This is a genomic window from Pseudomonas sp. L13 (assembly GCF_009935965.1).
Lineage (GTDB): Bacteria > Pseudomonadota > Gammaproteobacteria > Pseudomonadales > Pseudomonadaceae > Aquipseudomonas > Aquipseudomonas lactis.
In genome coordinates, this window is record NZ_QODJ01000042.1 from 1 (window position 1) to 54938 (window position 54938).

49 protein-coding genes are annotated in these 54938 nt (G+C 59.8%); 27 read left to right on the forward strand and 22 right to left on the reverse strand.

Going from position 1 to position 54938, the window contains the following annotated elements; translation table 11 throughout:
* Positions 1-265: 265 nt before the first annotated feature.
* From DK871_RS19595 to gcl, 8 genes are all read right to left on the reverse strand, one after another.
* Positions 266-1267 (reverse strand): sulfate ABC transporter substrate-binding protein, encoded by a 1002-nt coding sequence (locus DK871_RS19595; RefSeq protein WP_161906345.1) that lies wholly within the window; start codon positions 1265-1267, stop codon positions 266-268.
* 94 nt (positions 1268-1361) lie between these two features.
* Positions 1362-2186, reverse strand: a complete 825-nt coding sequence (locus tag DK871_RS19600) for an ion transporter (RefSeq protein WP_014717713.1) — start codon at positions 2184-2186, stop codon at positions 1362-1364.
* A 31-nt stretch (positions 2187-2217) separates the two neighbouring features.
* Positions 2218-3093 (reverse strand): urea transporter, encoded by an 876-nt coding sequence (locus DK871_RS19605; protein ID WP_161906346.1) that lies wholly within the window; start codon positions 3091-3093, stop codon positions 2218-2220.
* A 105-nt stretch (positions 3094-3198) separates the two neighbouring features.
* Positions 3199-4614, reverse strand: coding sequence for a pyruvate kinase (gene pyk, locus DK871_RS19610; RefSeq protein WP_161906347.1), 1416 nt, complete (start codon positions 4612-4614; stop codon positions 3199-3201).
* The gene (locus DK871_RS19615) at positions 4604-5884 is read right to left on the reverse strand and encodes a glycerate kinase (RefSeq protein ID WP_161906348.1); all 1281 of its coding nucleotides are present in this window, start codon (positions 5882-5884) and stop codon (positions 4604-4606) included. Before DK871_RS19615 ends, pyk begins: the two co-directional genes overlap by 11 nt.
* A gap of 150 nt (positions 5885-6034) precedes the next feature.
* Positions 6035-6925 carry a 2-hydroxy-3-oxopropionate reductase gene (locus DK871_RS19620; RefSeq protein WP_161906349.1) on the reverse strand — a complete coding sequence of 297 codons (891 nt, stop codon included), beginning with the start codon at positions 6923-6925 and terminating at the stop codon, positions 6035-6037.
* Positions 6926-6994: 69 nt separating this feature from the next.
* Positions 6995-7777 carry a hydroxypyruvate isomerase gene (gene hyi / locus DK871_RS19625; RefSeq protein WP_003189985.1) on the reverse strand — a complete coding sequence of 261 codons (783 nt, stop codon included), beginning with the start codon at positions 7775-7777 and terminating at the stop codon, positions 6995-6997.
* Positions 7778-7787: 10 nt separating this feature from the next.
* The gene (gene gcl, locus DK871_RS19630; protein ID WP_003189987.1) at positions 7788-9563 is read right to left on the reverse strand and encodes a glyoxylate carboligase; all 1776 of its coding nucleotides are present in this window, start codon (positions 9561-9563) and stop codon (positions 7788-7790) included.
* A gap of 256 nt (positions 9564-9819) precedes the next feature.
* On the opposite strand from gcl, the gene DK871_RS19635 reads away from it, so the two are divergent.
* Positions 9820-10260: a heme-binding protein gene (locus DK871_RS19635; protein WP_020302584.1), complete on the forward strand. Its 441-nt coding sequence runs from the start codon at positions 9820-9822 to the stop codon at positions 10258-10260.
* Positions 10261-10371: 111 nt separating this feature from the next.
* Here the strand turns inward: DK871_RS19635 and DK871_RS19640 are convergent, their stop codons facing one another.
* Both DK871_RS19640 and DK871_RS19645 read right to left on the reverse strand, forming a co-directional pair.
* A complete protein-coding gene (locus tag DK871_RS19640) occupies positions 10372-10830 on the reverse strand; it encodes a transposase (protein WP_161906350.1) in 459 nt (152 codons plus the stop codon).
* Positions 10831-11042: 212 nt separating this feature from the next.
* Positions 11043-11648, reverse strand: coding sequence for a TetR/AcrR family transcriptional regulator (locus DK871_RS19645; RefSeq protein WP_003189991.1), 606 nt, complete (start codon positions 11646-11648; stop codon positions 11043-11045).
* A 134-nt stretch (positions 11649-11782) separates the two neighbouring features.
* Between DK871_RS19645 and DK871_RS19650 the strand changes: the two genes are divergently transcribed.
* The gene (locus tag DK871_RS19650; protein WP_161906351.1) at positions 11783-12697 is read left to right on the forward strand and encodes a DUF808 domain-containing protein; all 915 of its coding nucleotides are present in this window, start codon (positions 11783-11785) and stop codon (positions 12695-12697) included.
* Between the two features lie 133 nt (positions 12698-12830).
* The gene (locus tag DK871_RS19655) at positions 12831-13205 is read left to right on the forward strand and encodes a DUF805 domain-containing protein (protein WP_161906352.1); all 375 of its coding nucleotides are present in this window, start codon (positions 12831-12833) and stop codon (positions 13203-13205) included.
* Positions 13206-13269: 64 nt separating this feature from the next.
* Here the strand turns inward: DK871_RS19655 and DK871_RS19660 are convergent, their stop codons facing one another.
* Together DK871_RS19660 and DK871_RS19665 are read right to left on the reverse strand one after the other, a co-directional pair.
* Positions 13270-14058 (reverse strand): VacJ family lipoprotein, encoded by a 789-nt coding sequence (locus tag DK871_RS19660; RefSeq protein ID WP_003189993.1) that lies wholly within the window; start codon positions 14056-14058, stop codon positions 13270-13272.
* Complete coding sequence (locus DK871_RS19665) at positions 14051-15349, reverse strand: serine/threonine protein kinase (RefSeq protein WP_034135177.1); 1299 nt, start codon at positions 15347-15349, stop codon at positions 14051-14053. Before DK871_RS19665 ends, DK871_RS19660 begins: the two co-directional genes overlap by 8 nt.
* Positions 15350-15582: 233 nt before the next feature.
* On the opposite strand from DK871_RS19665, the gene DK871_RS19670 reads away from it, so the two are divergent.
* The gene (locus DK871_RS19670) at positions 15583-15951 is read left to right on the forward strand and encodes a hypothetical protein (RefSeq protein WP_161906353.1); all 369 of its coding nucleotides are present in this window, start codon (positions 15583-15585) and stop codon (positions 15949-15951) included.
* A gap of 106 nt (positions 15952-16057) precedes the next feature.
* Here DK871_RS19670 and DK871_RS19675 read toward each other — a convergent pair whose 3' ends face one another.
* Positions 16058-17611, reverse strand: a complete 1554-nt coding sequence (locus DK871_RS19675; RefSeq protein WP_161906354.1) for a glycosyl hydrolase family 17 protein — start codon at positions 17609-17611, stop codon at positions 16058-16060.
* 331 nt (positions 17612-17942) lie between these two features.
* Here DK871_RS19675 and DK871_RS19680 point away from each other — a divergent pair, with 331 nt between their 5' ends.
* The 3 genes from DK871_RS19680 (at position 17943) to DK871_RS19690 (ending at position 21052) form a co-directional block, all read left to right on the forward strand.
* On the forward strand, positions 17943-18794 hold the full coding sequence (locus DK871_RS19680; RefSeq protein WP_003233255.1) for a glycine betaine ABC transporter substrate-binding protein: 852 nt from the start codon (positions 17943-17945) through the stop codon (positions 18792-18794).
* A gap of 291 nt (positions 18795-19085) precedes the next feature.
* A complete protein-coding gene (locus DK871_RS19685) occupies positions 19086-19397 on the forward strand; it encodes a DUF485 domain-containing protein (protein WP_003190001.1) in 312 nt (103 codons plus the stop codon).
* Positions 19394-21052, forward strand: coding sequence for a cation acetate symporter (locus DK871_RS19690; protein ID WP_161906355.1), 1659 nt, complete (start codon positions 19394-19396; stop codon positions 21050-21052). Before DK871_RS19685 ends, DK871_RS19690 begins: the two co-directional genes overlap by 4 nt.
* Before the next feature lie 179 nt (positions 21053-21231).
* On the opposite strand, the gene gltA is transcribed toward DK871_RS19690, so the two are convergent.
* Positions 21232-22521 (reverse strand): citrate synthase, encoded by a 1290-nt coding sequence (gene gltA / locus DK871_RS19695; RefSeq protein WP_034137560.1) that lies wholly within the window; start codon positions 22519-22521, stop codon positions 21232-21234.
* 365 nt (positions 22522-22886) lie between these two features.
* Between gltA and sdhC the strand changes: the two genes are divergently transcribed.
* The 11 genes from sdhC to DK871_RS19750 all read left to right on the forward strand — a co-directional run bounded on the left by sdhC (position 22887) and on the right by DK871_RS19750 (position 36985).
* The gene (gene sdhC, locus DK871_RS19700; protein ID WP_003190005.1) at positions 22887-23261 is read left to right on the forward strand and encodes a succinate dehydrogenase, cytochrome b556 subunit; all 375 of its coding nucleotides are present in this window, start codon (positions 22887-22889) and stop codon (positions 23259-23261) included.
* Complete coding sequence (gene sdhD, locus DK871_RS19705; protein WP_003172805.1) at positions 23255-23623, forward strand: succinate dehydrogenase, hydrophobic membrane anchor protein; 369 nt, start codon at positions 23255-23257, stop codon at positions 23621-23623. Before sdhC ends, sdhD begins: the two co-directional genes overlap by 7 nt.
* A 3-nt stretch (positions 23624-23626) precedes the next feature.
* Complete coding sequence (sdhA, locus tag DK871_RS19710) at positions 23627-25399, forward strand: succinate dehydrogenase flavoprotein subunit (RefSeq protein WP_010211741.1); 1773 nt, start codon at positions 23627-23629, stop codon at positions 25397-25399.
* 11 nt (positions 25400-25410) lie between these two features.
* Positions 25411-26115 (forward strand): succinate dehydrogenase iron-sulfur subunit, encoded by a 705-nt coding sequence (locus DK871_RS19715; RefSeq protein WP_003172807.1) that lies wholly within the window; start codon positions 25411-25413, stop codon positions 26113-26115.
* Between the two features lie 262 nt (positions 26116-26377).
* Positions 26378-29209 carry a 2-oxoglutarate dehydrogenase E1 component gene (locus DK871_RS19720; RefSeq protein WP_047710424.1) on the forward strand — a complete coding sequence of 944 codons (2832 nt, stop codon included), beginning with the start codon at positions 26378-26380 and terminating at the stop codon, positions 29207-29209.
* Positions 29210-29253: 44 nt separating this feature from the next.
* On the forward strand, positions 29254-30474 hold the full coding sequence (odhB, locus tag DK871_RS19725; protein WP_161906356.1) for a 2-oxoglutarate dehydrogenase complex dihydrolipoyllysine-residue succinyltransferase: 1221 nt from the start codon (positions 29254-29256) through the stop codon (positions 30472-30474).
* Between the two features lie 99 nt (positions 30475-30573).
* Positions 30574-32010: a dihydrolipoyl dehydrogenase gene (gene lpdA / locus DK871_RS19730; protein ID WP_003190010.1), complete on the forward strand. Its 1437-nt coding sequence runs from the start codon at positions 30574-30576 to the stop codon at positions 32008-32010.
* A 204-nt stretch (positions 32011-32214) separates the two neighbouring features.
* Complete coding sequence (sucC, locus tag DK871_RS19735; protein ID WP_003190011.1) at positions 32215-33381, forward strand: ADP-forming succinate--CoA ligase subunit beta; 1167 nt, start codon at positions 32215-32217, stop codon at positions 33379-33381.
* Positions 33381-34262, forward strand: coding sequence for a succinate--CoA ligase subunit alpha (gene sucD / locus DK871_RS19740; protein WP_003172813.1), 882 nt, complete (start codon positions 33381-33383; stop codon positions 34260-34262). The genes sucC and sucD overlap by 1 nt, the downstream gene beginning before the upstream one ends.
* 411 nt (positions 34263-34673) lie before the next feature.
* On the forward strand, positions 34674-35987 hold the full coding sequence (brnQ, locus tag DK871_RS19745; protein ID WP_161906357.1) for a branched-chain amino acid transport system II carrier protein: 1314 nt from the start codon (positions 34674-34676) through the stop codon (positions 35985-35987).
* Positions 35988-36244: 257 nt separating this feature from the next.
* Positions 36245-36985 (forward strand): DUF599 domain-containing protein, encoded by a 741-nt coding sequence (locus tag DK871_RS19750; RefSeq protein WP_161906358.1) that lies wholly within the window; start codon positions 36245-36247, stop codon positions 36983-36985.
* A gap of 83 nt (positions 36986-37068) precedes the next feature.
* Here DK871_RS19750 and DK871_RS19755 read toward each other — a convergent pair whose 3' ends face one another.
* Complete coding sequence (locus tag DK871_RS19755) at positions 37069-37326, reverse strand: hypothetical protein (protein WP_003190018.1); 258 nt, start codon at positions 37324-37326, stop codon at positions 37069-37071.
* A gap of 157 nt (positions 37327-37483) precedes the next feature.
* Here DK871_RS19755 and DK871_RS19760 point away from each other — a divergent pair, with 157 nt between their 5' ends.
* From DK871_RS19760 to DK871_RS19775, 4 genes are all read left to right on the forward strand, one after another.
* Positions 37484-37960 (forward strand): PaaI family thioesterase, encoded by a 477-nt coding sequence (locus tag DK871_RS19760; protein WP_003190020.1) that lies wholly within the window; start codon positions 37484-37486, stop codon positions 37958-37960.
* Positions 37957-38409 carry a PaaI family thioesterase gene (locus tag DK871_RS19765; RefSeq protein ID WP_161906359.1) on the forward strand — a complete coding sequence of 151 codons (453 nt, stop codon included), beginning with the start codon at positions 37957-37959 and terminating at the stop codon, positions 38407-38409. Before DK871_RS19760 ends, DK871_RS19765 begins: the two co-directional genes overlap by 4 nt.
* An 89-nt stretch (positions 38410-38498) precedes the next feature.
* On the forward strand, positions 38499-40403 hold the full coding sequence (gene htpG / locus DK871_RS19770) for a molecular chaperone HtpG (protein ID WP_161906360.1): 1905 nt from the start codon (positions 38499-38501) through the stop codon (positions 40401-40403).
* Between the two features lie 182 nt (positions 40404-40585).
* Positions 40586-41314 (forward strand): dienelactone hydrolase family protein, encoded by a 729-nt coding sequence (locus tag DK871_RS19775; RefSeq protein WP_161906361.1) that lies wholly within the window; start codon positions 40586-40588, stop codon positions 41312-41314.
* Between the two features lie 99 nt (positions 41315-41413).
* Here DK871_RS19775 and DK871_RS19780 read toward each other — a convergent pair whose 3' ends face one another.
* Both DK871_RS19780 and DK871_RS19785 read right to left on the reverse strand, forming a co-directional pair.
* The gene (locus tag DK871_RS19780) at positions 41414-42280 is read right to left on the reverse strand and encodes a pirin family protein (RefSeq protein ID WP_161906362.1); all 867 of its coding nucleotides are present in this window, start codon (positions 42278-42280) and stop codon (positions 41414-41416) included.
* Between the two features lie 63 nt (positions 42281-42343).
* Complete coding sequence (locus tag DK871_RS19785; protein WP_003190027.1) at positions 42344-42760, reverse strand: OsmC family protein; 417 nt, start codon at positions 42758-42760, stop codon at positions 42344-42346.
* 139 nt (positions 42761-42899) lie between these two features.
* Between DK871_RS19785 and DK871_RS19790 the strand changes: the two genes are divergently transcribed.
* Positions 42900-43922, forward strand: coding sequence for an amidohydrolase family protein (locus DK871_RS19790; RefSeq protein ID WP_161906363.1), 1023 nt, complete (start codon positions 42900-42902; stop codon positions 43920-43922).
* Between the two features lie 96 nt (positions 43923-44018).
* Positions 44019-45644 (forward strand): methyl-accepting chemotaxis protein, encoded by a 1626-nt coding sequence (locus tag DK871_RS19795; protein WP_161906364.1) that lies wholly within the window; start codon positions 44019-44021, stop codon positions 45642-45644.
* A gap of 186 nt (positions 45645-45830) precedes the next feature.
* Here DK871_RS19795 and fabB read toward each other — a convergent pair whose 3' ends face one another.
* From fabB to DK871_RS19820, 5 genes are all read right to left on the reverse strand, one after another.
* Positions 45831-47051 (reverse strand): beta-ketoacyl-ACP synthase I, encoded by a 1221-nt coding sequence (gene fabB, locus DK871_RS19800; protein WP_112194333.1) that lies wholly within the window; start codon positions 47049-47051, stop codon positions 45831-45833.
* 11 nt (positions 47052-47062) lie between these two features.
* Positions 47063-47578 (reverse strand): 3-hydroxyacyl-[acyl-carrier-protein] dehydratase FabA, encoded by a 516-nt coding sequence (gene fabA, locus DK871_RS19805; RefSeq protein WP_003190035.1) that lies wholly within the window; start codon positions 47576-47578, stop codon positions 47063-47065.
* Positions 47579-47827: 249 nt separating this feature from the next.
* Entirely contained in the window at positions 47828-49729 is a 1902-nt protein-coding gene (locus tag DK871_RS19810; protein WP_161906365.1) for an ATP-binding protein, read from the reverse strand.
* Positions 49726-50655 carry an ABC transporter substrate-binding protein gene (locus DK871_RS19815; RefSeq protein WP_161906366.1) on the reverse strand — a complete coding sequence of 310 codons (930 nt, stop codon included), beginning with the start codon at positions 50653-50655 and terminating at the stop codon, positions 49726-49728. Before DK871_RS19815 ends, DK871_RS19810 begins: the two co-directional genes overlap by 4 nt.
* Position 50656: 1 nt before the next feature.
* On the reverse strand, positions 50657-52777 hold the full coding sequence (locus DK871_RS19820; protein ID WP_161906367.1) for a TonB-dependent receptor domain-containing protein: 2121 nt from the start codon (positions 52775-52777) through the stop codon (positions 50657-50659).
* Positions 52778-52972: 195 nt separating this feature from the next.
* Between DK871_RS19820 and DK871_RS19825 the strand changes: the two genes are divergently transcribed.
* From DK871_RS19825 to sixA, 3 genes are read left to right on the forward strand one after another with little or no spacing between them, the layout of a single operon-like run.
* On the forward strand, positions 52973-53998 hold the full coding sequence (locus DK871_RS19825; protein WP_003190045.1) for an NAD(P)H-dependent glycerol-3-phosphate dehydrogenase: 1026 nt from the start codon (positions 52973-52975) through the stop codon (positions 53996-53998).
* A 7-nt stretch (positions 53999-54005) separates the two neighbouring features.
* Positions 54006-54356: a DUF4389 domain-containing protein gene (locus tag DK871_RS19830; RefSeq protein ID WP_175570661.1), complete on the forward strand. Its 351-nt coding sequence runs from the start codon at positions 54006-54008 to the stop codon at positions 54354-54356.
* Entirely contained in the window at positions 54353-54802 is a 450-nt protein-coding gene (gene sixA / locus DK871_RS19835; protein WP_161906368.1) for a phosphohistidine phosphatase SixA, read from the forward strand. The genes DK871_RS19830 and sixA overlap by 4 nt, the downstream gene beginning before the upstream one ends.
* Positions 54803-54938 lie beyond the last annotated feature (136 nt).

The following is a 54938-nucleotide window of genomic DNA, read 5'->3' on the forward strand; positions in this document are numbered from 1 at the left end:
AAATCACTGGCGGATTACGGGCACACCGAGCCTAAGCGAGGTGCCGAGTGGTGGGGCAAGAGCGCTTTGCTTACTTTTGCCTGGGCCGGCATTCCGGCTTTTCGAAAGTGAGCCGCCGTCAGGGCGGAACCCTAAGTGGCCGTTACCGCAGGAATGGATATGTACACGGTCCAACTGTGTTGACTGTCAGGCCGTCTTCGCAGCGATGCGGCGACCCGACAAGCCAGCTCCCACAGGTTTGACTGAGTTGATTCAGTCAGATGGGTTATTGGCCAGAGTAGATCTGGTCAAACACGCCGCCATCATTGAAGTGGGTCTTTTGCACCGTGCGCCAGTCACCAAAGGTCTTCTCCACCGACAGGAAGTCCACCTTCGGGAACCGGTCGGTGTACTTGGCCAGTACCTTCGGGTCCCGTGGGCGCAGGTAGTTGTTGGCCGCAATTTCCTGGCCTTCGGGCGACCACAGGTACTTGAGGTAGTCCTCGGCCGCAGCACGGGTGCCTTTTTTCTCGACCACTTTATCCACCACCGACACCGGCGGTTCGGCTTCGGCGGAGACGCTTGGGTAGACCACCTCGAACTGATCACGGCCAAATTCACGGGCGATCATTTCTGCTTCGTTTTCAAAGGTCACCAGCACGTCGCCAATCTGGTTGGTCATGAAGGTGGTGGTGGCGGCGCGGCCGCCGGTGTCCAGTACGGGCGCTTGCTTGAACAACTTGCCAACGAAGGCCTTGGCCTTTTCTTCATCGCCGCCGTTCTTCAACACGTAGCCCCAGGCCGACAGGTAGGTGTAGCGGCCGTTACCGGAGGTTTTCGGGTTGGGGACGATTACCTGCACGCCGTCCTTGAGCAGGTCGGGCCAGTCTTTCAAGGCCTTGGGGTTGCCTTTGCGCACGATAAACACCGTGGCTGAGGTGAACGGCGCGCTGTTGTTCGGCAAGCGGGTTACCCAGTTGTCCGGCACCAGTTTGCCGTTGTCGACCAGGGCATTGATGTCGGTGGCCATGTTCATGGTGATCACGTCGGCGGGCAGGCCGTCGATCACCGAGCGCGCCTGTTTGCTGGAGCCGCCGAAGGACATCTGCAACGTCAGCTTGTCGTCCGGGTGCTCAGCTTCCCAGTGCTTCTGGAAGGCAGCGTTGTAGTCCTTGTAGAAATCGCGCATCACGTCGTAGGAGACGTTGAGCAGGGTGGTCGCGGCCTGGGCGGAGCCCGCCAAAGCCAGGCCGGCGGCCAATAGGGAGGCGCTGAGGATTTTTTTCACTGCTCATTCCTTGTTGTTCGAGAAGAGGGGAGGCAATTAGCCAGCGACTATAGCCGGGCCTGCATAGACCCTTAAAGATTAAAACGAACTTTGCTTATTCCAGTTTGCGAAACAGATTGCTGCCACAACGCGCGCAAAATGCGGCGTTGGGTTCATGGCTGTCCTTTTTGCACACTGGGCAGTCGGTATGCAGCTGTTCGCCGCGCATGGCACTGGCCAGCTCGGCAGTAAAAATACCCGTCGGCACGGCGATGATCGAGTAACCGGTGATCATCACCAGCGACGAAATCACCTGGCCCAGGGGCGTCTTGGGCACGATATCGCCGAAGCCCACGGTGGTCAGGGTGACGATGGCCCAGTAGATGCCCTTGGGAATACTGGTGAAGCCATGTTCCGGGCCTTCGATCACGTACATCAAGGTGCCGAACACTGTCACCAGGGTGCACACGCTGACCAGGAACACCACGATCTTCTGCTTGCTGCCGCGCAGCGCCGCCATTAGGTAGTTGGCCTGCTTGAGGTACGGGCTGAGCTTGAGCACGCGGAAGATGCGCAGCATCCGGATGATGCGGATGATCAGCAGATACTGGGCATCGCTGTAGTACAGCGCGAGGATGCCGGGGACGATGGCGAGCAGGTCCACCAAGCCATAAAAGCTGAAGGCATAGCGCAGCGGCTTGGGCGAGCAATACAGGCGCAGGCCGTACTCGATGGCGAAGATCAGCGTGAAGCCCCACTCGATATAGGCCAGCACGTCGGCGTAGTTCTGGTGAATTGTGTCGATGCTGTCGAGCATCACGATCACTAGGCTGGCGAGGATGATCAGCAGCAGGATGCCGTCAAAGCGCCGCCCGGCGACGGTATCGCTTTGGAACACCATGATGTAGAGACGCTGGCGCCAGTCGTTGTTGCTGTCCATAAACCCTGCCCGAAACGAATATCGAGCAAGCCTAGGGCGATTCGAACGGGCTGTCCATGTGAGGCTTGTGCAGCATTCGCTGGCCGGCGCGCACCAGCCAGCACGCGAGGATAAACGGCGCGGTCAGCGCGGGCAGGTGCAGGCCGGCAAAGCCCGGGGTGAGCAGGATGGCCAGGCCAATGCCCAGCAGCGGCAACCAGGGCTGGCGACGTGACGAGCACAGGGCCAGGGCTGCCAGTGCGGGGTTATAGCTGTGCAGGCCGAGCAGGGCGCCAGTGGGGTCGTTCAGCCACCAGCCGGCGAGCATGCCCAGAGCGGCGCCGCCCAAGGCCCACGCGGCGGAGCGCCGGTCGGCCAGCAGCAAGCCCAGGGCAATCAGTACACCCGCGAGCGGCTGGTCCAGCAGCATGATTTGCCCAAGGCCGGTGAAGGGCGCGGCCACTACAGCGACAGTGTCGGGCTCGATCAGTGCAAGGGTGTTTTCAGGACTCTGGCCGAGCAGCAACCAGCCCAGACCCACAAAGGGCGCGGTGTAGGCGGGCAAGTCCTTGGGCTGGGTCGCGTGCTTCAACCAGTGGCGGGTGAGGATGGCACTCAAGCCGCCGCACGCCAGGATCAGCGGCGGCACCAGTGCCGACCAGGCAAAGTGCTGGCTGATCAACAGGCCCAGCAATACGCCGTTGTAGCTATACAGCCCGGCCTGGCGTTCGGCTTTGGGATACCCCCGGCGCTGGGCCGTGAGCAGCCCCGCGACGCCACCCAGCAAGGCCCCGCCGAGCAAGGCCGGGGCGCCGATCAGGATGGCCAGCAGGCACAGCAGGCCGCACAGCGGATGGCGCTGCAGGAAGATTTGGCTGAAGCCGTTGAGCAGGGCTTCGGCCCAGTCGGGGCAGGTTGGGTTGTGCATGTCAGCTCCCTGTAGGAGCGAGCTTGCTCGCGAAAAACCTGAGGGCGCCGCGTGCATTCAGGATACCCGCGTCATCGTTGACGTTCTTCGCGAGCAAGCTCGCTCCTACAGTAGGGTTTCGATACGCAGCGAATTGGTAGACCCCGGCTGCCCGAACGGCACCCCCGCGGTAATCACCAAGGTATCGCCACGCTGCGCCATGCCCTGGGCCTGGGCAATTTCCAGCGCGGTGGAACACACCTCATCCACCTGGCGCAGCCGATCATTGACCACCGAGTGCACGCCCCACGCCACGCTCAGGCGTCGCGCCGTGGACAGGTTCGGCGTGAGGTTGAGGATCGGCGCCACCGGCCGTTCCCGCGCCGCGCGCAAGCTGGAACTGCCGGACTCGCTGTAGTTCACCAGCACCGCCACCGGCAGGATGCTGCTGATACGGCGGATCGCACAGCTGATGGCGTCCGACACCGTGGCATCTGCCTTGGGCCGGCTGACATCCAACTGGGCCTGGTAGTCCGGGCCGTTTTCCACTTGGCGGATGATCTTGCTCATCATCTGCACCGCTTCCAGCGGGTACTCGCCCGAGGCGGTTTCCGCCGACAGCATCACTGCGTCCGCACCTTCAGCCACCGCATTGGCGACATCGGTGACTTCAGCGCGGGTGGGTGCCGGGGAGAAGCGCATGGATTCGAGCATCTGCGTGGCCACCACCACCGGCTTACCCAGTTGACGGCAGGTGCTGATGATGTCTTTCTGGATCTGCGGCACGCTCTCGGCCGGCACTTCCACACCCAAATCCCCCCGGGCCACCATGATCGCGTCACTCAGTTCGGCGATTTCACGCAACCGTTGCACCGCCGAAGGCTTTTCGATCTTGGCCATCAAAAACGCCTTATCGCCAATCAGCTCGCGGGCTTCACGGATGTCTTCCGGGCGCTGCACAAACGACAGCGCCACCCAGTCCACACCCAACTCCAGGCCGAAGCTCAGGTCGCGACGGTCCTTGGCGGTGAGCGGGCTCAGTTCCAACAGCGCTTGTGGGACGTTCACACCTTTGCGATCAGACAGTTCGCCGCCGTTGAGTACGGTGGTGTCGATGGCATCGGCATGCTTGGTGATCACGCGCAGGCGCAGCTTGCCGTCGTCGAGCAGCAGGTCCATGCCCGGCTCCAGGGCCGCGATGATTTCCGGGTGGGGCAGGTTGACCCGGCGTTGGTCGCCCAGGGTTTCATCCAGGTCCAGGCGCAGGGCCTGGCCGCGTATGAGCTGCACTTTGCCCTCGGCAAAGCGTCCCACCCGCAGCTTCGGCCCTTGCAGGTCCATGAGGATGCCGAGCGGGTAGTTGAGCTGGCGCTCGACCTGGCGAATCCACTGGTAGCGCTGGGCATGGTCGGCGTGGTCGCCGTGGCTGAAGTTGAGGCGGAAGATATTTACCCCGGCCTCCACCAGCTCAAGGATGTCGTCGATACCATCGGTGGCCGGGCCCAGGGTGGCGAGGATTTTGACCTTCTTGTCAGGCGTCATGGTTGGCAGTCTCAAGGATCAGGATGGCGCGGAAGTCGTTGACGTTGGTGCGCGTCGGCTCGGTGACGATCAAGTCGCCCAGGGCGGCGAAATAGCCGTAGCCGTTGTTGTTGTCCAGCTCATCACTGGCCGACAGGCCCAGGGCTTCGGCCCGTCGGTAGCTGCAGGGGGTCATGAGCGCGCCGGCGTTGTCCTCCGAGCCGTCGATGCCATCGGTATCGCCGGCCAGGGCGTACACGCCGGGCAGGCCCTTGAGGCTGTCGGTGAGGCTCAAGAGGAATTCCGCATTGCGCCCGCCACGGCCGTCGCCGCGTACGGTGACGGTGGTTTCGCCCCCCGAAAGAATCACACACGGCGCCGCCAGTGGCTGGCCGTGCTGCACGATCTGCCGGGCGATGCCGGCGTGTACCTTGGCCACATCGCGGGCTTCGCCTTCCAGATCACCAAGGATCAGTGGGCTGAAACCGGCCTGGCGCACCTTTACTGCTACCGCTTCAAGCGATTGCTGCGGGCGGGCGATCAATTGGAAGTGGCTGCGGGCAAGCACCGGGTCGCCGGGCTTGACGGTTTCCGAGGCTGGGTTGTTAAGCCAACTGCGCACCGAAGCGGGGGCGTCGATGTGGTAGCGCTTGAGGATCGCCAGTGCCTGTTGCGAGGTGCTCGGGTCGCCGACCGTCGGGCCCGAGGCAATCACCGTGGCCTGGTCACCCGGCACGTCGGAGATCGCGTAGGTGTACACCGTGGCCGGCCACGCGGCCTTGGCCAAGCGCCCGCCCTTGATGGCCGAGAGGTGCTTGCGTACGCAATTCATCTCGCCAATGGTGGCGCCGGATTTGAGCAGGGCTTTGTTGATGGTTTGCTTGTCGGCCAGGGTGATGCCTTTGGCGGGCAGGGCGAGCAGTGCCGAGCCACCGCCGGAGAGCAGGAAGATCACGCGGTCGTTTTCGCCCAGATGGCTGATCAGTTCCAGCACGCGCTGGGCCACGGCAAGGCCGGCCGCATCGGGAACCGGGTGGGCGGCTTCGACCACTTCGATCTTTTTGCACGGCGCGCCGTGGCCGTAACGGGTAACTACCAGGCCCGAAACTTCGCCCTGCCAACAGTCTTCGACAACCAGCGCCATGGCGGCCGCGGCTTTGCCGGCGCCGATCACGATCACACGGCCACTGCGGTCGGCAGGCAGGTAGGGCTCGAGGACTTGCCGGGGGTGGGCGGCGTCGATGGCTGTGGCAAACAGCTCGCGAAGCAGGTGTTGCGGATCGACCGACATAAGCGGGCTCCCGGGGGATTCTTGTTATTTGTAGGAGCGAGCTTGCTCGCGAAAATCGTCAACGATAACGCGGGTAACCAGGGAGCCAGTGGTGCTCTCAGGTTTTTCGCGAGCAAGCTCGCTCCTACCGGGGGGTATTGCGTATTTTCGTTACTTCTCGCGAATCGAGAAGTTCGCCATATGCTCCAGGCCCTTGATCAGTGCCGAGTGGTCCCAGTTGCCGCCGCCAATTGCGGTGCAGGTGCTGAACACTTGCTGGGTGCCGGCGGTATTCGGCAGGTTGATCCCCAGTTCCTTGGCGCCGGCCAATGCCAGGTTCAGGTCCTTCTGGTGCAGGTTGATACGGAAACCCGGATCGAAAGTGCCCTTGATCATGCGCTCGCCGTGCACTTCCAGGATCTTGGACGATGCAAAGCCACCCATCAGCGCTTCACGCACCTTGGCTGGGTCGGCGCCGTTTTTGGCGGCGAACAGCAACGCTTCGGCCACCGCCTGGATGTTCAGCGCAACGATGATCTGGTTGGCCACCTTGGCGGTCTGGCCATCGCCATTGCCGCCCACCAGGGTGATGTTCTTGCCCATGCTCTGGAACAGCGGCAGTGCGCGTTCAAAAGTCTGCGGTTCGCCGCCGACCATGATGCTCAAGGTGCCGGCCTTGGCGCCGACTTCACCACCGGACACCGGGGCGTCCAGGTACTGCGCGCCGGCCTGGTTGACCTTGGCGGCGAATGCTTTAGTGGCGGTCGGGGAGATCGAGCTCATGTCGATTACCACCTTGTTCGGTGACAGGCCCGCAGCCACGCCGTCGGCGCGGAACAGCACGTCATCGACCTGTGGGGTGTCGGGCACCATGACGATGATGAACTCGGCTTCCTGGGCCACTTGTTGCGGGTTGGCCAGGGCCACGGCGCCGGCGCTGATCAGTTCAGCCGGCGCCTTGCCGTGATGTTCGGAGAGAAACAGTTGATGACCTGCTTTCTGCAGGTTGGCGGCCATGGGTTGGCCCATGATGCCGGTGCCGATAAATCCGATTTTAGCCATGATCAAAATCCTCTTTTAATGTGGGAGCTGGCTTGCCAGCTCCCACATTGTTTGGTGTCGTGTCTGTTGTCAGATGGCGTTATGGGTCTTGAGCCAACCCAAACCCGCCTCGGTAGTGGTCAACGGCTTGTACTCACAGCCGACCCAACCGGCGTAACCAATGCGGTCCAGATGCTCGAACAGGAAGCGGTAGTTGATCTCACCGGTACCTGGCTCGTTGCGCCCTGGGTTGTCCGCCAGCTGGATGTGGTTGATCTCGCCCAGGTGCGTCGCCATGGTCCGCGCCAGGTCGCCTTCCATGATTTGCATGTGGTAGATGTCGTATTGCAGGAACAGGTTGGCGCTGCCCACTTGCTCGCGAATCGACAGAGCCTGCGCCGTGTTGTTGAGGTAGAAGCCCGGAATGTCGCGGGTGTTGATCATCTCCATCACCAGCTTGATACCCGCTGCCTGCAGCTTCTCGGCGGCGTACTTGAGGTTGGCGACGAAGGTTTTTTCCACGGTCTCGTCATCGACGCCTTGCGGCCGGATACCCGCCAGGCAGTTGACCTGGGTGTTGCCCAATACCTGGGCATAGGCGATGGCCAGCTTGACCCCGGCACGGAACTCCTCGACCCGGTCCGGGTGGCAAGCCAGGCCGCGCTCGCCCTTGGCCCAGTCACCGGCTGGCAGGTTGAACAGCACCTGGGTCAGGCCGTTGGCGTCCAGCTGCGCCTTGATGTCGGCAGAGCTGAACTCATACGGGAACAGGTACTCCACGCCCTGGAAACCGGCATCGGCAGCCGCTTTGAAGCGGGCAAGGAAGTCCTGTTCGGTAAACAGCATGGACAGGTTGGCAGCAAAGCGTGGCATAGGGTTCTCCTTAATCGAGCAGGGAAATGGCAGTCGGCGCATCGTTGCCGACCAGGGCCAGGTCTTCGAATTCATTGACGGCGTTGATCTCGGTGCCCATGGAAATATTGGTCACCCGTTCCAGAATAATCTCAACGATCACTGGCACCTTGAATTCTTCGATCATCTCTTGGGCGCGGCGTAAGGCCGGTTGGATCTGGCCCGGCTCGAACACACGCAGGGCCTTGCAACCCAGGCCCTCGGCAACGGCCACATGGTCGACGCCGTAGCCGTTGAGTTCCGGGGCGTTGAGGTTGTCGAAGGACAGCTGCACGCAGTAGTCCATCTCGAACCCGCGCTGGGCCTGGCGGATCAGGCCCAGGTAAGAGTTGTTCACCACCACGTGGATGTAGGGCAGCTTGAACTGCGCGCCCACCGCCAGTTCTTCGATCATGAACTGGAAGTCATAGTCGCCCGACAAGGCCACCACTTTGCGGCTCGGATCGGCCTTGACCACGCCCAGCGCTGCCGGAATGGTCCAGCCCAATGGGCCGGCCTGGCCGCAGTTGATCCAGTGACGTGGCTTGTACACATGCAGAAATTGCGCGCCGGCAATCTGCGACAGGCCGATGGTGCTGACGTAGCAAGTGTCTTTGCCGAACACCTGGTTCATCTCTTCGTACACGCGCTGTGGCTTGACTGGCACGTTGTCGAAGTGGGTCTTGCGGTGCAGGGTGGCCTTGCGTTGTTGGCAGTCATGCAACCAGGCACTGCGGTCCTTGAGCTTGCCGGCGGCTTTCCACTCGCGGGCCACTTCAATGAACATTGTCAGCGCGGAGCCGGCGTCGGAAACGATGCCCAGGTCCGGCGTGAACACGCGGCCAATCTGGGTCGGCTCGATGTCGACGTGAATGAATTTACGGCCCTCGGTGTACACCTCTACCGAACCGGTGTGACGGTTGGCCCAGCGGTTACCGATGCCCAGCACCACGTCCGACTTGAGCATCGTCGCGTTGCCGTAGCGGTGCGAGGTTTGCAGGCCAACCATGCCCACCATCAGCGGGTGGTCGTCCGGGATTGTGCCCCAACCCATCAGGGTCGGGATCACCGGAATGCCGGTCAGCTCAGCGAACTCCACCAGCAGCTCGCTGGCATCGGCGTTGATCACGCCGCCACCGCTCACCAGCAGTGGGCGTTCGGCTGCATCGAGCAGGGCCAGGGCTTTTTCCACCTGCACACGGGTCGCCAGCGGCTTGGCCAGGGGCAGCGGCTGGTAGGCGTCGATGTCGAATTCGATTTCGGCCATCTGTACGTCGAACGGCAGGTCGATCAGCACCGGGCCAGGGCGGCCGGAGCGCATTTCATAGAAGGCTTTCTGGAACGCGTAAGGCACTTGGCCGGGTTCCAGCACCGTGGTTGCCCACTTGGTCACTGGCTTGACGATGCTGGTGATGTCCACGGCCTGGAAGTCTTCCTTGTGCATCCGGGCGCGAGGGGCTTGGCCGGTGATGCACAGGATCGGGATCGAGTCGGCCGAGGCGCTGTACAGGCCGGTGACCATGTCGGTACCTGCCGGGCCCGATGTGCCGATGCACACGCCGATATTGCCGGCCTTGGTGCGGGTGTAGCCCTCGGCCATGTGCGAGGCGCCTTCAACGTGGCGAGCAAGGACGTGATCGATGCCACCCACCTTCTGCAAGGCCGAATACAGCGGGTTGATCGCGGCGCCTGGGATACCGAAGGCGGTATCCACACCTTCACGGCGCATCACCAGGACGGCGGCTTCGATTGCTCTCATTTTGCTCATGGTATTGGTGCCTCTTGCGTTTTGTAATTGTATACAAGTGGTGTCTATCCAAAGTGTATTCACGCCGAGCTGCGTTGGTCAATGCCTTTCGTAAACTGACCTTTGCGTTCGTCGGAAGCGTTTTTTTCGACGTATGGAGCCTTTGTTGGAAAATATTGTATACAAAAACAAGTATCATTGTGTTCTATTTGTATGATCGAGCATCTGATCAAACAGACCTCACCGCTTTACCCATAACAAGATAAGGACGGCACCTATGAGCGCTTTAACCTTGAAACTCGCCACCCAACTGGCCACCCAGGCCCTCACCGCCGGCCGCACCATTTCGGCTGCGCCCCTGACCATCGCGGTGCTCGACAGCGGCGGCCACCTGGTCACCCTGCAACGCGAAGACGGCGCCAGCCTGCTACGCCCGCAAATCGCCATCGGCAAGGCCTGGGGGGCTATCGCCCTGGGCAAGGGTTCACGTTTGCTGGCACTGGACGCCCAACAGCGCCCGGCGTTTATCGCGGCGTTGAACAGCCTGGGGCAGGGCAGCGTCGTGCCGGCCCCGGGTGGGGTGTTGATTCGGGATCAGAGCGGCATGGTGCTGGGCGCGATCGGGATCAGCGGGGACACGTCCGATATTGACGAGCAGTGTGCGATCACGGCGATAGAGGGGGTGGGGTTGATGGCGGATGCGGGGGTGTCGGCTTGATTGGGGGCTGATGGATAGGGCCTCTTCGCGAGCAAGCCCGCTCCCACAGGGGAATGCATTTCCAAATGTGGGAGCGGGCTTGCTCGCGAAAGGGGCGCCTCGGTCTTGGCGCTATACCCAAACGGCATCCCACAGTGGATAGTCGCCAATACGCTTCACCAGCCCAGCTCTCAGCGGGTTAGCAATCACATACCTGGCCATTTTCACCAAGTCATCGTCCTTGCGCAGAGCCCGGTCATGAAAGCTGGTTTGCCATAGCCGCCCCTTGCGGCCAGTAGCGCCGTTTACGCTACGGGTACTTTTGGATTTCACCTGACACATTAGATCTCCCAGCGAGCCTTGTTGCAGTTCGATCAGCCAGTGGAAGTGGTCGGGCATCACCACCCAAGCCAGAGAGTGTGCCAACCTTTGGTATTGGGCGAGTCTGAATTGCCAGACGACCAAGCGACCCAGATGAAAGTCATTGAACATCGGCACACGTTCATGGGTGTTGGTGGTGATCAGATAGATGCGGTTGGACTCGCTGAATCTGCCGATACGCAGGCGGTGTGATGTAGCTCGATCAGGCATTCCTTGGCCTCTCTTCAGATGGGGTTCTGAGAGGCTAGATCTCGGTGGCTGAGGCTGATCTGTAGACTTTTGGCAGGATGTGTCTGGGCGGGCGCTTTCGCGAGCAAGCCCGCTCCCACAGGGGATTTGTGCGGTTTATACAATGTGTGTCTGACACTGCACCTACCTGTGGGAGCGGGCTTGCTCGCGAATGTTACAGGCGCCGCGGTCTATCAATCCGGCTCACACCCCTTGAGCACCAACCGAATGATCGTCTGCGCCGCTGCCTCATAATCGGCTTCATCCAGCTTGGCCTTGCCGGTCACTGCCGAGATCTGCCAGTCGAAATCGGCATAGGTCTGGGTGGCTGCCCAGATGCTGAACATCAGGTGGTTGGGGTCAATCGCTGCGATCAGGCCACGGTCAACCCAGCTCTGGATGCAGTCGATATTGTGCTTGGCCTGGGCATTGAGCTGCTCAACCTGGTCGGCGCTCAGGTGTGGGGCGCCGTGCATGATTTCGCTGGCGAACACCTTGGAGGCGAACGGCAGGTCGCGGGAGATGCGGATTTTGGAGCGGATGTAGTTGCTCAACACTTCTTTGGGCTCGCCGTCGGGGTTGAACGGCGTGGAGGCGGCCAGGATCGGCTCGATGATGCTTTCGAGCACCTCGCGGTAGAGGTTGTCCTTGGACTTGAAGTAGTAATAGACGTTGGGCTTGGGCAGCCCGGCCTTGGCGGCGATGTCGCTGGTTTTGGTCGCGGCGAAGCCCTTGTCGGCAAACTCCTCGCTCGCCGCCCGCAGGATTTTTTCTTTGTTGCGCTCGCGAATGCTGCTCATAAACCAGACGTTTCCTTGCCATGACAGGCGGTTGCGCATGGTAGCACCGGCCATCCGCAGGCCTCAACAATCTGCCCGCAAGGCCTTGCGCCGCGCTATGCTCGCGCCATCTCTCTATAACGGAAGTCCGGTTCATGGCAGGAAGCAGCTTATTGGTGTTGATCGACGATATCGCCGCGGTACTCGACGACGTTGCGCTGATGACAAAAATGGCCGCCAAGAAGACATCGGGCGTGCTCGGCGATGACCTTGCACTGAACGCCCAGCAGGTCTCCGGCGTGCGCGCCGAGCGGGAAATCCCCGTGGTGTGGGCGGTGGCCAAGGGTTCGTTTATCAACAAGCTGATCCTGGTGCCGACGGCCCTGTTGATCAGCGCCTTTACACCCTGGGCGGTGATACCGTTATTGATGCTCGGCGGCGCCTATTTGTGTTTCGAGGGCTTCGAAAAACTCGCTCACACGTTCCTGCACAGCAAGGCAGAAGACCAGGCCGAACACGCGCAGTTGGCTGAAGCGGTGGCCGACCCGGCAACCGATCTGGTGGCGTTCGAGAAAGCCAAGATCAAGGGCGCGATCCGTACCGACTTCATTCTCTCCGCCGAGATCATCGCCATCACCCTCGGCATCGTCGCCGACGCGCAGCTGACGCAGCAGGTGATCGTGCTGTCGGGTATCGCCATTGTCATGACCATCGGCGTATACGGATTGGTGGCCGGTATCGTCAAGCTCGACGACCTGGGGCTGTGGCTGACGCAGAAGCCGGGCCAGGTGGCGCGCAGTATTGGCGGCGCGATCCTGAGTGCGGCGCCCTACATGATGAAGAGCCTGTCAGTGATCGGCACGGCGGCGATGTTCATGGTCGGTGGTGGCATCCTTACTCATGGCGTGCCCGTGGTGCATCACTGGATCGAAACGGTAAGCCAAAGCATGGGGGCTCTGGCATGGTTGATGCCGACGGTGCTCAATGCGCTGGCGGGGATTGTTGCAGGGGCTTTGGTGCTGATCGTTGTCCAAGCAGTCGGCAAGGTATGGCGAATAGCTAGGCGGTGATGAGTTCGCATTGATTGCAGGTTGAAACACTGTTTAAGTTTAATCCTACAGCCCGATTTTCCATGCATTTATAGGATGCGTCGCGCTTCTTCATGTGAAGTGGCGCGAAAAATGGATCGATAAGGGGTTAAGGATGAACTGGTGTTTTCAAGCAATAAAAAACTATGCCAAGTTCAGTGGGCGAGCCTGCAGAAGGGAATATTGGGCGTTTGTAGTGATGGACATCATGCTGATTTGGGGCTCTATATTGATAGCGTACTTAGCGGAGGTTCTCTCGAGTCCGTGGTTTATCGTTCCATTTGGGTTTTACGTCTTGTTCATGATCCCCCCTGCGGTTTCAGTGACATTCCGCAGGCTTCATGATGTGAACATTACGGGGGCGTATGCACTTTGGTTTTTGATACCGGTCGTTGGTTTTATAATGGTGTCCGTCCGCCTATTCACCCAAGGCGATAAGGGGGAGAACGATTATGGCTTGCCTCCAATTACAGAGTTTCTATCTGAGTAAGTGAGCAAAATCAATGCAATAAAAAAGGCCATTCAATCGAATGGCCTTTTTTTATCGCTGCGGTTTACTCGGCGATCTGCAACTTGCGCGATTCGGTGTAGATATACCGCACCTTCTCATACTCGAACGGCGAGTTCATCTGGCCGTAGCGGAAGCTGGTCTGGTAGCGCTTGTCGACGGCGCGCAGGGCCCAGACTTCCGGATGGTTGGAGCTGACTTCGGACACGTTGAGGAAGTTGATCTGCGATTCGGCGCTGTAGTCCACCAGCAGGCCGCCGGTGTCACGCAGGTTCGACGGGCCGAAGATCGGCAGCATCAAGTAAGCACCCCCCGGTACACCGTAGAAGCCCAGGGTCTGGCCGAAGTCTTCGCTCTGGCGCGGCAGGCCCATGGCGGTGGCCGGGTCCCACAGGCCCGCGATGCCAATGGTGGTGTTGACCAGCAGGCGCCCGGTGGTTTCCAGGGAGCGGTGGCCCTTGAGTTGCAACAAGCTGTTCATCAGGTTAGGCACATCGCCCAGGTTGTTGAAGAAGTTGCTCACGCCGGTGCGCAGAAAGCTCGGCGTGACATAGCGGTAACCGTTTACTACCGGCAGGAACACCCACTGGTCGAAGCGATAGTTGAAGTGGTACACGCGGCGGTTCCACGACTCCAGTGGGTCGTAGACGTTGAGCGCGGTGAGCGTGGAGCGTTCGAACTCACGCTGGTCCAAGCCTGGGTTGAACTTGAGCTTGGTCAGCGGCTCCTTGAAGCCGTCGGCATCGACCTTGACGGGTTCTTGGGCCTTGCTGTTGTCGGCATTGGCCACGCCTGCGCACATCAGTGCGGCGAGCAGCAGAAGATATTTAGCCACGGAAGAACTCCAGCATGGCGTCGGCGTTGACGCGGTAATTGAGGTTGCCGCAGTGGCCGCCCAGCGGGTAGACGGTCAAGCGATCGCCGAAGGTTTTACGCAGGAAACCCAGGTCGCCAGGGCCGAGGATCACGTCGTCGGCGTTATGCATCACGGCGATTTTCGGGCTGTCGCGCAGGTAGTCCTTGAGGGCGTACAGGCTGACCTGGTCGATCAGTTGCAGCAGGCTGCCGCCATCGGAACGCGCGCGCCACATCGGGATCACTTGTTCGGTGAGGTAGCAGTCGAAGTCACACTGCAGGGCACGCTTGAGGAACGGCGTGAGGCTGGTGCCTTCGGTGATCGGGTACTTGGGCGGAATGATCAGGCCACGGCGGTTGATCAAGTCCGAAGTGAAGGCAATGTCGGCGGCCGAGAAGCGGAACGAGGTGCCGATCAGCATGGCCATCTGTTCGTTGGTCAGGTGCTGCTTGGACTGCTGGAAGTCATAGAGCAAGGCATCGTTGAGGTCGATGTAGCCTTTTTGCTGGAAGTAACGCGTCAGCTTGCTCAGCACCAACTCATAGAAGGTGGTGCTGTTGTTGATGCCCTTGACCTCGGTCTGTACCAGCTTGTCGAGGTTGGTGATTGAGGTGTAGAGGTTGACCGGCGGGTTGAGCAGCAGCACTTTCTTGAAGTTGAAGCTGCGGCGGGTCTCATCCAGCTTGCTGACAAACGCCGCATCCAGGGCACCCAGGCTGTAGCCGGTGAGGTAGAAATCGGTCACGGGCAACGAGGCGTTCTGCGCGCGTACGGCCTGCATCACGCGGTACATGTCTTCGGCGTCTTCCTGGGTGATACCCGGGGTGGCGAAGCGCGAAGCGGCGCTGATGAAGTCGAAGCTGGTCGGCGAGGACAACTGCACCACATGGTAGCCGGCCTGGTAATACAGCTTTTTCAGGTATTCGTTGATGCTGCTGTCAAAGCGTGCACCGGTGCCGGCGATGAGGAAGATCAAAGGCGCGGCGCGGTCTTGCTTGGCAATGCGGTAGGTGAGTTTCTTCACCGCCCAGAAGTTGTCCGGCAGGCTGAACTCGCGCTCGGGGCGCATCGTGAGGGTGTAGTCGGACTGGTTGATCTCGTCATCGGTCGGCAGGGTTGGCCGCAGATCCGGAGGTGTGGTGGCAATGGTCGCTTCGAACGGGTTGGTCAAAGGGTAGCCATAGCTGGCTTGGTCGATATCGACGGCCAGTGCTGACGCACTCAAAAATAGGCTGCCCAGCAAGGCAGCACAGCGCAAGGAACGGAGCATGACTTAATCCCTAAGAGGAACGGGCTGAATGAAGTTCGCAGGCTATGACCACCGCCTTGTCACCGAAGTGCCAGCACTCGGCACGAAAAGTCGGAAAAAACGTCGGAATCGGGGTAATAGTAGCGAGACGATACACTTTGCCATGCTTTGTTGAACAGATATCTGTGCGAACACCTTGCTAACGGCCGCCGTGGGATTAAGCTGGGCGCCGTTTTTGCCTATCGGAGTGCCCCATGTCCCGTCGTTTGCCGTTGATCCTGCTGCTTATTGCCCTGCCGTTATGGCTGGCCGCCAGTTATGCCGCACGCTATGGCTTCATGGAGGATGGGCAATGGGTTGGCATCTGCGCGGATGAGGCCAGCCGCTGGGAATGCCAGGTGCGTTCGAACCTGGGTTTGATGATTCATTTCAAGCTGCTGGGATGGGCGGCGTTGATCACCTCGGTGCTGGGCTTTTTTGTACCGGGGCGTGTGGGATGGGCGTTGGCAGTAGTGGGGTTGGTGCTCGGGTTGCCGGCGCTGGCGTTGTACAACACGACGTTTGCGGTGTTTGCGGTGGTGATTGCGGGGTTGCGGTTGGTCAGGAAGCCGCGCCGCGCCTGATGTGGCCTCATCGCAGGCAAGCCAGCTCCCACAGTTGATTGGGTTCACACATTTCTATCTGTGAGCACGGTCAAATGTGGGAGCTGGCTTGCCTGCGATAGCGGTGTCAAGCCTTGCGCACCCGCAAGCAACGCCACAAAGCGGCAACCATCAGCACGCTGACCACGGCCCAACCCCAGGCCTGCTGGTTCAACAGCCCTTCACGGTACAACTGCGGCGCAATGCCGGCGCCGATGATAAAGGCCAGCAAGGCAATCTCTCGGCGCGGCCCGGTCACCGGGCGCACCAGGTAGACCAGCGCCGGCAGCACCAACGCCGCGCTTGGGAAGCTGCGATAACGCGGGTCAAACACCAGCGCCAGCATCATCACCGCACCGGCAAACCCGGCGATTGCCACCAGCCAGCCGGCGCGTTGCTCCAGCCAATTGAATGCTCGCTCACGCCAGCCTTCCCGGGCGCTGAGGGCCAGGGCGGCATGGGCCAGCACCAGCAGGTTCAACGCCACCAGCAAGCCTGCCCATACCCATTCATCGCTGAAGCGCGCGGTAACGCGGGTCAGTTCGGCCCAACTGCCGATGGAGCACGCCGCCACGGCACCGAGCAACGGCAGTATTAACGCAGAGCGCGTGCTGCGAACGCGGCCGCCAAGCACCAGGGTGCCAAGCAGGATGAGCCCGCCGACGCCCAGCCACAGGGGCCAGTACGGCACATTGGTCACAGGGCCTGCGAGAACGCCTTTGTCCTGACGGTCTGCATCGAACAGCCCCCAGTAACCGCCCACAGCCCCTTCACTGGCGCGCTTCCATGGCTGGTCAAAAGCTTCGATCAGGTTGTAGCGCCAGCCGTTGGCCTCGGCCATGGCCACGAAACCGCGCATAAACCTGGCTTCATTGACCCGGCTGGGCACGGCGGTTTCGCGCTGGCGACCCTCGCTGGGCCAGCCGGTTTCGCCGATCACGATGTCCTTGGGTGCGAATTTATGGCCGAAAGTCTGGCGCACATCGCCCACGTGCTTGAGCGCCTGGTCGATGTCGGACGGTTCATCTTCCCAATACGGAAGCAGGTGAATGGTCAGGAAGTCCACCGCCGGCTCGATTTCCGGGTGTTGCAGCCAGAACTCCCAGACATCGGCATAGGTGACGGGCTGCTTGATCTGGCTTTTAACCTGATGGATCAGCGCCACCAGTTGCTTGGCAGTGACTTCCTTGCGCAGCAGGGCTTCGTTGCCGACGATCACCGAGGTCACCACGTCCGGGCTGGCGTTGGCCGCCGCGATCAACTCGTTGATCTCTTTTTGAGTCGCCACGGGGTCACTGCTGACCCAGGCCCCGGCCATCACCTTCAACCCATGCTTGCGCGCCATGTCCGGCAGGGCCTCCAGGCCAGTCATGGAGTAGGTGCGAATGCATTCAAAACGCGTGGCGAGCAGCGCCAGGTCGGCGTCCATGCGCTCGGGGCGTAACCTGAACGGCTGATCGAATGGGGATTGGTCTTTGTCGAACGGCGTGTAGGACGCGCATTGCAACTTATGGCTCGCGCTGGCGACGTCCGGCAACACCACGGGCCGGCCGAGGCCGTACCAGTAGCCGACAAGGGCAAGCACGCCGAGGATCAAGGCGAAGAAATAGGGCAGGGCAGGGAAGCGGGCAGTCGCGGGCATGGTCGGCTTATCTGGGGGAGCAAAGGCGCGCATCTTACCCGGATTTGCCGCAGCCCAGTGCGGCTGCATAATTTTGACATGCAAACTTCGGGCGGGATTCTGGCGATACGCCTACAAAGCGTCCTACTGGCGATGTGATGTCGTTTCTTGCTCAACCAAGGTCGCTGACAGAGCAGGGCAAATGCCTACGCAGGTTGAAGATAAAACTGTCAGTACTCCACTGATGCCTCAGCAACCGGATCGATGCGCGTGAAGGGGGCGCGGTGCACCCTATAACAACAGTTTGACGTCGCTCGGCATCCGCCGGGTGCAGCACTTTCGGGGAAGAACTATGAAGATGCGACGACTCTTGGGCGCAGCTGCCACTCTGGTAGTTGCGATGGGCTCCACACTGGCCAGTGCCGACAGCAAGACCCTGAGCATCGGCTACGTGGACGGCTGGTCCGACAGCGTTGCCACTACTCATGTGGCGGCAGAGGTGATCAAGCAAAAGCTCGGCTACGACGTAAAACTGCAAGCGGTTGCCACCGGGATCATGTGGCAGGGCGTCGCCACCGGCAAACTCGATGCCATGCTCTCCGCCTGGCTACCGGTGACCCACGGTGAATACTGGACCAAGAACAAGGACAAGGTGGTCGACTACGGCCCCAACTTCAAGGACGCCAAGATCGGCTTGATCGTGCCGGAGTACGTCAAGGCCAAGTCCATCGAAGACCTCAAGACCGATACCACCTTCAAGAACAAGATCGTCGGCATCGACGCCGGTTCAGGCGTAATGCTCAAGACCGACGAAGCCATCAAGCAATATGGCCTGGACTACAAACTGCAAGCCAGCTCGGGTGCGGCGATGATTGCCGAACTGACCCGCGCCGAAGACAAGCAGGAGTCGATTGCGGTCACCGGTTGGGTGCCGCACTGGATGTTCGCCAAGTGGAAACTGCGTTTCCTGGACGACCCAAAAGGGATTTATGGTGCTGCTGAAACCGTCAACAGCATCGGCAGCAAGGGCCTGGAGAAGAAAGCGCCGGAAGTCGCAGCGTTCCTGAAGAAATTCCAGTGGGCCTCCAAGGATGAAATCGGTGAAGTCATGCTGGCGATTCAAGAAGGCGCCAAGCCGGACGCCGCGGCCAAGGACTGGGTAGCCAAGCACCCCGAGCGCGTCGCCGAATGGACTGCTAAATAACCCCGACCCAACTGTAGGAGCGAGCTTGCTCGCGAAGAACGCACCGGCACCGCGATCATCCAGAATGAACGCGTTATCGTTGACGTTTTTCGCGAGCAAGCTCGCTCCTACACGGGTATTGGGGTTTGCCCCCCTCCCACATTTGTTTCGTTCCCCGCCAAATGTCGTAGCACACCCCAAAATCCTCGCTAAGCTCGATCTACTACTAAGGTCGTCTGGAACCCATTGCGCAGCCGCATACAGTGGATACGTTCCAAAATAATAAAAAGCTGTGCTGCGAGGATAAAAACAATGAACGACAGCATTTACCTCTCGATTCAAAACAGCCCGCGTTTCAAGGAGCTGGTCAGGAAAAGGGAAAGGTTCGCCTGGATTCTCTCGGCGATCATGCTAGGGCTTTACTCCGCTTTCATCCTGTTGATTGCCTACGGGCCACAAGTACTGGGGGCCAAGATCAGCCCCGGTTCCTCGATTACCTGGGGCATTCCCCTGGGCGTCGGGCTGATTGTGTCGGCCTTCATTCTCACCGGCATCTACGTGCGTCGGGCCAACGGCGAATTTGACGACCTGAACAATGCGATTCTCAAGGAGGCTGCGCAATGATCCGGCGTCTATTGGCTCTATTCGGCGCTTCGCTGTTGGCTCCGGCCGTTTGGGCGGCGGACGCATTGACCGGTGAAGTGCACAAGCAACCGCTGAACGTCTCGGCCATTGTGATGTTCGTCGCGTTTGTCGGCGCCACCCTGTGCATCACTTACTGGGCGTCCAAGCGCAACAAGTCGGCAGCGGACTACTATGCGGCGGGCGGTAAGATCACCGGTTTCCAGAACGGTCTGGCGATTGCCGGTGACTACATGTCGGCGGCGTCCTTCCTGGGGATTTCCGCGCTGGTGTTCACCTCCGGCTACGACGGTTTGATCTACTCGATCGGCTTCCTGGTGGGCTGGCCGATCATTCTGTTCCTGATCGCCGAGCGCTTGCGTAACCTGGGCAAATACACCTTTGCCGACGTGGCGTCCTATCGCCTGGGGCAAACCCAGATCCGCAGCCTGTCGGCCTGTGGCTCGCTGGTGGTGGTGGCGTTCTACCTGATCGCGCAGATGGTCGGCGCGGGCAAGCTGATCCAGCTGCTGTTTGGCCTTGATTACCACGTGGCGGTGATCCTGGTGGGTATCCTGATGTGCCTGTACGTGCTGTTCGGCGGCATGCTGGCGACCACCTGGGTGCAGATCATCAAGGCGGTACTGTTGCTGTCCGGTGCCTCGTTCATGGCGCTGATGGTGATGAAGCACGTCAACTTCGACTTCAACATGCTGTTCTCCGAGGCGATCAAGGTTCACCCCAAAGGTGAAGCGATCATGAGCCCCGGCGGCCTGGTGAAAGACCCGATCTCGGCATTCTCCCTGGGCCTGGCACTGATGTTCGGTACCGCTGGCCTGCCGCACATCCTGATGCGCTTCTTCACGGTGAGCGACGCCAAGGAAGCGCGTAAGAGCGTGCTGTACGCAACCGGCTTCATCGGCTACTTCTATATCCTGACCTTCATCATCGGTTTCGGCGCGATCCTGTTGGTCAGCACCAACCCGGCGTTCAAGGACGCAGCGGGCGCCTTGCTCGGCGGCAACAACATGGCGGCGGTGCACCTGGCCAACGCGGTGGGCGGCAGTATCTTCCTGGGCTTCATCTCGGCCGTGGCGTTTGCCACCATCCTGGCGGTGGTTGCAGGCTTGACCCTGGCGGGTGCTTCGGCGGTGTCCCATGACCTGTACGCCAGCGTGATCAAGAAAGGCAAGGCCAACGAGAAGGACGAGATTCGCGTATCGAAGATCACCACCGTAGCCTTGGGTGTATTGGCCATCGGCCTGGGTATCCTGTTCGAAAGCCAGAACATTGCGTTCATGGTCGGCCTGGCGTTCTCCATCGCTGCCAGCTGTAACTTCCCGGTGCTGCTGCTTTCCATGTACTGGAAAAACCTCACCACCCGTGGCGCCATGATTGGCGGCTGGCTGGGCTTGATCAGCGCCGTGGGCCTGATGATCCTCGGCCCGACCATCTGGGTCTCGATCCTGCACCATGAAAAGGCCATCTTCCCGTACGAGTACCCAGCGCTGTTCTCGATGATCATTGCGTTCGTCGGCATCTGGTTCTTCTCCATCACCGACAAGTCGGCGGCGGCAGAGAAAGAGCGCGCGCTGTACTTCCCGCAGTTTGTGCGTTCGCAGACTGGCCTGGGGGCGAGTGGGGCAGTACAGCACTGAAGCAGCTTTAAGCTACAAGCTACAAGCTGCAAGTTAGAAGCAGTGCTGTGTAGAGAGATACCCCTGTAGGGATGCAGGGGTATTTTTTCGCTTGCGTCTTATAGCTTGAAGCTTGCAGCTCACTAAATCCCAGCCAAAAAAAACGGCCTCATCAAGAGGCCGTTTTATTTGGCTGGGATTTAGTGCCGATCTTCCAGCTTGGTGATATCACGCGACTCGTAGCCGGTGTACAACTGGCGCGGGCGGCCAATCTTGTACGGGCTGGAGAGCATTTCTTTCCAGTGGGAGATCCAGCCCACGGTCCGCGCCAGGGCGAAGATCACGGTGAACATGCTGGTTGGAATGCCGATCGCCTTGAGGATGATCCCCGAGTAGAAGTCGACGTTCGGGTACAGCGAGCGTTCGATGAAGTACGGGTCGGTCAGGGCGATCTCTTCCAGGCGCATGGCCAGTTCGAGTTGCGGATCGTTCTTGATGCCCAGTTCCTTCAACACTTCGTCGCAGGTCTGCTTCATGACGGTGGCGCGCGGGTCGCGGTTCTTGTAGACCCGGTGACCGAAGCCCATCAACTTGAACGGATCGTTCTTGTCCTTGGCCTTGGCGATGAAGGTATCGATGTTGGACACATCGCCGATTTCATCGAGCATGGTCAATACGGCTTCGTTCGCACCGCCGTGGGCAGGGCCCCATAGCGCGGCGATACCGGCGGCAATACAGGCGAACGGGTTGGCACCCGAAGAGCCGGCCAGGCGCACGGTAGAGGTGGAAGCGTTCTGCTCGTGGTCGGCGTGGAGGATGAAGATCCGGTCCATGGCCTTGGCGAGCACCGGGCTGATCGGTTTGATCTCGCACGGGGTGTTGAACATCATGTGCAGGAAGTTTTCCGCGTACGTGAGGTCGTTGCGCGGGTACATCATGGGTTGGCCCATGGAGTATTTGTAAACCATTGCGGCCAGGGTGGGCATCTTGGCAACCAGGCGGATCGCGGAAATTTCGCGATGCTGCGGGTTATTGATGTCCAGGGAGTCGTGATAGAAGGCCGACAGGGCGCCTACTACACCGCACATGACGGCCATCGGGTGGGCGTCGCGACGGAAGCCGTTGAAGAAGGTCTTCAACTGCTCGTGAACCATGGTGTGGTTCTTTACGGTGCTGACGAACTGGGCTTTCTGCTCGGCTGTTGGCAATTCGCCATTTAGCAGCAGGTAGCAGGTTTCCAGGTAGTCCGACTTTTCAGCCAGTTGCTCGATCGGGTAGCCGCGATGAAGCAGAATGCCATTATCACCATCGATATAGGTGATCTTCGACTCGCAGGACGCGGTCGACATGAAGCCTGGGTCGAAAGTAAAACGGCCCGTGGCCGTCAGGCCCCGTACGTCGATAACATCGGGACCAACGGTGCCGGTTAAAATGGGCAGCTCGACGGGGGCTGCGCCCTCGATGATCAACTGCGCTTTTTTGTCAGCCATGTGGCCTCCTATTTATGCTTCAAATCATCAGACAGACCCCCCACGCAGGGCCCGCACCACTATATTGATATAAATCCAGATGTCAATTTGCCTAAAGTCTTGCGCCAGAAGGCTTTAACCGGACTTTTTCGTCGAAATTGACTGCCATTTACGCCTTTTATCCCGCCAGCGCAATCAGCTATTAGGGTGAGGTGTGCGCGTTGTCATTAGTAACCTAACTGTCTATACTCGGCCACCGACCGCCAAGGGCTTTTGGGCTTGCTTTCATTGGGGGTCGCACTCCCTGGGTGGTGCTTACCTGACCAGTCGCACTCCCCAACAACTTTGCCCTGATTGTTAGGGGCTCTTCAGTGTGAAAAAAAGCCGTGAATAGCCAACGACCTGTAAACCTAGACCTAAGGACCATCAAACTCCCCATCACCGGCGTTACGTCGTTCCTGCACCGTGTTTCCGGCATCATCCTGTTCCTGGGCTTGGGCATCATGCTTTATGCATTGAGCAAATCCCTGGGTTCCGAGGAAGGATACGCCGAGGTGAAGGCATGCTTGACCAGCCCGCTGGCCAAGTTCGTAGCATGGGGCCTCCTGTCCTCTCTTCTGTATCACCTGGTAGCCGGTGTGCGCCACTTGATCATGGACATGGGCATCGGTGAGACGCTGGAAGGCGGCCGCCTGGGCTCGAAAATCATCATCGCCATTTCCGTGGTGCTGATCGTTCTGGCAGGAGTTTGGATATGGTAACCAGCGTAACGAATCTGTCGCGTTCGGGCCTCTATGACTGGATGGCACAGCGTGTGTCTGCGGTCGTTCTCGCGGCTTATTTCATTTTCCTGATCGGATACCTCGTCGCAAACCCGGGCATCGGCTATGAGCAATGGCACGGCCTGTTTTCCCACAATGCGATGCGAATCTTCAGTCTGCTGGCCCTTGTAGCCCTGGGCGCTCACGCCTGGGTCGGCATGTGGACCATCGCGACTGACTACCTGACGCCGATGGCGCTGGGCAAGTCCGCGACTGCAGTACGTTTCCTCTTCCAGGCAGTATGCGGCGTCGCGATGTTCGCTTACTTCGTCTGGGGTGTGCAGATTCTTTGGGGTATCTGATTCATGGCTAACATTCCAACTATTTCATTCGACGCCATCATTATTGGTGGCGGCGGTGCTGGCATGCGCGCTGCGCTGCAGCTGGCCCAGGGCGGTCACAAGACTGCCGTGATCACCAAGGTGTTCCCGACGCGTTCCCACACCGTATCGGCCCAAGGTGGCATCACCTGCGCCATCGCGTCCGCCGACCCGAACGATGACTGGCGCTGGCACATGTACGATACCGTCAAGGGTTCCGACTATATCGGTGACCAGGACGCTATCGAATACATGTGTCAGGAAGGCCCGGCCGCGGTGTTCGAGCTGGACCACATGGGTCTGCCGTTCTCCCGTACCGAGCAAGGCCGTATCTACCAGCGTCCATTCGGCGGCCAGTCCAAGGATTACGGTAAAGGCGGGCAGGCTGCCCGTACCTGCGCTGCGTCCGACCGTACCGGCCACGCGCTGCTGCACACCCTTTACCAAGGCAACCTGAAAGCCGGTACCACGTTCCTGAACGAGTACTACGCGGTTGACCTGGTCAAGAACGCCCAGGGCGAGTTCGTCGGTGTGATCGCCATCTGCATCGAAACCGGTGAAACCACCTACATCCGCGCCAAGGCAACTGTCCTGGCGACCGGTGGCGCAGGTCGTATCTACGCTTCGACCACCAATGCCCTGATCAACACCGGTGACGGCGTCGGCATGGCCCTGCGTGCTGGCGTACCGGTACAAGACATCGAAATGTGGCAGTTCCACCCGACCGGCATCGCCGGCGCCGGTGTACTGGTGACCGAAGGTTGCCGTGGTGAAGGTGGTTACCTGATCAACAAGCACGGCGAGCGTTTCATGGAGCGTTATGCTCCGAACGCCAAAGACTTGGCCGGTCGTGACGTTGTGGCCCGTTCGATGGTTAAAGAGATCATTGCCGGCAACGGCTGTGGCCCGAATGGCGACCACGTACTGCTCAAGCTCGATCACCTGGGCGAAGAAGTGCTGCACAGCCGCCTGCCTGGTATTTGCGAGCTGTCCAAGACCTTTGCCCACGTTGACCCGGTAGTTGCTCCGGTTCCGGTGGTTCCAACTTGCCACTATATGATGGGCGGCGTGCCGACCAACATTCATGGCCAGGCAATCACCCAGAACGCCGAAGGCGAAGACGAAATCATCCATGGTCTGTTCGCGGTAGGTGAAGTGGCTTGCGTATCGGTTCACGGTGCCAACCGCCTGGGTGGCAACTCGCTGCTCGACCTGGTGGTATTCGGTCGCGCGGCCGGCCTGCACCTGGAAAAGGCGCTGACTGACGGCATCGAATATGATGACGCCACCGACGCCAACATCGAAGCGGCCCTGGCGCGCCTGAACGCTCTGAACGAGCGTACCGATGGCGAAGACGTAGCAACCCTGCGTCGCGAGCTGCAAAGCTGCATGCAGAACTACTTCGGTGTGTTCCGTACCGGCGAATACATGCAGAAGGGTATTGCCCAGCTGGCTGACCTGCGCAAGCGTATCGCCAACGTCAAGATCAACGATAAGAGCCAGGCGTTCAACACTGCTCGTATCGAAGCCCTTGAACTGCAAAACCTGCTGGAAGTGGCTGAAGCGACGGCGATCGCCGCCGAGGTTCGTAAAGAATCCCGTGGTGCTCACGCTCGTGAAGACTTTGAAGATCGCGACGACGAAAACTGGTTGTGCCACACCCTGTACTTCCCGGGTGACAAGCGCGTAACCAAGCGTGCCGTGAACTTCTCGCCGAAGACGGTGCCGACGTTTGAACCGAAGATTCGGACTTACTAAGGGTGGCTGCCATGTTGAAAGTCAGTGTTTATCGCTACAACCCTGATCAGGACGCTGCGCCGTTCATGCAGGAGTTCCAGGTCGATACCGGTGGTAAAGACCTGATGGTGCTGGATGTACTGGCACTGATCAAAGAGCAGGACGAAGGTTTCTCCTATCGTCGCTCTTGCCGTGAAGGTGTGTGCGGTTCCGACGGCATGAACATCAACGGCAAAAACGGCCTGGCGTGCATCACGCCGCTGTCCGCCGTGGTCAAAGGCAACAAGCTGATCGTTCGTCCACTGCCAGGTTTGCCGGTTATCCGTGACCTGGTCGTCGATATGAGCATCTTCTACAAGCAATACGAGAAAGTTAAGCCGTTCCTGCAGAACGACACGCCGGCTCCGGCCATCGAGCGTCTGCAGTCCCCGGAAGAGCGTGAAAAGCTCGATGGCCTGTACGAGTGCATCCTGTGCGCTTGCTGCTCGACATCCTGCCCGTCCTTCTGGTGGAACCCGGACAAGTTCCTGGGTCCAGCTGCGCTGCTGCAAGCTTACCGCTTCCTGGCAGACAGCCGTGATACCAAGACGTCCGAGCGTCTGGCTTCGCTGGATGACCCGTTCAGCGTATTCCGCTGCCGCGGGATCATGAACTGCGTCAACGTATGTCCTAAAGGCCTGAACCCGACTAAGGCCATTGGTCACATCCGTAACATGCTGCTGCAGAGCGGCGTGTAACTGACGTTGTAGTAAAAGCAGGACCGTTGTGCCCGTAAATGCTGCGGCGCAGGCTTCAACCGGCGCCGTAGTTTTAACTTGAGCAGCGACTTACAAAGCCGCGGCTCTTATTTTGAAGAAATGAGACAAGCAGGGGCATTCGGGTTGGTACCCGAACTATCAGCGTGATCCTAAGTGGCTTGTTTTGGTCGCTGCACTTGGCCTTTTGCAAGCAAACTCGGTGTTTTCGCCGGTGGTGTCCCCAAATCGAGGGTGACCAAGCATGCAAGAAAGCGTGATGCAGCGCATGTGGAACAGCGGCTATCTTTCAGGTGGTAACGCTGCCTATGTGGAAGAGCTTTATGAGCTCTACCTGCACGACCCTAACGCTGTGCCAGAAGAATGGCGCACCAAATTTCAGACGTTGTCTTCAGACGGCAACGCTGCCACCGATGTATCGCACGCAACAATTCGCGATCAGTTCGTGCTGCTGGCAAAGAACCAGCGCCGCGCCCAACCGGTTTCCGCCGGCAGCGTGAGCAGTGAGCACGAGAAGAAGCAAGTTGAAGTACTGCGACTGATCCAGGCCTACCGTATGCGTGGCCACCAGGCAGCCCAGCTTGACCCGCTGGGGCTGTGGCAGCGTCCTGCACCTGCAGACCTGTCGATCAATCATTACGGCTTGACCAATGCCGATCTTGATACGACCTTCCGTGCCGGCGACCTGTTCATCGGCAAAGAGGAAGCGAGCCTACGCGAAATTCACGAAGCGTTGCAGCAGACATATTGCCGCACCATCGGCGCTGAATTCACGCACATCACCGATTCCGAGCAGCGCCACTGGTTCCAGCACCGCCTGGAAGGCGTGCGTGGCCGTCCGGTATTGTCCGCCGATGTGCGCGGCCACCTGCTGGAGCGCGTGACCGCGGCCGAAGGTCTCGAGAAATACCTGGGCACCAAATACCCAGGCACCAAGCGTTTCGGCCTGGAAGGCGGCGAAAGCCTGATTCCGATGCTCGACGAGCTGATCCAGCGTTCCGGTTCCTATGGCACCAAGGAAATCGTGATCGGCATGGCTCACCGTGGTCGCCTGAACGTGTTGGTCAACACCTTCGGCAAGAACCCGCGTGAGCTGTTCGACGAGTTCGAAGGCAAGAAGAAGGTCGAACTGGGTTCCGGTGACGTTAAATACCACCAGGGCTTCTCGTCCAACGTGATGACCACCGGCGGTGAAGTTCACCTGGCCATGGCATTCAACCCCTCCCACCTGGAAATCGTTTCGCCAGTGGTCGAGGGTTCGGTGCGTGCTCGCCAGGATCGTCGTAACGACGCCACCGGTGAGAAAGTGCTGCCGATTTCCATCCACGGTGACGCGGCATTCGCCGGTCAAGGCGTGGTCCTGGAAACGTTCCAGATGTCGCAGACTCGCGGCTTCAAGACCGGCGGTACTGTTCACATCGTTATCAACAACCAGGTGGGTTTCACCATCAGCAACCCGTTGGATGCGCGCTCTACCGAGTACGCTACCGACGTTGCCAAGATGATCCAGGCGCCGATCCTCCATGTGAATGGCGATGATCCGGAAGCCGTGCTGTTCGTGACCCAATTGGCTGTCGACTACCGCATGCAGTTCAAGCGTGACGTGGTAATCGACCTGGTTTGCTACCGCCGTCGCGGTCACAACGAAGCGGACGAGCCAAGCGGCACCCAGCCGTTGATGTACCAGCAGATCACCAAGCAGCGCACCACCCGTGAGCTGTACGCCGAAAGCCTGATCAAGGCCGGCGTGGTTGACGATGCGCGTGTTCAGGCGAAAGTCGACGAATACCGCAACGCGCTGGACAACGGCCTGCATGTAGTGAAAAGCCTGGTCAAGGAACCGAACAAAGAGCTGTTCGTTGACTGGCGCCCGTACCTGGGTCACACCTGGACTGCACGTCACGATACCTCGTTCGATTTGAAGACGTTGCAGGAACTGTCCGCCAAGCTGCTGGAAATTCCCGAAGGCTTCGTCGTACAGCGCCAGGTTGCGAAGATCTACGAAGACCGTCAGAAGATGCAAGCCGGCGGCCTGCCGATCAACTGGGGTTACGCCGAAACCATGGCGTACGCGACCCTGGCGTTCGAAGGTCACCCGATCCGCATGACCGGCCAGGACATCGGCCGCGGTACGTTCTCGCACCGTCATGCTGTATTGCACAACCAGAAAGACGCGGGCACCTACATCCCGTTGCAGAACCTGTACGAAGGCCAGCCGCGTTTCGACCTGTACGATTCGTTCCTGTCCGAAGAAGCCGTACTGGCGTTCGAATACGGTTACTCGACCACCACGCCGAACGCGCTGGTGATCTGGGAAGCCCAGTTCGGCGACTTCGCCAACGGTGCCCAAGTGGTGATCGACCAGTTCATCACCAGCGGCGAGCACAAGTGGGGCCGTCTGTGCGGTCTGACCATGCTGCTGCCACACGGTTATGAAGGTCAGGGGCCAGAGCACTCCTCGGCCCGTCTGGAGCGTTACCTGCAACTGTGCGCCGAGCACAACATCCAGGTGTGCGTGCCGACGACCCCGGCCCAGATCTACCACTTGCTGCGTCGCCAGGTGATCCGTCCGCTGCGCAAGCCGCTGGTGGTGCTGACGCCGAAGTCGCTGTTGCGTCACAAGCTGGCCGTTTCGACCCTGGAAGATCTGGCCCAAGGTTCGTTCCAGACCGTGATTCCAGAGATCGACACGCTGGACGCCGCCAAGGTCACTCGCCTGATCCTGTGCAGCGGCAAGGTCTACTACGATCTGCTGGAAAAACGCCGTGCCGAAGGCCGCGAAGACATCGCCATCGTGCGTATCGAGCAGCTTTATCCGTTCCCGGAAGATGACCTCATGGAGATCATCGCGCCTTACACCAACCTCACGAACGTTGTGTGGTGTCAGGAAGAGCCGATGAACCAGGGCGCCTGGTACAGCAGCCAGCATCATCTGCGTCGCAGCATCGGCAACCACAACAAGGCCTTGGTCCTTGAGTACGCCGGTCGTGATGCTTCTGCTGCACCTGCCTGTGGTTATGCGTCGATGCACGCCGAGCAGCAGGAAAAACTGCTGCAAGATGCTTTCACTGTTTAACGCCTTCGCGCTGACTGAAACCGAATTTTAAGGACCTACAGATAATGGCTATCGAAATCAAAGCCCCGTCATTCCCGGAATCGGTTGCCGATGGCACCGTTGCCACCTGGCACAAGAAACCAGGCGAGGCCGTCAAGCGTGACGACCTGATCGTCGACATCGAGACCGACAAAGTCGTACTGGAAGTGTTGGCCGAAGCTGACGGCGTGCTGGGCGCGATCGTTGCTGAAGAGGGCGCTACCGTTCTGTCGAACCAGGTACTGGGTTCGATCGAAGAGGGCAGCGCTGCTGCCGCTCCTGCTCCTGCCGCCGCTGCACCGGCTGCTTCTGCCCCTGCTGCACCGGCTGCGGGTGGCGAAGACCCAATCGCTGCACCGGCTGCGCGTCAACTGGCTGAAGAAAACGGCATCAACCTGGCTTCCATCAAGGGCACTGGCAAAGACGGCCGCGTGACCAAGGAAGACGTGGTTGCCGCCGTTGAAGCCAAGAAGAACGCTCCGGCTGCCGCACCTGCCAAGCCAGCCGCGCCTGCTGCCGCTGCGCCTGTGTTTGCCGCTGGCGACCGCACCGAGAAGCGCGTACCGATGACTCGCGTACGTGCCACTGTGGCCAAGCGCCTGGTTGAAGCACAGTCGAACATGGCGATGCTGACCACCTTCAACGAAGTCGACATGACCGAAGTCATGGCCCTGCGTTCGAAGTACAAGGACCTGTTCGAGAAGTCCCACAACGGCGTACGCCTGGGCTTCATGTCGTTCTTCGTGAAAGCGGCCACCGAAGCGCTGAAGCGCTTCCCGGCAGTCAACGCTTCCATCGACGGCGGCGACATCGTTTACCACGGCTATGCGGACATCGGCGTTGCCGTTTCCAGCGACCGTGGCCTGGTAGTTCCAGTACTGCGTAACGCCGAGCTGATGAGCCTGGCCGAAATCGAAGGCGGCATCGCCGGCTTCGGCAAGAAAGCCCGTGACGGCAAGCTGACCATCGACGAGATGACCGGCGGTACCTTCACCATCACCAACGGTGGTACCTTCGGTTCGATGATGTCGACGCCGATCGTCAACCCACCGCAAGCCGCGATCCTGGGCATGCACAACATCATCCAGCGTCCGATGGCCATCAACGGCCAGGTTGTGATCCGCCCAATGATGTACCTGGCACTGTCTTACGATCACCGCCTGATCGACGGTAAAGAAGCCGTGACGTTCCTGGTGACCATCAAGAACCTGCTGGAAGACCCGGCTCGCCTGCTCCTGGACATCTGATAGAAGCAGTTGCATGTTGCGAGCTACAAGCTGTAGGAAAAAGCAGCTTGGCTTGCAACGTGTGGCTAGAAGCTTGTCGCAAATAGAGGATCTATTTTCATGACACAGAAATTTGACGTTGTAGTGATTGGTGCAGGCCCTGGCGGCTATGTTGCCGCCATCAAGGCCGCGCAACTAGGCCTGTCCACTGCTTGCATCGAAAAATACACCGACAAGGAAGGCAAACTGGCGCTGGGCGGCACTTGCCTGAACGTCGGTTGCATTCCGTCCAAGGCGCTGCTGGACAGCTCCTGGAAATTCCACGAAGCCCAAGACGGCTTCGCGATCCACGGCATCAACCATGCTGGCGTGACCATGGACGTGCCAGCCATGGTCGGCCGTAAAGCCAACATCGTCAAAGGCCTGACTTCCGGCGTTGCCACCTTGTTCAAGGCCAACGGCGTGACTTCCATCCAAGGCCACGGCAAGCTGCTGGCCGGCAAGAAAGTTGAAGTCACCAAGCCAGACGGTTCGGTTGAAGTCATCGAAGCCGAAAACGTGATCCTGGCCCCAGGTTCGCGTCCAATCGACATTCCACCTGCACCTGTTGATAACAACGTGATCGTTGATTCGACCGGCGCCCTGGAATTCCAAGCCGTACCTAAGCGCCTGGGCGTGATCGGCGCTGGCGTAATCGGCCTGGAGCTGGGTTCGGTATGGTCGCGTCTGGGCGCTGAAGTCACCGTGCTGGAAGCCCTGGATACGTTCCTGCTGGCTGCCGACACCGCGGTGTCCAAGGAAGCGCTGAAAACCCTGACCAAACAAGGTCTGGACATCAAGCTCGGCGCCCGTGTTACCGGTTCCAAGGTCAACGGCGAAGAAGTCGTTGTGACCTACACCGATAAAGACGGCGAGCAGACCATCACCTTCGACAAGCTGATCGTCGCCGTGGGCCGCCGCCCAGTGACCAACGACCTGCTGGCTTCCGACAGCGGCGTGAACATCGACGAGCGTGGTTTCATCCACGTTGACGATCATTGCGCTACCACCGTGCCTGGCGTCTATGCCATTGGCGACGTGGTTCGTGGCATGATGCTGGCCCACAAGGCTTCCGAAGAGGGCATCATGGTCGTTGAGCGCATCAAGGGTCACAAGACCCAGATGAACTACGACCTGATCCCATCGGTTATCTACACCCACCCGGAAATTGCATGGGTCGGCAAGAACGAACAGCAGTTGAAAGCTGAAGGCGTTGAAGTTAACGTCGGCACCTTCCCGTTTGCCGCTTCTGGCCGTGCCATGGCAGCTAACGACACCGGTGGTTTTGTCAAAGTCATCGCTGATGCCAAGACTGACCGCGTATTGGGCGTCCACGTGATTGGCCCAAGCGCTGCAGAACTGGTTCAGCAAGGCGCAATCGGCATGGAATTCGGCACCAGTGCCGAGGACCTGGGCATGATGGTCTTCTCCCATCCGACCCTGTCCGAAGCGTTGCACGAAGCCGCGTTGGCAGTGAATGGCGGCGCCATCCACATCGCCAACCGCAAGAAGCGCTAAGCGAGATAATAAGAAACCACGGCGGAGTTGCCCGTCGTGAGCCTTGCGCGCAAGACTCACCGCGGAATATCCGCTGGACGCAGCCTTGCGCAGCTTTACGGGCCATAAGCCCCGCAAGTTGCGCAAGCAGCAGTCACAGGTGGCGCGGCACTCATAATGAGCGCAGCGCCGAATGCGCAGTACCTAACGAAGACGGTAAAAAGCATGAATCTTCACGAGTATCAGGGTAAGCAGCTGTTCGCTGAATACGGCCTGCCAGTTTCCAAGGGCTACGCAGTAGACACCCCGGAAGCAGCAGCAGAAGCTTGCGACAAAATCGGCGGCAGCGAGTGGGTTGTCAAAGCCCAGGTCCACGCCGGTGGTCGCGGTAAAGCGGGCGGCGTCAAGCTGGTTCGCAGCAAAGAAGACGCCAAGGCCTTCGCACAGCAGTGGCTGGGCAAGCGTCTGGTGACTTACCAGACTGATGCCAATGGCCAACCAGTCACCAAGATCCTGGTTGAATCGTGCACTGATATCGCTAAAGAGCTGTACCTGGGCGCTGTCGTTGACCGTTCGAGCCGTCGCATCGTGTTCATGGCTTCCACCGAAGGTGGCGTGGACATCGAGAAAATCGCTCACGAAACCCCAGAAAAAATTCTGAAGGCCACTATCGATCCACTGGTTGGCGCACAGCCATTCCAGGGTCGCGAGCTGGCTTTCCAGCTGGGCCTGGAAGGCAAGCAAGTTGCCCAGTTCGCCAAGATCTTCGTTGGTCTGGCCAAACTGTTCCAGGATCACGATCTGGCCCTGCTGGAAGTGAACCCGCTGGTGATCAAGGCTGACGGCGATCTGCACTGCCTCGACGCCAAGATCAACATCGACGCCAACGCCATGTACCGTCAGCCTAAGCTGAAGACTTTCCACGATCCGTCGCAAGACGATCCGCGCGAAGCGCACGCTGCCAAGTTCGAACTGAACTACGTAGCCCTGGAAGGCAACATCGGCTGCATGGTCAACGGTGCTGGCCTGGCCATGGGTACCATGGACATCGTCAACCTGCATGGCGGCAAGCCAGCCAACTTCCTCGACGTAGGTGGTGGCGCTACCAAGGAACGCGTTACCGAAGCGTTCAAGATCATCCTGTCCGACTCCAACGTCGCTGCAGTACTGGTCAACATCTTCGGCGGCATCGTTCGTTGCGACATGATTGCCGAAGGCATCATCGGTGCAGTGAAAGAAGTCGGCGTTAAAATCCCGGTTGTTGTTCGCCTTGAAGGTAACAACGCTGAACTGGGCGCTAAAGTACTGGCAGAAAGCGGTTTGAACATCATCGCGGCTACCAGCCTGACCGACGCTGCTCAACAAGTTGTCAAAGCTGCGGAGGGCAAGTAATGAGCGTCCTGATCAATAAAGACACCAAAGTTATCTGCCAGGGTATTACCGGTTCGCAAGGTAGTTTCCACACCCAGCAAGCCATCGAATACGGCACCAAGATGGTTGGCGGCGTAACTCCGGGCAAAGGCGGCACCGAGCACCTGGGTCTGCCAGTGTTCAACACCGTGAAAGATGCTGTAGCTGCCACTGGCGCCACCGCCAGCGTGATCTACGTTCCAGCTCCTTTCTGCAAGGACTCGATCCTGGAAGCGGCATTCGGCGGCATCAAGCTGATCGTCTGCATCACCGAAGGCATTCCTACCCTGGACATGCTGGACGCTAAAGTTAAGTGCGACGAGCTGGGCGTAGTCCTGATCGGCCCTAACTGCCCAGGCGTGATCACCCCAGGCGAATGCAAGATCGGCATCATGCCAGGTCACATTCACTTGCCAGGTAAAGTCGGTATCGTTTCCCGTTCCGGCACCCTGACCTACGAAGCTGTGAAGCAGACCACTGACGCCGGTTTCGGTCAGTCGACTTGCGTCGGCATCGGCGGTGACCCGATCCCAGGCTCCAACTTCATCGACATCCTGAAGCTGTTCCAGGAAGACCCGAAGACCGAAGCGATCGTGATGATCGGTGAGATCGGCGGTTCGGCTGAAGAAGAAGCGGCTGCCTACATCAAGGCACACGTGACCAAGCCGGTTGTTTCCTACATCGCTGGTGTGACTGCCCCTGCGGGCAAGCGCATGGGCCATGCTGGCGCAATCATCTCTGGCGGCAAAGGCACTGCAGACGAGAAATTCGCTGCACTGCAAGACGCAGGCGTTAAAACCGTGCGTTCGCTGGCAGACATCGGCAAGGCCCTGGCCGAGCTGACCGGTTGGGCTGTCAAGTAAGCCTCGCGCTTAGCTGACGCTTCACCACACAAAGGCCACCTTCGGGTGGCCTTTGTGCGTTCTGGGTATAACTCGGCTCAATGTGGGAGCTGGCTTGCCTGCGATGCAGACACCTCGGTGCATCAGCCATACCGAGTCGACGCCATCGCAGGCAAGCCAGCTCCCACAGGGTTGTGTATTGCCCAATTAAGTATGAAAACGCGACATTGAAATGTCGCTTATCGGACAGTCCGCCCCGCAACAGTGCGTTTGTCAGGCTAATTCTGTACTCTAGCCGCCTCTTTATGCGTCCGCGTCCCAAAAGGAAGCTGCGCGCTAGACCGGTCGGTCCCCACAAGGGCCGGCAGCATTTCCCTCATCCATAGGGAAGCCCTCTCTAAATTCCGATTCAGTAGTGTGGTATTTCCTCAAATGAAAGTGTTGAAAAGCCAGGATATCCTGGCGCTGGGCTTTATGACCTTTGCCCTGTTCGTGGGCGCCGGCAACATCATCTTCCCGCCTATCGTTGGTTTGCAGTCCGGGCCGCATGTGTGGATGGCGGCGCTGGGCTTTCTGATCACCGCAGTCGGTTTGCCGGTGGTCACCGTGATCGCCCTGGCCAAGGTCGGTGGCGGCATGGATGCGCTGAGCAGCCCGATTGGCAAGATCGCCGGTGGCCTGCTGGCGGCAGCGGCCTACTTGGCCGTGGGCCCGCTGTTTGCGACCCCGCGCACCGCAACCGTGTCATTTGAAGTGGGCTTGGCGCCCTTGACCGGTGAAAGCCCGTTGGCGCTGTTCCTCTACAGCTCGGTGTATTTCCTGGTGGTGTTCTTTGTCTCCCTGTACCCGGGTCGACTGCTGGACACCGTGGGCCGTTTCCTGGCGCCGCTGAAGATCATCGCCCTGGCCATTCTTGGTATCGCTGCGTTTGCCTTGCCTGCGGGTGAGGTGGGGGTTGCCACGCCGGAATACGTGGCCGCGCCGTTCTCCCAAGGCTTTATCAATGGTTACTTGACCATGGATACCCTGGGCGCCCTGGTGTTCGGCATTGTGATCGTCAACGCGATCCGCTCCCGTGGCGTCGAGTCGCCCAAGCTGATCACCCGCTACGCGATCATTGCCGGGCTGATTGCCGGCGTGGGCCTGGCGCTGGTGTACGTCAGCCTGTTCCGCCTGGGTTCGGGCAGCCATGCCGTGGCCGCGGGTGCCAGCAATGGCGCAGCGGTGCTGCACGCTTATGTGCAATATACGTTCGGCTCCCTGGGCAGTGGTTTCCTCGCCGTGCTGATTTCCCTGGCATGCCTGGTGACTGCCGTGGGCCTGACCTGCGCCTGCGCCGAGTATTTCAGTAAGATCCTGCCACTGTCCTACAAGACCCTGGTGGTGATTCTGGCGCTGTTCTCGCTGTTTGTGTCCAACCTGGGCCTGACCAAACTGATTGCCTTCTCGATCCCGGTGCTGACTGCGATCTACCCGCCGTGCATCGTGTTGGTGGCCCTGAGCTTCTGCAAAGGGTTCTGGCAGGAACAGGGTCGTATTGTCGGCCCGGTGATGCTGGTGTCGTTCATCTTTGGCTGCATCGACGCACTCAAGGGTGCAGGCCTGGCGGGTTGGATGCCTACGCAGTTGGTAAACCTGCCGTTGAGCGAACAAGGCTTGGCGTGGCTGGTGCCGTCGGTGATGACGCTGGTAGTGGCCGTGGTGATTGACCGTCTGCTGGGCAAGCGCAGCGAAGCCATCGCGTAACACGCGGTTTGTGCTGCACTGAAATGCCCCGTATCAAACGATACGGGGCATTTTTTTTGAGTCGCTGGCAGTGTCTTTTTTTTCGGGGTGACGTCAAAAATCTCAAGTTGATAACACCGGTCGGTGTGGGAGCTGGCTTGCCTGCGATGGCGGCACATCGGTTGTGCGCGGTGGTGACTGCAAAGACGCTATCGCAGGCAAGCCAGCTCCCACATTTGGACCGTGTCGGCCCTATCATCCTGTGTACAAGGACCCGCATGTCGTTCGTTGAAGCCAATTGGATCCACCTGCTTGCCGCACTCTGGTTTGTTATCTGCTGGGGCGGCTACACCCGTTACGCAACGTGGAAAGCACGGGACACGGCGTGCCTGGCCAGTGTGTTGCACCTGTACCGTGAAGACTGGATGCGCCGCATGCTGCTGCGCGACAACCGCATCGCCGACGCCAGTGTGATCGGCAACCTGGAGCGCAATGCCTCGTTCTTCGCGTCCAGCACCTTGATCATCCTCGCCGGTATTCTCACCGTGCTGGGGGCTTCGGAACGCGCAGTGTCACTGCTGGCGGACATTCCCATGGTGCAGCAGGCATCCCAGGGCATGTCGGAGATCAAACTGCTGTGCCTGGCACTGGTGTTCGTCTACGCCTTTTTCACCTTTAGTTGGTGCATGCGCCAGTACAACTTCGCGGCAGTGCTGGTGGGCTCGGCGCCCATGATCGGTGAACGGCACGTGTCAGAGCAGGAGCGCAAGGCGTTTGCTTTGCGGGCGGCGCGAGTGATTTCGATGGCGGCCAACCAGTTCAACTTTGGCCTGCGTGCTTATTACTTCGGCATGACCATGCTGGCCTGGTTTGTCAGCCCCTGGTTGTTCATGTTGATGAGCAGCGGGGTGGTGCTGGTGCTGTACCGCCGCGAGTTCCATTCCGATGTATTGCAGGTAATGGTGTATACCCCCACCGATATGCCAGCAGTCGAGGCTGTAAAAGACGGCGCATCGTAGCGCTGGCAGTAAATCGCAGACAAAGAAAAGCCCGCTTAGTCAGCGGGCTTTCTTTTGCTGCAATACTGCTTTAAACCCTGCGATTACTGCTTGGCAGGTTCTGCAGGTGCGGCAGGTGCAGCTTCTTTTGCAGCAGCTTCGTTCGATTCGGCCTGAGCTTTGGCAGCTTCAGCGTTTTCTTTCGCAGCGTCGTTCACTTTATCCTGTGCTTTAGCCATATCTTGCTGAGCTTGCTCAGAATGTGCAGCAGCGTCTTGGGCTTTGTCTTCGGATTTCTTGTCGCAGGCAGCCAGACCGAGAGCAGCGGCCAGCATCATGGAAATAGCTAATGTCTTACGCATGGGGTGTTTCTCCTTATTGAAGATATCTACTGGCCTTTCGAACCCAAGGGGCCAGCATTAGTTCCTTATGTCCCACAGATATATAGCATGTTTCGTACAGGAACTTTACCCAGTCATTCCCATCCGCCGAATTCACACTAATAAGAGTCTAAAAACAATGACCGAAAACCCGTTGTTAGAGCGTGCCACGCGCTTTGTTTCGGCCCTGCGCCATTGCCAGGTGTTGGGGGTGAGTGTTCATCAAGCCAGCGAGGAGGGCATGACCCTCGTACTGCCATATGGGCCGCATATCGTCGGTGACCCCCTGAGCGGGGTGATCCACGGCGGCGCGCTCACCTCGTTGATGGACACCGCGTGCGGCATGGCGACCCTGTGCGTATTGCCCGAATTCGAAGTGTGCCCCACCCTGGACCTGCGTATCGACTACATGCATCCCGCCGAACCCCACAAGCCGGTCTATGGCTTCGCGCAATGCTACCGGGTGACCACCGACGTGATCTTCACCCGTGGCGTTGCCTATCAGGATGACCCGCAACAACCTATCGCCCATGTGGTGGGCACGTTCATGCGCATGGGCAAGCGCCTCAAAGGCACCCAAGGCTTGGGCACGGTCATCAAGGGAGAGCAGGCATGACGCATCGGTTCAAGACCCGTCTGGAGCAAGCCCTTGATCGTGGCAACTATGACGCGCTGCTCGACCTGGTGCCCTATGCCAGGCTGATCGGCATCGAATGCACCCGTCTGGGGGATGAGTTGCTGTTTCGCCTGCCGGCCAACAAGGACAATATTGGTAACCCCATTTTGCCGGCGTTGCATGGCGGGGTGATCGCCGGCTTCATGGAGTTGGCGGCCGCCCTGCATCTGATGGTGTTCACGGGCGCTCCGGGCCTGCCGAAAATCATCGACTTCTCCCTGGATTATCTGCGCGCCGGCCAGTTTCGTGACACCTACGCCAAGTGCCAGGTATGGCGCCAGGGCCGGCGCGTGGCCAACGTGGCGATTACCGCCTGGCAGAGCACTGCGGCCGAACCGATTGCCACCGCCCGGGCACATTTCAAGATTGAGGAATTGGCCCGCCCTTGAAATCCTGGCCTGAGCCCCCAACTTTGATGACAACCCGCCGCCAACCCTTTCGGGCGCGGCCACTGCCATCCAATTGGAGTTTGATGACCATGAGTGTGGAAACTCAAAAGGAAACCCTGGGCTTCCAGACCGAGGTGAAGCAACTGCTGCACCTCATGATCCATTCGCTGTATTCCAACAAGGAAATTTTCCTTCGCGAATTGATCTCGAACGCCTCTGACGCTGTCGACAAATTACGTTTCGAAGCCCTGTCCAAGCCTGAGTTGCTGGAAGGCGGCGCGGAACTGAAGATCCGTGTGAGCTACGACAAAGACGCCAAAACCGTCACCCTCGAAGACAACGGTATCGGCATGAGCCGTGACGATGCGATCACCCACCTGGGGACCATCGCCAAATCCGGCACCGCAGATTTCATGAAGAACCTGTCGGGCGACCAGAAAAAAGACTCTCACCTGATCGGCCAATTCGGCGTGGGCTTCTATTCGGCCTTCATCGTCGCCGACAAGGTTGAAGTCTTCAGCCGCCGCGCCGGCCTCGACGCCAGCGAAGGCGTGCACTGGGCTTCCAAGGGCGAGGGCGAATTTGAAATCGCCACTATCGACAAGGCAGATCGCGGCACCCGCATCGTGCTGCACCTTAAAACCGGTGAAGATGAATTCGCCGATGGCTGGCGCCTGCGCAACATCATCAAGAAGTACTCCGACCACATCGCGTTGCCGATCGAGTTGCCCAAGGAACAGACCGTTGCCGAAGGCGAAGAAGCTCCGGCTGTGGAATGGGAAACCGTCAACCGCGCCAGCGCCCTGTGGACCCGTCCGCGTACCGAGATCAAGGACGAGGAATACCAGGAGTTCTACAAGCACATCGGCCACGACTACGAGAACCCGCTGAGCTGGAGCCACAACAAGGTTGAAGGCAAGCTCGAATACAGCTCGCTGCTCTACGTCCCGGCCCGTGCTCCGTTCGACCTGTACCAGCGTGAAGCGCCAAAAGGCCTGAAGCTCTACGTGCAGCGCGTGTTCGTGATGGACCAGGCGGAATCCTTCCTGCCACTGTACCTGCGCTTTATCAAAGGTGTGGTCGATTCCAACGACCTGTCGCTGAACGTCTCGCGGGAAATCCTGCAGAAAGATCCGATCATCGACTCCATGAAGTCGGCGCTGACCAAGCGTGTACTCGACATGCTGGAAAAGCTGGCGAAGAACGAGCCTGAGCAATACAAGAGCTTCTGGAAAAACTTCGGCCAGGTGATGAAAGAAGGCCCGGCGGAAGATTTTGCCAACAAGGAAAAAATCGCCGGTTTGCTGCGTTTTGCCTCGACTCAAGGCGAAGACGGCGAGCAGGTTGTGTCCCTGGCTGACTACCTGGCACGTGCCAAGGAAGGTCAGGACAAGATCTACTACCTGACCGGCGAAACCTACGCTCAGGTCAAAAACAGCCCGCACCTGGAAGTCTTCCGCAAGAAAGGCATCGAAGTGCTGCTGCTGACCGACCGTATCGATGAGTGGCTGATGAGCTACCTCACCGAGTTCGACGGCAAAACCTTCGTCGATGTGGCCCGTGGTGACCTGGACCTGGGGAACCTGGACTCCGAAGAAGAGAAGAAAGAAGCCGAAGAAGTCGCCAAGTCCAAAGAGGGCCTGGTTGAGCGCATCAAGGCTTCCCTGGGTGAAGCGGTCAGTGAAGTGCGGGTTTCCCACCGCCTGACCGACTCCCCGGCGATCCTGGCCATCGGCGAGCAGGACCTGGGCATGCAGATGCGCCAGATCCTCGAAGCCAGTGGGCAGAAAGTGCCGGATTCCAAGCCGATCTTCGAATTCAACCCGTCTCACCCGCTGATCGAGAAACTCGATGGCGAGCAGAGCGAAGAGCGGTTTGGCGACCTGTCGCACATCCTCTTCGACCAAGCCGCCCTGGCAGCCGGCGACAGCTTGAAGGACCCGGCCGCGTATGTGCGCCGACTGAACAAGCTGTTGGTTGAATTGTCGGTTTAACACCGTTGTAGAAAAACCCGCTTCGGCGGGTTTTTTCATTTGTAGGAGCGAGCTTGCTCGCGAAAAACTTCAGGGCACCGCGTTGATTCAGGGTGTACGCGTTATCGTTGACGTTTTTCGCGAGCAAGCTCGCTCCTACCGTTGCATTAGCGTTTCTGCGTGTACCTCAACTGGAGTGAATCATGAGCCAAGTCACTGTACGTTCCGTGGTCTATCAGATTGATGGCCAGTCTTATGAAAGCCGTCTGGCATTCGATGCCAGCCACAAGGGCCCGCTGCCCGGGTTGCTGATGGCGCCGAACTGGATGGGCGTGAGTGCGGGGGCCGAAGAGATCGCCAAGGCCGTTGCCAGCAAAGGCTATGTGGTGTTGATTGCCGACCTCTACGGGCAAACCGTGCGGCCTTCAAATGGCGATGAAGCCGGTGCGGCGATGATGCCGTTGAAGAATGATCGCACACTGCTGAACAAACGCATGCAAGCGGCCTTCGAGCAACTGCAAGGCCAGACTGAAGCAGCGGTGGACACGTCGAAACTGGCCACCTTCGGCTTCTGCTTCGGCGGTTGCTGCTCCCTGGAGCTGGCCCGTACCGGTGCGCCGTTGAAGGCCGCTGTGTCGTTCCATGGCACCCTGGATACACCGAACCCGGCGGACGCGAAGAACATCAAGGGGTCAGTGCTGGTGCTGCATGGCGCCTCGGACCCGTTGGTGCCCAAAGAGCAACTGCCCGCGTTCGAAGATGAAATGAACGCGGCAGGTGTGGATTGGCAGTTGCTCAGCTACGGCGGCGCGGTGCATTCCTTCACCGACCCCCATGCCAATGTGCCAGGCAAGATGATGTACGACGCGAAGACCGCTGCTCGGGCGTTCCAGGCGATGCATAACTTATTGAATGAAGTGTTCAAGGGCTGATTTTTCAGCGCCTGATCTGACGCCATCGCAGGCAAGCCAGCTCCCACATCTGATGGGTATACACATTTCAAAATGTGGGAGCTGGCTTGCCTGCGATAGCTATTTAACAGGTAACTCGATTCTTTCAGACTCCCCCGGCACAGTGGGCCAATCCCCAGCCGCCCAGCGCTGTCTCGCCTGCTCGATCACCGCCGGATCACTCGCCACAAAATTCCAGTTGATCCGCCGTGGCCCATCCAGCGGCGCCCCGCCAAATACCATCAGGTGACAATCACTCTCGGCATACAGGGTCATCTCCTGCCCAGTCGGCAATACCACCAGACTGTTCACCTCCAGCGCTTCACCGTCCAATTGCACCTCACCCTCCAGCACATACACCGCACGTTCCTCATGCTCATCGGCAATCAGCAGGGTCGTGGCGGTTTGCATCTGCACTTCGGCATACAGCGTCGGCGACAGCACCGGCACGGGTGATTTGAGGCAAAAACCATTACCGGCGATCAAGCGGATTTGCACACCGAGGTTATCGCTCACCGGCAAGCTCGCCGCGGGGTGATGGCTGTAGTGTCCCGGCCCCGTCTCATGGTCCTTGGGCGAGGCCAGCCAAACCTGCAGGCCATGCAGGTTGAAACCCCTGGCCTTGACCGCTTGCGGTGTGCGCTCAACGTGGGCAATCGCACTGCCGGCGGTCATCCAGCTGACATCGCCGGCTTGCACCACCTGGTCCGAACCAAGGCTATCCTTATGCTGCAAGGCGCCTTCAAACAGGTAGGTGAGGGTGGACAAGCCGATGTGGGGATGCTGGCGGATATTCATGCCGGTACCCGGCGCGTAGCGGGTCGGCAGCATATGGTCGAAAAAAACAAAGGGCCCGACGCTGCGGCATTCACGCGAGGGCAGGGGCCGCAGGATGGGCTGGCCTTCTACATCTTCGGGGCGAGGGCGAATCACGGTAAGGGCGGTCATGGGCATCCCAGTCTGAGCGGGTTGGATGCGATCAAGCATAACCCGCTCGGTGGGAAGTTGGGGCTATTGGCTGAAGGCGCCTTCCGACAATTTCGTTTCGATGGTGACTTCGGCAGTGGTCATCAGCTTGTGTACCGGGCACTTATCGGCGACGCGGTGCAGTTCATCGCGCTGGGCATCGGTGAGTACGCCCTTGAGGGTCAGCTTGACGTTGAGCTTGTATTTACCCTTCTGCTCCTCAGTGCTGTCGTGGGTGACCTCCACGGTCACGCCGGTCAGCGGGATATCTTTTTTCTGCGCGTAGAGCCTTACGGTCAAGGCTTTGCACGACGCCAGCGCAGCATCGAAATAATCGTGGGGAGAGGGGGCTGAGTCGTCACCGCCCAGGCTCTTGGGCAGGTCAGTAAACAGCTCGTGATTATTGATATTCACGCTGTGACGGAAGTTTTCAGCGTTCAGCGTATTGACGGTAACAGGCATGGCAAACCTCGTAAGGGCGCAGGATGAAGGTCATGCAGTTATAGAGCATGCTGGCACTCCAGTGTTCCGGTTTTTTCAATGCTGAACCCCGAAGGCTGGCGCAAGGTCTACCCGTATCCGCCCTTATTGAGGTTTTACCGTGTCTGGAGCTCGCCTGAGTCTTGCCTTGTTGCTCGCCGCCAGCAGCCTTGCCGCGCAGGCCCGTGACTATGCCTACAGCGACGCGCACCTGCATTACGTGGATTTTTTCCAGGAAACCGCCGGCATGGACAAGCTACTCAAGGCCATGGCGGACAACCGCATTGAGCATGTCATGATTTCCGGGATTCCTGTGGCCAAGAAATGGCACGAAGATGAACCCAAGCGCCCGCGCTACTACGCCGGTGACGACGCCGATGCCTACTGGTACAGCGCCACGGATGTGATCGTCGCGGCGGCGATCAATAAACTTTCCCCCGAGCAACGCCAGCACTTTCACCCGTTCCTGGCCGGTTTCAATCCCAACGACAAGAACTCTGCGGCCCACATCCAGCGCATGCTCGACCTCAACCCTGGGCTGTGGCAGGGCATCGGTGAAGTGTTCACCCGCCACGATGACCTTACCGCGCTGACTTCCGGCGATACACCGCGTGCCAATAACGAAGCCATGACGCGCATCTATCATCTGGCGGCCGAAAATGACCTGCCAGTGATGCTGCACTCCAACATCACCTCCAAACGTGAGCGCAACCCACTGTACCTGGCGGAAGTCGAGCAGCCGTTACGCAACCACCCGCACACGCGTTTTATCTGGGCGCATGCGGGTACCAGCAAGGAAATCCACCGTCATCAGGTGCAAATGGATTTTTTGTTGCCTACCCTGACGCGCCTGCTTGAGGCTTACCCCAACCTGTATATCGACCTGTCCTGGAGCATGCTCACGCCCTATCTGCTGGATGACGCTGGCCAGCCACGGCCGCAATGGGTGGCGCTGGTGAAGCGCTTCCCGGATCGGTTCATGCTCGGCTCCGACGTCGTCGGGCGCTTCAACAAGTTGGGCAAGGAAATGCGCCGCTTCGATCCTTTCCTCGATGCGTTGCCCGAAGACGTTGCCCACAAGGTCGCGCGCGACAACTTCCTGGCCATCCTGCCCAAGCCGCGTCGCGATGGCGACGCGCGTTGATATCGCGTTTTGGTCTTATGCCAATGACCTGAGGTGCCGATAACGTCCAAGAGACCCGCTGCAGGTGGATGCAGCACTTTTGGAAGGAACCCTGGCATGAATATCCGCAGTTTGAATATCGCCCCTCGCGCCGGTCTGGGCTTTGGTGTGCTGGCGTTGATGGTGTTCGTCCTGGGCGGCTTTGCCCTGTTGCAGATGGCCAATATGCGCCAGCAGTCGGACCAGGTGGAGACCAACTGGCTGCCCAGCGTGATGGCAGTAGGGGAGATGAACCAGGATGTGTTGCGCATTCGGGCGCTGACGTTGCGCTTGCTGGTCAACCGCGACCCCCAGGCGGTGGCGCAGAACGAGCAGAAAATCGCCGAGATCAAAACCGGTTTGCACCACGCTGAAGGCGTGTACGAGGCGTTGATCGTCTTGCCTGAGGAGCGCGTGCTGTTTGATCGCTTCAAGGTCGAGGAGCAACAGTACCTGCAACGCCAGGAGCAGGTGGTGGGCTTATCCAAGGCCAATCGGCTGGAGGAGGCCATTGGGGTGGTCAATGGCGAAATGAATCAGATTGCCGACCAGATGGCCGTCACGTTGCGTGAATTGGTCAATCTGAACAAGTCCAGCGCCAATGAGGCTGCTCGGCTGGCACAGCAGGTGTTCAGCCAGTCGCGGGTCTGGGTGATGGGCATGATTGGCGTCACGGCGTTGATCACGATCGGCCTGGCGGTGTGGCTGACACGCAGCATCGTGCTGCCGCTGGCGCAATCGTTGAAAGTGGCCCAGGGCGTTGCCAGTGGCGACTTGACCGGCGAGATCAGGCTCAGTGGCAGCGACGAGCCGGCGCGCTTGCAGCAGGCGCTCAAGCGCATGCAGGAGAGCCTGCGCGACACTATCCGGCGCATATCAGAGTCGTCGAACCAATTGGCGTCCGCGTCCGAAGAGCTCAGTTGCGTTACCGAGGATGCGACCCGTGGTTTGCACCAGCAGAACCAGGAAATCGAACAGGCGGCCACGGCAGTCAATCAGATGACGGCGGCGGTGGAGGAGGTGGCGAGCAATGCCGTGGCCACTTCCCAGGCATCTCGCGAATCTGACCGGATTGCCCAGCAAGGGCGTGAACAGGTGCAGCAGACGGTGGTGTCGATTGAAGCCCTGGCGACCGATGTGACCGCCAATGTGACCCAGGTCGAGGAGTTGGCGCAAAAGGTCTATGGCATCAGCACAGTGCTGGACGTGATTCGCTCGATTGCCGAGCAAACCAACTTGCTGGCCCTGAACGCGGCAATTGAAGCGGCGCGAGCCGGGGATGCCGGGCGCGGGTTTGCGGTGGTGGCCGATGAGGTGCGGGCCTTGGCCCATCGCACGCAACAGTCGACCCAGGAAATCGAACAGATGATCAGCGGCATTCAGCAGGGCACCGACCTGGCCGTCAGCTCGATGCAGCAGAGCAACACGCGGGCTCGCTCCACGTTGGACATCGCGAAATCGGCGGGCATGGCCCTGGAAGAGATTGCCTCGGCATTTACGTTGATCAACGAACGCAACCTGGTGATTGCCAGTGCCTCGGAGGAGCAGGCGGCGGTGGCCCGAGAGGTGGATCGCAACCTGATGAATATCCGCGACCTGGCGCATCAGACGTCGACTGGGGCTAACCAGACCAATGCGGCGAGCCAGGAGCTGTCGCGGTTGGCGGTGGATCTGAATTCGATGGTGGCGCGGTTTTCGGTGTAGGGCGGGGAACCGGGTTGGCCCATTCGCAGGCAAGCCAGCTCCCACACTTGACCGTATTTGTTCAGGAAGCACTCGGTCGAATGTGGGAGCGGGCTTGCTCGCGAAGCAGGCGACTCGGTCTTTCCTGTAGCCCACAAAAAAGCCCCGAACCAGTCGGGGCTTTTTCATGTGATCAACCTGCGGGGCTTACTTGCCCTGCCAGCGCTTCAGTACCAGGGTGGCATTGGTGCCACCGAAGCCGAAGCTGTTGCTCATCACGGTGTCGATCTTGGCGTTTTCAACGGTCTTGGTCAGGATCGGCATATCGGCCACAACCGGATCAATTTCGTCGATGTTGGCCGAGCCGGCCATGAAGTTACCTTCCATCATCAGCAGGCAGTAGATTGCTTCGTGAACGCCAGCGGCGCCCAGGGAGTGACCCGACAGGCTCTTGGTGGAGCTGATCTTCGGAGCCTTGTCGCCGAATACCGCACGTACGCCTTCCATTTCCTTGGCATCGCCGACCGGGGTCGAGGTGCCGTGGGTGTTGAGGTAGTCGATTGGGGTGTCGACGGTGGACATTGCCATCTGCATGCAGCGGATGGCGCCTTCACCGCTTGGCGCAACCATGTCGTAGCCGTCGGACGTCGCGCCGTAGCCAACGATTTCTGCGTAGATCTTGGCGCCACGGGCCAGGGCGTGTTCCAGCTCCTCGACCACCACCATGCCACCACCGCCGGCGATGACGAAACCGTCACGCTTGGCGTCGTAGGCGCGGGAGGCTTTTTCCGGGGTTTCGTTGTACTGGGTGGACAATGCACCCATGGCGTCGAACAGGAACGACTGGCTCCAATGCTCTTCTTCACCGCCGCCGGCAAACACGATGTCCTGCTTGCCCAGTTGGATCTGCTCAACGGCAGTCCCGATGCAGTGGGCGCTGGTGGCGCAGGCGGAGGAGATCGAGTAGTTCACACCCTTGATGGCGAACGGCGTGGCCAGGCAGGCGGAAACGGTGCTGCCCATGGTCCGCGTGACACGGTACGGGCCGACGCGCTTCACGCCTTTTTCGCGCAGGATGTCCAGCGCTTCCATCTGGTTGAGGGTCGATGCGCCGCCGGAGCCGGCGATCAGGCCGGTGCGTACGTTCGAAACCTGGTCTTCGCTCAGGCCGGAGTCGGCGATCGCGTCTTTCATGGCCAGGTAGGCGTAGGCGGCAGCGTGGCCGACGAAGCGATAGATCTTGCGATCGATCAGTTCTTCGAGGGGCAGGTCAATGGAGCCGGAAACCTGGCTACGCAGACCCATTTCGGCATATTCCGGGTTGAAGCGGATGCCAGGGCGACTTGCACGCAGGTTAGCGGTGACGGTCTCTTTGTCATTGCCCAGGCAAGAAACGATGCCCAGACCAGTGATAACGACGCGGCGCATGCGGATAACCCTTAAAAGTTGTCAGTGGAAGTGAATACGCCGACCCGAAGGCCTTCGGCAGTATAGATCTCGCGACCGTCGACAGTCACCGAACCGTCGGCGATGGCCAGGTTCAGCTTGCCCTTGAGGACGCGCTTGATTTGAATGTTATAGGTGACTTTCTTGGCGCTCGGCAGTACCTGGCCAAAGAACTTCACTTCGCCCGAACCCAGGGCGCGACCGCGGCCCGGGAGGCCTTGCCAGCCCAGGTAGAAACCGACCAGCTGCCACATGGCGTCAAGGCCCAGGCAGCCTGGCATCACAGGGTCGCCTTCGAAGTGGCACGCGAAGAACCACAGGTCAGGGGTGATATCCAGCTCGGCGACCAATTCACCTTTGCCGTACTTGCCACCCTCTTCGCTGATATGGGTGATGCGATCCACCATCAGCATGTTCGGGGCGGGCAGTTGCGCGTTACCTGGGCCGAACAGCTCACCGCGACTGCAGCGCAGCAGGTCTTCCCGAGTAAAGGCGTTTTGTTTGGTCATGCGAGCTCCTCAATAATCCCATGCGGCAGGGTAGGGCAAATCTTCCCGAACCGAATGAAGCGTTCATGCCTCATAGCGGCAGCCTACACATAGACTATTGCGTTGTAGTGAAAGTCACAGCGGCAAGGCACTGAATGTACACTTGTTCACTGAAATTTTAAACCGGGCCTGTTTATCGGCCCGTTCGGGTGCCTAAGACTGCCGCACTTTCGTCTTTCACGCCAGTCGCAGTTGGCTGATGGCGCGGCGCTACTGTACCCAGCGCTGTAGGATTTGCTGCAAATCCGTGCGTTTGAACGGCTTGGCCAGGTAATCGTTCATTCCGGCTGCCAGGCAGGCTTCGCGGTCGCCCTGCAAGGCGTTGGCCGTCAGGGCGATGATCGGCAGATCGGCGCAGCCGGGCAGTTGGCGAATCTGCCGCGTGGCTTCGTAGCCATCGATCAAGGGCAGGCGGCAATCCATCAGGATGGCGGTGAAGATCAGGCTCTCGGCGCTGCGGATCGCCTCGGCGCCGTCCGTGGCCAGGCTGACTTCAAAGCCCAGGCTGCGCAGCATCGCTTCGACCACGGTGCGGTTGACCGGGTTGTCTTCCACCAGCAGCACGTGGCGCCCGTCGCCGGCGCTGGCTTTGCCGAGCGCGTCAGGAGCGGCCACCGGCACATGCTGCTGGTCGATGGCCAGGGGAATTTCCAAGGTGAACACCGAGCCTCGACCCTCTTCGCTCTGGGCGCGCAAGGTACCTCCCATGCGCTCGGCCAGGGTGCGCGCAATCGGCAGGCCCAGGCCCGTGCCACCGTAACGCCTGGAAATCGAACTGTCGGCCTGTTGGAACGCATCGAACATCAATTCCAGGCGTTCGGTAGAAATACCGATGCCGCTGTCGCGCACGGTGCAAGTGAACCACACCAGCTCATGGTCCAGGGTTTGCCAGTGGGGCTCGACGGTCACGCTGCCACGTTCGGTAAATTTCAGTGCGTTGCCGATCAGGTTCACCAGGATCTGGCGGATCCGTGTCGGATCGCCGCGCACGCGCAGGGCCTCCATGCCCATGGGAATCGGCAGTTCCAGGCTCAGCCCGCGCTGCTGGGCGCTGTGCTGGAAAGCCTGGGCGCAGCTGTTGATAAGGTCGGCGAGGTTGAACGCAATGTGTTCCAGTTCCAGGGCGGCGCGTTCAATGCGCGAGAAGTCGAGGATGTCATTGATCACTTTGAGCAAATGCTCGGTGGACTCGGACGCCAGCGCCGCGTACTCGGTCTGCTCCTCGGTCATCTGCGTGGTTTCCAACAGTTGCAGCATGCCCAGCACGCCATTCATGGGCGTGCGCAGTTCGTGGCTCATCATCGCCAGAAAATCCGACTTGGCGTTGTTCGCCTGCTCGGCTTCTTCACGGGTCTGGATCAGCTGGGCCATGGCTTGCTGTTGTTCGCGACTGGCCTGTTGAAGGCCCTCGGCCAGGTTGTTGATATGCCGCGAAAGGTCGCCCAATTCCGAGTCATCGACGATGGGCAGTGGCGTTTTGTAGTCGCCTTGCTGGATGGCCTTGACCGCATGCCCCATGGCGCTGATCGGTTTTGACAGGCTCGCCGACAAGCGTCGCGCCAGCAGGAAAGTAAACAGCAGGGCAAACAGCGCCAGCACCCCGGCCTTGAACAGGATTTCCTGCTGGCGCTGGCTGAACGCATCGTTGGACATACCCACGATCACCCGCCCCAGGTAGTCCGCGCGGGGGGCCTTGGGTTCGTTGAGGTTGTCCTGGAAAAAGTCATTGTTGAGCTGGATGTGTTGCAGGCGGATCGGTGCCTGGAACACCTTCACCGACAGCGAGCGGTCGTGTCGCTCGGACGGCTGCTCCACGTACACCAGGATGTTCTCGGCGCTGTCCTGGATCTCGAGGAAGCGCACATGGGGGGTAGCCAAGGTCGCACGCAGCAGGGTTTCAAGCACATCGTTGTTGCCGGAAATCACGCCGTACTCAGTGGCAGGCGCCAGCTGGTTGGCGATCAATTGACCGGTGTGGTCCAGCTCCTGGCGCAAATCCTGGATGCGCACGAAGGTAAAGAAAGTGATGAGCAGCAGGGTCAACAGCAGCGCGGGGCCCAGGGTAATGAGCTGGGTGCGGGTGTTGATATCCCAACGACGACGCAAGGTCATGGGCGTTTTTCTCCTTCGGCCAGGCGGGCGGCAACGGCGACTTCATCGACGTGTTCGATGCCCAGTGAGCGCGCCACTTGCGGGTTGCCTACGACTTTGAAGTGTTGCGGGTAGAGCGTGTGCGGCCAATTGGCCGGCGGCTGGTTCAGCAGGTGGTCCAGCACGGCGAGCCAGTCGGCCTGATCGCTGTAGGTGCTGGCCAGGCTGCCGGCCCGCACGAACCCGGCGTTGGGCCCCACCAACGGCAATTGCTGGGCATAGCTGCTCAGTAACAGGTTTTTTACGGTTTTGGGGTTGTACAGGTTTGGGTCGTCCAGGCCCAGTAGCACGTCGCTGTTCTTGAACAGGTTTTGCAGCGGGCGGCTGTCACTGGTGTTCTCCCAGAGCTGGGGCACGATCTCCAGACCCATGGGCTTGGCGGACTGAGTCAGTTCGCGCAGTAGGAACTCACTGCCTGCATCGTAAAGCACGCCAACGCGCTGGGCCTGGGGCAGGATATTGGCGATCAGGCGTAACTGACGGTCCAGCGGCGGGTCGCTCCAAAGCAGGCTGACTTTAGCCGGATGCGTATTGCCCAGACGTTGCCGGGCCTGCAGGCGGCTGATGCGCAGCACCAGGGTGGGTGGCCCCTGGGTATCCTGCAGGCGCCAGTCGAGGCCGGGCAGGTCGAGGAGGATCAGGCGGGTGCTGGCGGGCAAGTCGCTGGGCGCTGGCAACGCGTTGAGGGGGGTGAAGCTGACCAGATCGTCGGGGCGCTGCTGGGCAAGAGCCTGGGTAAAGGCGCGCACGCCGGCGCTGTCTTCGGCGGCCGTCAGCAGGATGTTGGCGCTCCACGCCGGTGCCGCCAGCAACAGGCACGCGAGCAGCAGACCGCGGCGCCAAAACCGTGAAACCAAGAAGAGGGTCATCCGTGACTGATCGGCCATGTCAGAAGTCCAGCTCGGCGCTGAAGTAGAGAACGTGGCGATGGTCGTAGTTGTTGTCGGCCCAGGTGGTGGGCTGGTTGTCCAGGCGTTGTTGCAACATGCCCGCCAGCTCCACATTGGTTTTGCCTACGGCAATGCGCTTGGCCACCCGCAGGTCGACCCGCTGGAAGCGATATTGGTTGAGCGCGTCGTCGCCATAGTAGAACAAGGCGCTGGACCAACCCTGGCCCCATTCACGCAGCCAACCGGCCGAGCCGCTGTTACGCGCGGTTTGCGCCTTGTCCAGCGGGTTGCTGGAGGTGGCGTCTACATAAGCGTAGGTCAGGCGCAGGCGGTCGGTGTTACTCACGCGCCAGTCGAACTGCGACTCGGCACCGCTAAAGCGCGCACTGTTGGCGTTGCTGGCGATGTATTGGTTGTTGCGCAGCGGCGAACTGATCATGTCGGTGATTTCGTCATAGAACAGCTTCACGTCGACATTCAGGCCCAGGTCGGCAAAGAAGCCGTTGTAGCCCAGCTCGCGTGAACGCATCAACTCTTTGTCGAGGTTGCCAGGGCCGCGTGTCACGACAAAATATTGCCTGGCGTTCTGCCCATAGGTCGGGGAGCTGAGATTGGTGACGCGATAGCTCCAGTTGACGTTGTTCTCGAACATGTCCGGCGAGCGGATCGCCTCGGAGTAAACCGCGCGCAAGCCGTGGCGCGGGTTGATCAGGTAATTGACCGCCACGCGCGGCGTCAGCGAGTTGCCGCTCAGGTGGGTGTCTTCATACATGGCGCCACCTTGCAGCAGCCAGTGTTCGCTGGCGCGCCATTCCAGGTGGCCGAACAGGCGCCAAGTGGTGTCGTCCAGGGTGCCATTGAAGTAAGTCTCGGAATCGGCGCGGTCGTAGCGGTAATTCATGCCGCTGACCAGGCGCAGGCTGTCGGAGAGGCTGAGCGTGTCCTGGATCTCCAGGTCGTAGCGGCTTTCACGGGTGCTCTGGTCGATATCGCCGCATACGCTCTGGTTGGCGCCGTTGCGCCACTGGTCCAGCACCTGGTTGGCCAAGGCCTGCTCGGCGGCGTTACCCGGTGGGGCGGAGCCTTGGCTGTAAGTGTCCATGTGCCGCGCCAGCAATTCGGCATAGTTGGGGTTGAGCTGCCATAGCTGGGTCAATTCAGGGCTGAACGAGACCTTGGCGTCACAGGCTTTCCAGATTTGCTTGCGGTCCCATTGCTGTGCCGAGCCCTGGATATACAGGCTGTGATCGGGGTTGAAGTCAAAGTTCCAGCGCAGGGAGCCCGCGTAGTCTTTGGCGGTGACGTCGGAATTGCTGCCGCCTTCGGTAATCCCGGCAAACACTGGGGTGTAGGTGTACGGGCGTTGGTTGGTGCCTTCCTTGACGTTCAGTTGCCAGTCGAGGCTTTGTTGCGCGTTCAAGGTCTGGCTCACCGCCAGGCTGAAACGGTTGAGACGACGCCCGTCACGGCGGTCGGCGCCGGCCGCGTCGCTGTCAAAACCATTGTCCTGTTGCCCGGACAGGGACAAGCGCAAATCGCCGGTCTCCCAGCCCACACCCTGGCTGGCATAGAAGTCATTGATGCCACGCTCGCCACGGATGACCTTTACCCGCGAGCCGTGGCTGTTGGCCGGCGAGCGGGTGAGGATATTCACCACTGCCATCAGTGCATTGGCACCGTAGCTGACCGTGTTGGGGCCGCGAAACACCTCGATGCGCTCGATATCTTCCATGGCCACCGGGATATCGCTCCAATCCACCGTGGCCAGGCCGGCGCGGTAGACCGAGCGCCCATCGATCAGCACCTGCATGCGCCGTGCATCGCTGGCGCTGGTACCGTGGTAATTCACTGAGGCCTGGTTACCGCTGGTGTAGCCGACCATCATCCCCGGGACCAGCCGCAGCAGTTCCGAGATGTCCCGGGCGCCGCTGGCCTTGATCAGCTCACTGTCGATCACCGTCATGCTGCCGGGCACGGCGGCGGCCGATTGCTTGAGGCGCGTGGCGGTCAAGACCTGCGGCAGCGGCTGGCTGTCGAGGAATAGATCGTCGGCTTGCGCGCAGGTAGCGCACGCCAGCATCAATAACAGTGATGAGCGAGGAGGGGGGCCTAGATACACGGCACGGCCTTGTTAATTGCGGATAGCCGCCCATGTTAACCGAGGCGCGGCTATTTGCCAGTCGTAGGACTTGCAATTACTTCGCACCTCCATGGCATTTTCCGACAACCCCGCGAATTGATACGGGGGCTGGCCGCAAGCCGGGCGCCCCGTATAATGCCGCCATCGCCACTGGTATGGATTAACGGATTGCATATGACTGAACAGCGCCCTATTGCGGTCCTGGGAGGCGGAAGTTTTGGTACCGCCGTGGCTAACCTGCTGGCCGAGAACGGCCACGCGGTGCGCCAGTGGATGCGCGACCCCGAGCAGGCCGAAGCCATTCGCGTGCATCGCGAAAACCCCCGTTACCTTAAAGGTATCAAGATTCATCCTGCCGTCGAGCCGGTGACCGACCTGCTGGAAACCCTCACGGCCTGCGATCTGTGCTTCGTCGCGCTGCCTTCCAGCGCCTTGCGCTCGGTATTGGCGCCCCACGCCGAACGCCTGGCCGGCAAGCTGCTGGTCAGCCTGACCAAGGGCATCGAGGCCCACACTTTCAAGTTGATGAGTGAAATTCTCACCGAAATCGCCCCCCAGGCGCGCATTGGCGTGCTGTCCGGGCCGAACCTGGCGCGGGAAGTTGCCGAGCACGCATTGACCGCCACCGTGGTTGCCAGTGAAGACGAAGCCTTGTGCGAGCGCGTCCAGGCGGTGCTGCATGGCCGTACCTTCCGGGTCTACGCCAGCGGCGATCGCTTCGGCGTCGAATTGGGCGGGGCGTTGAAAAACGTCTACGCGATCATTGCCGGTATGGCCGTGGCCCTGGGCATGGGTGAAAACACCAAAAGCATGCTGATCACCCGGGCCCTGGCCGAGATGACCCGTTTTGCGGTGAACCAGGGTGCCAACCCCATGACCTTCCTCGGCCTGGCGGGCGTGGGTGACTTGATCGTCACCTGCTCATCGCCTAAAAGCCGCAACTATCAGGTCGGGTTTGCCTTGGGCCAAGGGCTGAGCCTGGACGAGGCGGTGACCCGTCTGGGCGAAGTGGCCGAAGGGGTCAACACCCTCAAGGTCTTGAAGGCCAAGGCCCAGGAAGTGGGCGTATATATGCCGCTGGTCGCCGGGCTGCACGCGATCCTGTTCGAAGGGCGCACCTTGAACCAGGTCATCGAGTTGCTGATGCGGGCCGAGCCCAAGACCGATGTCGATTTTATTTCCACCAGTGGTTTCAACTGAGGAACGCGTGATGAACGATCCCAAAGCTGCCCCTCCTTACGAGTCGATTGTCTTGCGCATCCTGTGGATGCTGGTGTTTGCGCTGGTATGGCAGGTGGCGCAATTCCTGCTCGGCGCGCTGGTGGTGGTGCAATTGATTTACCGGCTGGTCTACGGCGCACCGAACCTGGGCCTGATGAATTTTGGCGACAGCCTCAGCCAGTTCCTGGCGCAGATCGGCCGCTTTGGCAGCTTTCACACCGAACAAAAGCCTTGGCCGTTCGCCGATTGGCCAACCCCGCGTGCGCCCGAAGGTGAAGCGGCCCACAGCGTACCGCCGGCACCGCACCCGGTGCGTGATGAAGAGCCGAAGCTATGAAGGTATGGATTCTGCGTCACGGTGAGGCCCAAGCGCATGCGCGCACGGACGCCGAGCGCAACCTCACCGAACATGGGCGTGCCGAAGTCTTGCGCAGTGCTGCGCACCTGATTGGCCAGCCCTTGGGCGCCATTATTGCCAGCCCTTATGTACGGGCGCAGCAGACGGCGCAGTTGGTGCGCGATGTGCTGGGGTTTGAGCCCGAGATTCGTACGGTGCCGTGGCTGACGCCCGATGGGGATGTTCGACAGGTGCTGGAGAAACTCGATACCGATGACGACGTGCTGTTGGTCAGCCACCAACCGTTGGTGGGCAGCCTGATCAGTTTTCTGCAGCATGGGCATCAGCGTCAGCCGCAGCCGATGTACACGGCCAGTTTGGCGCAGCTTGAGGGGGACTTTCCGTTGGCGGGGTTGATGAGTCTGGTGGATGTGAAGAATCCCTAGGTAGTGTGGGAGCTGGCTTGCCTGCGATAGCGGCCTGACAGGCGACACAGCTCGATTGTGTACATATCCATTGCTGCGGTAACGGCCACTTAGGGTTCCGCCCTGACGGCGGCTCACTTTGCAAAAGCGGCAAAGT

Excerpts from the sequence above, each read along its gene's own strand:
- DK871_RS19600 (WP_014717713.1), bottom strand. The coding sequence starts at position 2,186 with ATGGACAGCAACAACGACTGGCGCCAGCGTCTCTACATCATGGTGTTC.
- DK871_RS19605 (WP_161906346.1), bottom strand. The coding sequence starts at position 3,093 with ATGCACAACCCAACCTGCCCCGACTGGGCCGAAGCCCTGCTCAACGGC.
- pyk (WP_161906347.1), bottom strand. The coding sequence starts at position 4,614 with ATGACGCCTGACAAGAAGGTCAAAATCCTCGCCACCCTGGGCCCGGCC.
- DK871_RS19615 (WP_161906348.1), bottom strand. The coding sequence starts at position 5,884 with ATGTCGGTCGATCCGCAACACCTGCTTCGCGAGCTGTTTGCCACAGCC.
- DK871_RS19620 (WP_161906349.1), bottom strand. The coding sequence starts at position 6,925 with ATGGCTAAAATCGGATTTATCGGCACCGGCATCATGGGCCAACCCATG.
- hyi (WP_003189985.1), bottom strand. The coding sequence starts at position 7,777 with ATGCCACGCTTTGCTGCCAACCTGTCCATGCTGTTTACCGAACAGGAC.
- gcl (WP_003189987.1), bottom strand. The coding sequence starts at position 9,563 with ATGAGCAAAATGAGAGCAATCGAAGCCGCCGTCCTGGTGATGCGCCGT.
- DK871_RS19635 (WP_020302584.1), top strand. The coding sequence starts at position 9,820 with ATGAGCGCTTTAACCTTGAAACTCGCCACCCAACTGGCCACCCAGGCC.
- DK871_RS19640 (WP_161906350.1), bottom strand. The coding sequence starts at position 10,830 with ATGCCTGATCGAGCTACATCACACCGCCTGCGTATCGGCAGATTCAGC.
- DK871_RS19645 (WP_003189991.1), bottom strand. The coding sequence starts at position 11,648 with ATGAGCAGCATTCGCGAGCGCAACAAAGAAAAAATCCTGCGGGCGGCG.
- DK871_RS19650 (WP_161906351.1), top strand. The coding sequence starts at position 11,783 with ATGGCAGGAAGCAGCTTATTGGTGTTGATCGACGATATCGCCGCGGTA.
- DK871_RS19655 (WP_161906352.1), top strand. The coding sequence starts at position 12,831 with ATGAACTGGTGTTTTCAAGCAATAAAAAACTATGCCAAGTTCAGTGGG.
- DK871_RS19665 (WP_034135177.1), bottom strand. The coding sequence starts at position 15,349 with ATGCTCCGTTCCTTGCGCTGTGCTGCCTTGCTGGGCAGCCTATTTTTG.
- DK871_RS19670 (WP_161906353.1), top strand. The coding sequence starts at position 15,583 with ATGTCCCGTCGTTTGCCGTTGATCCTGCTGCTTATTGCCCTGCCGTTA.
- DK871_RS19675 (WP_161906354.1), bottom strand. The coding sequence starts at position 17,611 with ATGCCCGCGACTGCCCGCTTCCCTGCCCTGCCCTATTTCTTCGCCTTG.
- DK871_RS19680 (WP_003233255.1), top strand. The coding sequence starts at position 17,943 with ATGAAGATGCGACGACTCTTGGGCGCAGCTGCCACTCTGGTAGTTGCG.
- DK871_RS19685 (WP_003190001.1), top strand. The coding sequence starts at position 19,086 with ATGAACGACAGCATTTACCTCTCGATTCAAAACAGCCCGCGTTTCAAG.
- DK871_RS19690 (WP_161906355.1), top strand. The coding sequence starts at position 19,394 with ATGATCCGGCGTCTATTGGCTCTATTCGGCGCTTCGCTGTTGGCTCCG.
- gltA (WP_034137560.1), bottom strand. The coding sequence starts at position 22,521 with ATGGCTGACAAAAAAGCGCAGTTGATCATCGAGGGCGCAGCCCCCGTC.
- sdhD (WP_003172805.1), top strand. The coding sequence starts at position 23,255 with ATGGTAACCAGCGTAACGAATCTGTCGCGTTCGGGCCTCTATGACTGG.
- sdhA (WP_010211741.1), top strand. The coding sequence starts at position 23,627 with ATGGCTAACATTCCAACTATTTCATTCGACGCCATCATTATTGGTGGC.
- DK871_RS19715 (WP_003172807.1), top strand. The coding sequence starts at position 25,411 with ATGTTGAAAGTCAGTGTTTATCGCTACAACCCTGATCAGGACGCTGCG.
- DK871_RS19720 (WP_047710424.1), top strand. The coding sequence starts at position 26,378 with ATGCAAGAAAGCGTGATGCAGCGCATGTGGAACAGCGGCTATCTTTCA.
- odhB (WP_161906356.1), top strand. The coding sequence starts at position 29,254 with ATGGCTATCGAAATCAAAGCCCCGTCATTCCCGGAATCGGTTGCCGAT.
- lpdA (WP_003190010.1), top strand. The coding sequence starts at position 30,574 with ATGACACAGAAATTTGACGTTGTAGTGATTGGTGCAGGCCCTGGCGGC.
- sucC (WP_003190011.1), top strand. The coding sequence starts at position 32,215 with ATGAATCTTCACGAGTATCAGGGTAAGCAGCTGTTCGCTGAATACGGC.
- sucD (WP_003172813.1), top strand. The coding sequence starts at position 33,381 with ATGAGCGTCCTGATCAATAAAGACACCAAAGTTATCTGCCAGGGTATT.
- brnQ (WP_161906357.1), top strand. The coding sequence starts at position 34,674 with ATGAAAGTGTTGAAAAGCCAGGATATCCTGGCGCTGGGCTTTATGACC.
- DK871_RS19750 (WP_161906358.1), top strand. The coding sequence starts at position 36,245 with ATGTCGTTCGTTGAAGCCAATTGGATCCACCTGCTTGCCGCACTCTGG.
- DK871_RS19755 (WP_003190018.1), bottom strand. The coding sequence starts at position 37,326 with ATGCGTAAGACATTAGCTATTTCCATGATGCTGGCCGCTGCTCTCGGT.
- DK871_RS19760 (WP_003190020.1), top strand. The coding sequence starts at position 37,484 with ATGACCGAAAACCCGTTGTTAGAGCGTGCCACGCGCTTTGTTTCGGCC.
- DK871_RS19765 (WP_161906359.1), top strand. The coding sequence starts at position 37,957 with ATGACGCATCGGTTCAAGACCCGTCTGGAGCAAGCCCTTGATCGTGGC.
- htpG (WP_161906360.1), top strand. The coding sequence starts at position 38,499 with ATGAGTGTGGAAACTCAAAAGGAAACCCTGGGCTTCCAGACCGAGGTG.
- DK871_RS19775 (WP_161906361.1), top strand. The coding sequence starts at position 40,586 with ATGAGCCAAGTCACTGTACGTTCCGTGGTCTATCAGATTGATGGCCAG.
- DK871_RS19780 (WP_161906362.1), bottom strand. The coding sequence starts at position 42,280 with ATGACCGCCCTTACCGTGATTCGCCCTCGCCCCGAAGATGTAGAAGGC.
- DK871_RS19785 (WP_003190027.1), bottom strand. The coding sequence starts at position 42,760 with ATGCCTGTTACCGTCAATACGCTGAACGCTGAAAACTTCCGTCACAGC.
- DK871_RS19795 (WP_161906364.1), top strand. The coding sequence starts at position 44,019 with ATGAATATCCGCAGTTTGAATATCGCCCCTCGCGCCGGTCTGGGCTTT.
- fabB (WP_112194333.1), bottom strand. The coding sequence starts at position 47,051 with ATGCGCCGCGTCGTTATCACTGGTCTGGGCATCGTTTCTTGCCTGGGC.
- fabA (WP_003190035.1), bottom strand. The coding sequence starts at position 47,578 with ATGACCAAACAAAACGCCTTTACTCGGGAAGACCTGCTGCGCTGCAGT.
- DK871_RS19810 (WP_161906365.1), bottom strand. The coding sequence starts at position 49,729 with ATGACCTTGCGTCGTCGTTGGGATATCAACACCCGCACCCAGCTCATT.
- DK871_RS19815 (WP_161906366.1), bottom strand. The coding sequence starts at position 50,655 with ATGGCCGATCAGTCACGGATGACCCTCTTCTTGGTTTCACGGTTTTGG.
- DK871_RS19825 (WP_003190045.1), top strand. The coding sequence starts at position 52,973 with ATGACTGAACAGCGCCCTATTGCGGTCCTGGGAGGCGGAAGTTTTGGT.
- sixA (WP_161906368.1), top strand. The coding sequence starts at position 54,353 with ATGAAGGTATGGATTCTGCGTCACGGTGAGGCCCAAGCGCATGCGCGC.